A 56,137-nucleotide genomic window follows, 5' to 3' on the forward strand; every position below is an offset into this window, starting at 1 on the left:
TGCCGGTGTTCGCCCTGCTCAGCCTGATGCTCTGGCAACATCCAACGCTGTCACTGTTGCTGTTCTGGTGGTTTAAACCGCTCTATGAACGCCTGCCGCTGTTCATTCTTTCTCGGTCACTATTTGGCGATACCCCGACCCTGCGCCGCAGCTTCAGAGCCTTGCCTGGCCTGCTACGCTCGCAATGGTTTTCCAGCCTGACCTGGCGCCGATTCAGCCTGACCCGCAGTTTCGATCTGCCAGTGCTGCAGCTCGAAGGGTTATCAGGCTCGACCAGACGGAATCGCCTGGCCGTCTTGAAGCGACGCGACACCGGCGCGGCACGCTGGTTGACCATTGTCGGCATCCACCTGGAAAGCGGCTTGTGGATGGGCGCGCTGGCCTTACTCTACATGTTGATCCCGCCGCAGTTACTCGCTGACTGGACCTGGCAGGACCTGCTGAAGGTGGAAGGCGACTGGCTCTGGCTTGAGCATCTGTCCAACCTGCTATACGTGCTGATCCTGATCATCTGGGAACCGATTTACGTTGCCAGTGGCTTCAGCCTCTACCTCAACCGACGCACCATGCTCGAGGCCTGGGATATCGAGCTGAGCTTTCGCCGATTGCAGGAGCGTCTGCAGCCCTTATTGCCGGCCCTGCTGCTGAGCATCGGCCTGTCGCTGGGTTTGCCCCTAGAGGACGCTCGGGCCGATACCCCGGCGCCCCCGCAGCGTGAACAAACGACACCGACCGAGCCGAGCCCCGAACACGAACGCTTGCTCAACCAGCCACTGACCAGTCAGGCCGCCAACGAGCGGATCAGCGAGCTGCTGAACCAGCCGCCGTTCAAAAACCGCGAGACCGTGACTCGCTGGCGCTTTGGCGAGCCCCAGACGCATGCAGAACCGGGCTGGTTGGAACGCCTGCTCAACAAACTACTGCGCGGCGACAGCCTGCAGCGAAGCCTGGAACACATCGCCACGGGTGTCGAAATCCTGCTCTGGGCGACACTGTTCGGTTTGATCGCGCTTTGCCTCTGGCGCTATCGCGAGTGGCTGAGAGTCCATGTCGGGCGACTTCGCCCTCCCGCTGCAAGGCCGCGTCAGGATACGCCGGCCGTGCTGTTCGGTTTCGATGTCCAGCCCGAGAACATTCCTGCAGATGTCGCCGGTGAAGTCAGCCGACTCTGGGACCAGCAGCCGCGCGAAGCGCTCGGGTTGCTCTATCGGGCGTTTCTCAGCCGACTGCTGCATGAACGCAAGCTGCCATTGAAGTCCGCTCATACGGAGGGCGAAATCCTCGATCTGCTGCGCCAGGACGGTCGACCGGAACTGGTCCGCTATGCCGAGACCTTGACCCGCTACTGGCAGAATCTCGCCTATGGTCACCGGGCCCCGCCAGGCGCCGCCAGAAACGAGCTCTGCGATCGCTGGCGCGAATTGTTCGACACAAGGATGTCCACATGAGCCGCGCTCGCACAATTGGCCTGACCGTCGCGGGCGTACTGCTAGTCACCCTGCTGCTATTCGTCGCGAGCAAGGCGACACGCTACCAGGAGGTCATTGAGCGAGGCCCTGCGCCGCAGGTGCGCGCCAATCCCTACCTGGCAGCTGAACGTTTTCTCATCGACCAAGGCAGAGCGGTCACCCACACCGAAGGCCTTGGCGGGCTGCTCGAGCTGCAACCGGACAACCGGATCCTGCTACTGCTGGGCGACCGTGCAGATATGAAACCGAGTCAGTCCGCACGCTTGCTTGAGTGGGTCTCTGACGGCGGTCACCTGGTGTTCGTGGCCGAACGCCTGTGGGACGAGCACACCGGTAAAAGTGGCGATCTGCTTCTCGATACTCTGGGCTTGCAACAGTACGAAACCACAGATGACGAGACCAACGAAGCCACCAAACAGATCGCCAGCACGGAGAAGCGCTCCACGCTGACCCGACTGTATCTGGAGAACGAAGACGCACCGGCCTATTTCGCCTTCGACACCGACTATCACCTCTACGATGCCGACAAGAGGGCTCATGCCTGGGCCAACAGCGACGGTGCCACGCACATGCTGCAGCTGCAGCACGGTAACGGTCTGATCACCGCGCTCACCGACAGCTGGATCTGGCAGAACGATCGCATCGGGCAGTATGACCATGCTTGGCTGCTCTGGTATCTCACCCAGGATCGTGACGTGGCCCTCGCCTATCGCACCGAGCACGTCGGCTTGTTGCGACAGCTGCTGCGCTATTTCCCCGAAGCGCTGACCGCCCTGCTGCTGATACTGATCTTTGCCGCCTGGCATCTGGGCCAACGACAGGGTTCCATCATCGAGACGGCCGACCGTAGCCGCCGGCAACTGCATGAACATCTGCGCGCCAGTGCCGACTTCCTCTACCGCCATGCCGGCCAGCGCCATCTGCTGATCGGCTTGCAGCGCGACATACAACGGCAGGCGCGCCGACGCCATCCGGGATTCGAAGCGCTGCCCTATACCGAGCAGTGTCTGGTGCTGGCGAAACTCAGCCAGCTGCCCCCCGACTCCATCGATCAGGCCTTGCGCCTGCCAGCGGAAAAGCCTGTCAGCGCCGCCGAATTCACCAGCCAGGTCGCCCGCCTGCAAAGCCTCAGGAATGCCCTATGAGCGAAATCCCAAGCGAACAGAACAATGCCCCCGCTGCTGGCGCAAGCAGCCAGCGTCAGCGCGCCAGCCAACTGGCACAGGCGCTGCGTCAGGAATTGCACAAGGCCGTAATCGGTCAGCAGGATATCGTCGATGGCGTTCTCACCGCCTTGATAGCCGGCGGCCACGTGCTGGTCGAGGGAGTGCCGGGGCTCGGTAAAACCTTGCTGGTCCGCGCGCTGGCTCGTTGCTTCGGTGGCGAGTTTTCGCGTATCCAATTCACGCCCGACCTGATGCCAAGCGATATCACCGGCCACGCCGTCTATGACCTGGCCAGCGAACAGTTCAAGCTACGCAAAGGGCCGGTCTTCACCAACCTGCTGCTCGCCGATGAAATCAACCGCGCCCCGGCAAAAACCCAGGCGGCGCTGCTGGAGGTCATGCAAGAACGCCAGGTCACGCTCGAAGGTCGCGCGCTGGCGGCGCCGCAACCCTTCCTGGTGATGGCCACGCAGAACCCCATCGAGCAGGAAGGCACCTACCCGCTGCCTGAAGCCGAGCTGGACCGCTTCATGCTGATGCTGCGCATGGACTATCCGATGGCCGACGAGGAGCTGGAACTGGTCCGTCAAGTCACCCGCTCGGCGCGTACCGATATCCTCGACGTCAGCGGCTTGCGCGTGCTATTGCAGGCAAAGGATGTCCAGGCCTTGCAGAAGATCGCCAGCGAAGTGCCACTCGACGAGCAAGTACTCGACTACGCGGTGCGCCTGGCCCGCGCCACGCGCAACTGGCCCGGTCTGGCGCTGGGCGCGGGACCACGCGCCTCGATCGCACTGGTTCGCTGCGCGCGAGCACGCGCGCTGTTACGCGGCGGGGAGTTCGTCACCCCGGACGACATCAAGGGCTGCGCACTCGCGGTGCTGCGGCATCGTGTCAGACTCTCGCCCGAACTGGATATCGAGGGGACTTCGGTGGATCAGTTGCTGCTGCAATTGCTCGACCAGGTCACGGCGCCGCGCCTGTGATCCAGCCCAGCTCGCGGATGTTGCGATGAGCCCATCACGGCGACAAACCTTTCTGCTGGTGTTGCTGCTTGTCCTTGCCCTGCCGCTGGGCGTGCTGGCTGCGCTAGGCCATCCCCTGCCCGCCGCGGTGAATACGACCTGGTGGGGACTGCTGCTGTGCCTGGGCCTGCTTTCGGCCCTAGACGCGGTTTCCTTGCACCGGCTGCCTTCGCCCACGTTGCATCGCACCCTACCCGGCCACCTGGCGCTGGGTCGTTGGCATGATGTGCAGCTACAGCTTCACGCCTCGCTGACTCGTCCCTTGCGCCTGGATATCTTCGACCATCCGCCAGCCGGGATGGCGTTTCAGCACCTGCCACAACATCTAACCCTCGTACCGGGGCAACATTGCGAGGTCGCGTACCGAATCTGCCCGGAACGCCGTGGCCCCGTACACTTCGATCAATGTGAGATCCGCCTGCACGGTCCACTGGGATTATGGCGCGAACGCCGGCTGCTGAAGCTGGAGTCACAGTCGCGCGTCTACCCCGACTTCACTCGACTGCACGGCGCACCGCTGATGGCCGTAGACAGCTGGTTGAGTCGCCTGGGTGTGCGGCAGCAGCCGCGCCGCGGGCTGGGTATGGATTTCCATCAGCTCCGCGAATTCCGCGAAGGCGATACTCTGCGGCAGATCGACTGGAAGGCCACCGCACGCAAGCGCACGCCGATCGCCCGGGAATATCAGGACGACCGCGACCAGCAGATCCTGTTGATGCTCGATTGCGGCCGGCGGATGCGCAGCCAGGATGATGCACTCTCGCATTTCGACCACGCGCTCAATGCAAGCCTGCTGTTGGCTTATGTCGCCTTGCGCCAAGGCGACGCGCTGGGACTCTACAGCTTCGCCACCGAGCAACGCCGCTTCCTCGCGCCGGCCAAGGGCCAGTTGCAGCTGAACGCCTTGCTGAACGGCGTCTACGATTTGACCAACACGAGACAGCCAGCCGATTTCATGCGAGCCGCCGGGGAGGTTCTGACGCGACAGAAACGACGGGCGCTGGTCGTGATCCTGAGCAATCTGCGCGACGAAGATGATGAGGATTTGCTCGGCGCGGTCCGCCGGCTCTCGCGCCGGCACCGGGTTTTGGTGGTGAGCTTGCGCGAGCCGGTGCTCGACGGACTACGTCATCAACCAGTGAGCAGCGCCCAGGATGCGCTGGGCTACTGCGGCACGCTGAACTACCTGAACGCCCGAGATCAGTTGCATGAACGGCTGATGGCGCACGGCGTCCCGGTGCTCGATGCGCGTCCGCACGAGCTGGGGCCGGCGTTGATCAGCCGCTACCTGGCGTGGAAAAAAGGCGGCGTTCTGTAGAACATCATTCGACTTCGCAGGGAAACGTGAACATCACCCAACCAAGCCGAATCACTCAGATCCCGTGACAGTGATCCTGGTCGATGGCCCGGCTGGGTGGGACATCGCTGAGCGGCAGACGAGCTGGCGGAATGCTCAGCATCGGCCGGAAACTGAAATAGTGATGTAGCGCGTCGATCATGTGGCGAATTTCGCTGGGCGGCGTAATCAGTACGAAACCCGAATCGAAGCTGCCGGGAGTGACATCCTCGCGGGACCAGCGGCAGATCGCGCTGAAATCGATGTAACGCAGCTGGCCGTGCTGGCCGGGGATCTTCAGGCGCATCTCGAAGCACGCATCGGTCATCATCGGATATGGACTGATGAGCATCAGTCCAGTCTCCGACAGGTTGCCGATGAAGCCCAATGGCTTATCGGTAAAGCGGTTGAAAACGTTGAGATAGTACGGCAACTGGTGCCGCTGGATGCTGCGCTGATTAAGCATGTTCATCGGTTCCGGCCCTGCCGCCAACTTGATCGCAGCGGCCGTTCGGGCCGCTCAGCTGCAATTTCGACTGATACGACTGGCCAACTGCCGCCGCGCCGTCTCTATTTCCTCATCACTGTAGTAGACCCGCCCCTCCTTTGCATCGGCACGAAAGTAGCGTCCGCCATGGGACAGACGCGACAGCTGCTGACGCAGCTGACGGCATTCCTGCTCGCGCCGGGCATGCTGTTCACTGGCCGCCTGATCAGCAGCCTGCTGCTCTTGCCGACGAGCCTCGAAGAAGCGCTCGGTACGCGCTTCGCGCTCGCGAGTCGCCTCGTCGCGCTCGATGACCTGCGGTCTGACCTCGACTGGTTCGGCACCGGGACGCGGTCGTGCATCGAAATGCACATTTCCCTGCGAATCGACCCAGCGGTAGATCTCGGCAGCCGCCAACGGCGATGACAACAGCGCTATAAGCAGTATCGGTGCGATGTGCATGGGTTCCTTCCCAGCCGGTCTCGACTAACCGGCTTCGCTCAGGGTTTGGCGGCGTGAGTTACCACCCGCTCCTCCGGCTGATAGTGCCCCAACTGACGCAACGTCTCCAGTCTGGCGCGACCACGGAAGGCATATTCGCTGGCCGGATAGCGGGTCTGAATGAAGCGATAGGTTTGCGCCGCATCGACGAACAACCCCTGGCGCTCCAGGCACTGCCCGCGTAGCAGCGATATTTCCGGCTGAACGTTGTCGCGTGGCCGACTGCTGCGCTCGGCCTGCGATAGGGCGAGCATTACCTGCTCGCAATCGCCTGATTGATAGTGCTGGTAAGCACTGTCCAGATGGCGATCGAGTGCACTTCGGCTGCTGCAGCCTACGCTGAGAGTGATCAGAGACAGTATGACAAGGGTGCGCATGGATGAATCCTCCGTTGCCGACTTATCGACCGCGGCGAGAAAAACTACAGCCCCGCTCGGCGCACCAGAACACGTCGCGGCAGCTCGCATGCAGCCGCCAAAGAGTAGTGCAAGCCAACAATGACTACAGCCGCACGGCATAGTAGCCTCCCGGCCATTCTGAAAAAGGAGCATTGAATGATCTCGCGCCGTACCAAAATCGTCGCCACGCTGGGTCCTGCCAGCAGCTCACCGGATGTACTGGAAAAGATGATCCTGGCGGGCCTCGATGTCGCCCGCTTGAATTTCTCTCATGGTGCTCCAGATGAGCACCGCGCCCGGGCGCAGCTGGTACGGGACATCGCCGCGAAACACGGTCGCTTCGTCGCCCTATTGGGCGACCTGCAAGGGCCGAAAATCCGCATCGCCAAGTTCGCCGGCAAGCGTATCGAATTAGCAGAGGGCGACAACTTCCGCTTCTCCGTCACCCACCCTCGCGATGCAGGCACCCAGGACGTGGTGGGCATCGACTACCCGGATCTGGTCAAAGATTGCAGCGTTGGCGATGAATTGCTCCTCGATGATGGTCGCGTGGTCATGCGCGTTGACAACGCCACGGCCGACGAACTGCATTGCACTGTACTAATTGGCGGGCCGCTGTCGGACAACAAAGGCATCAATCGTCGGGGAGGCGGGCTGACTGCGCCGGCGCTGACCGCCAAGGACAAAGCCGACATCAAGCTGGCCGCCGAAATGGATCTGGACTACCTCGCCGTGTCCTTCCCTCGCGATGCCGCCGATATGGAACTGGCCCGCCGCCTGCGCGACGAGGCCGGCTCCAGCGCCTGGCTGATCGCCAAGATCGAGCGCGCCGAAGCGGTCGCCGATGATGAGGCGCTGGACGGCTTGATCCGTGCCAGCGATGGCGTGATGGTCGCGCGAGGCGACCTGGGCGTCGAGATCGGCGACGCCGAACTGGTGGGCATTCAGAAGAAGATCATTCTTCACGCACGCCGCAACAACAAGGTCGTCATCACCGCGACCCAGATGATGGAGTCGATGATCCAGAACCCGATGCCGACCCGCGCCGAGGTTTCCGATGTAGCCAACGCGGTGCTGGACTACACCGACGCGGTCATGCTGTCGGCCGAAAGCGCTGCCGGCGAATACCCGATCGAGGCGATCAAGGCGATGGCACGCGTCTGCGTCGGAGCCGAGAAGCATCCGACCAGCATCAAGTCCAGCCACCGTCTCGGCCAGCGCTTCGAGCGCAGTGATGAAAGCACCGCGCTGGCGGCGATGTACACCGCCAACCACTTCCCCGGCGTTAAGGCGATCATCAGCCTGACCGAAAGCGGCTATACCCCGCTGATCATGTCGCGCATCCGCTCGTCGGTACCGATCTTTGCATACTCGCCCCATCGCGAGACCCAGGCACGGGTCGCCATGTTCCGCGGTGTGCAGACCATTCCGTTCGATCCGGCCGCACTGCCAGCGGACAAGGTCAGCCAGGCGGCGGTGGATGAGTTGCTCAAACGCAACATCGTCAACGTTGGCGACTGGGTGATCCTGACCAAGGGCGATACCTATCACGGCACCGGCGGCACCAACACCATGAAGATCCTGCGTGTAGGCGATTCATTGAGTTGATGGTCTCGAAGCACGCCAGGTGACGGCCAATGGGGGCCTGATACCTTGGCGTGCTTCGATCACGCGCCCCTAGCCATCTCTTGGGGGCGATGCGCCGTCGTTGCTCAAGGCTCGACGTGGCGCACCAGAAAAGCGTCGCTCAGCACCTGCCCCCGCGGCAGTCCCGCGAGAAACAGGCGCTTGGCGCAGTCCTCGACGAATCCGCTTCCCCCGCAGAGCAGTGCGATTTCCTGGCGCGACGTAGCGCGTACGGATTGCAGACTGTCATGCGTCTGTTCGGAATCGACCCACTCGATACTCAGGTTGTCATGCCCCTGTGCGAGACGCTCCAACGACGCTCGCAGGTAGGACGCACCTCGACAGAAATGCAGCAGCCGTATCGGCCCGAGATGATCCTGACGCAGCGCCTCGCGCAACAGGGCCCAAAGAGGTGCGAGCCCGGTACCGGCCGCCAGCATCAACAGGGGACGCGTCTGCCATTCGGGCTCGTAGCGCAGCGCGCCGGCGTGCAGCTGACCAAGGCGCAGGCTGTCTCCCATCTTCAGGGCGCGCGCCGAATCGCAGAAGGCACCCGGATTGTGGCAATCGAGGTGAAACTCAAGCCAGGGATCCTCCCCGGGCACGCTCGCCAATGAATAAGGCCTGGCAACGCCACGGTCAGTCCACAGCAGCACGTGCTGGCCGGCGCGGTAACGCAGCGGACGCTCGGCCTGCAGCCGCAGGCGCAGGACCTGCCCATCGAGCCAATCGAGCCCTTCCACTCGTGCCGCCAGCCCCTCGCGCACCGGGTCGTACACGGCGACACTGAGATCTTCGGTGACGGCGCATTGGCAGGCGAGTCTCCACCCCTGTAAACGCCGACCGACATCGAGCGCGTCCGGCTGGGCATCCTTTGGCTCACCCCGCAGGCAGCGCACCAGACAGGCGTGGCAACTGCCCGCACGACAGCTGTAGGGCACGTTCAGGCCAGCATCATTGAGCGCATCGAGCAGGTTCTTCCCCTCGCTCACCGTCCAGGACCGCGCCCCATGGGTAATTTCAGGCATCGACGGCCGCCCAGCTTGCCTCGCAGCGATTACGCCCGTTGGCCTTGGCCCGATAGAGCGCCATGTCGGCGCGCTGCAATGACTCGTCCAGATCGTCGCCAGCATTGAGCAGCGTCAGCCCGACCGACAGACTGAGATGCCCCGCCTGTAACTCCACGTCCAGCGGCTGGGCATTGGCAAACGCCTCGCGCAGGCGCTCACAACAAGCGCTGAACTGCTCGGCATCGGTGTGCGGCAACAGCAGGACGAACTCCTCGCCACCGTAGCGGGCCAGGATATCGCCGTCGCGCAAGCACGAACGCGCTACCGAGGCGAACATCTGCAGCACACGATCGCCCGTGGCGTGCCCGTGCAGATCGTTTACCCGCTTGAAATGATCGAGGTCGATCAATGCGAGGCCGGACTGATGGCCCGCCCGTAATCGACTCAGCTCCGCCTCGGCCCGCCGAATGAAATGACGGCGGTTGTACAACCCGGTGAGCTCGTCCGTGGAGGCCAGATCCTCCAGTTGCCGCATCATGCCGCGCAGCGTTTCCTGGTGCGCCTGCAAGGCGAAACGGCGCTGACGCATGCGCTGACGCAGCTTGTAGACGTAACCGACGAACAGGCACATCCAGATGAGCGTTACCAGCAATACGCCAGCCTCCAGCAGCGCTACCTGCGAGTCGCCGAGACGATCGAGATATGCATCGTACAGCGACATGCCGACGAAACTGACGAGCGCCAGTACGGCGTAGCGGATGAATACTTTCGGCGGCAGAAACACGGCGAACATCAGCACCAGCACATAGAGCACCAGCAAAGAGCCGCGACTATCGCCGAGATTGAACAGGAAGAAGGTCAGCCACACCAGCGCAACCAACACCTGCGGCTCGGTCAGACTGGGGTCGCGAAAGCGCAGGTTGTAGCCTCGGGAAAACACCCAGAAGAACCCCAACTGGCTGACCAGGATCATCACAGAGCCCGCAATAGCAGTGTCTAACGGCGCTTGATAGAAGCCCCCGGCGACGGTAATCCATGTCAGCAGCAAGGCGAGGCCGTAGGTGCCTGCTGCCATACCGAAGCGCTTGATGACCAGCTGCTGCAGCGCCTGCTGTTCGCTTTCGTCACGAGTCACGCGCATGGAATCCTTCCCATAATGGCAATTAGACATACTTTACGCTGGCCACTTGCAAAAGCCTACAAGCCCCGGTTCTTCTGACAGGACGAGCTACCGATCGTCCGATGTGCGGCAGTTCTGCCACCTTCTGCTCGATCATTCCAACTGCTTTCTGCCCGAGCACCACAGGCGCATTATTGTCAGTGTGCAGTTGACCCACAGCCTCACCGACACCCGCTTCGATGTGCATCCCTTCACCTTTAGCTCGTCTGTGTACCCTGCGGCGCAGCGAGTTATACTGCCGCGCATTTTTTAACCTGAGCGCGTTGGCCAAATTCCCCGCGCGCCTTGTCTCCGCCCCGCCAAGAGGACGCGCTGCATGACCGTGATCAAGCAAGACGACCTGATACAAAGCGTTGCCGACGCTTTGCAGTTCATTTCCTATTACCACCCCGTCGATTTCATCCAGGCGATGCACGAGGCCTACTTGCGGGAGGAGTCGCCGGCAGCGCGCGACTCCATGGCGCAGATTCTGATCAATTCGCGGATGTGCGCAACCGGCCACCGGCCGATCTGTCAGGATACCGGCATCGTCACCGTGTTCGTGCGCGTGGGCATGGACGTACGCTGGGATGGCGCCACCATGAGTCTGGACGACATGATCAACGAAGGCGTTCGCCGCGCCTACAACCTGCCGGAAAACGTCCTGCGTGCTTCGATCCTCGCCGACCCGGCTGGTTCCCGCAAGAACACCAAAGACAACACACCCGCCGTTATCCACTACTCCATCGTCCCGGGTGACAAGGTGGAAGTGGACGTCGCGGCCAAGGGCGGCGGCTCAGAGAACAAGTCGAAGATGGCCATGCTCAACCCGTCCGATTCGATCGTCGACTGGGTCCTGAAAACCGTTCCAACCATGGGCGCAGGCTGGTGCCCGCCCGGCATGCTCGGCATCGGCATCGGCGGCACCGCCGAGAAAGCCGCGGTGATGGCCAAGGAAGTGTTGATGGAGTCCATCGACATCCATGAGCTAAAGGCTCGTGGCCCGCAGAACCGCATTGAAGAGCTGCGTCTGGAGCTGTTCGAGAAGGTCAATCAGCTGGGCATCGGCGCCCAGGGCCTGGGCGGCCTGACCACCGTGCTCGACGTGAAGATCATGGACTACCCGACCCACGCCGCCTCGCTGCCGGTGTGCATGATCCCCAACTGCGCCGCCACTCGCCACGCACACTTCGTGCTCGATGGTTCCGGCCCGGCCGAGCTGACCCCGCCGCCGCTGGATGCCTACCCCGAGATCGTCTGGGAAGCCGGCCCGAGCGCCCGCCGCGTCAACCTCGACACCATCACCCCGGAAGAAGTGCAGAGCTGGAAGCCGGGCGAAACCGTGCTGCTCAACGGCAAGATGCTCACCGGCCGCGACGCCGCGCACAAGCGCATGGTCGACATGCTGAACAAGGGTGAAGAGCTGCCGGTGGACCTCAAAGGCCGCTTCATCTACTACGTCGGCCCGGTGGATCCGGTCGGTGACGAAGTGGTTGGCCCGGCTGGCCCGACCACCGCGACGCGGATGGACAAGTTCACCCGTCAGATCCTCGAAAGTACTGGCCTACTGGGCATGATCGGCAAGTCCGAGCGCGGCCCGATCGCCATCGACGCGATCAAGGACAATAAGGCCGTCTACCTGATGGCCGTCGGTGGCGCGGCTTATCTGGTCGCCCAGGCGATCAAGAAGTCCAAGGTGCTGGCCTTCGCCGAACTGGGCATGGAAGCCATCTACGAGTTCGAAGTGAAGGACATGCCGGTCACCGTGGCCGTCGATACCAATGGCGAGTCGGTCCATATCACCGGGCCGGCGATCTGGCAGAAGAAGATTTCGGACAGCCTGGCCGTCGAAGTGCAGTAAGCAACCCCCACAAAAAAGCCCGGCTCAATGCCGGGCTTTTTTTATTTCCGCGTGCTGATCAGCGATTGAACCGCTCGACCAGAGCGCGCAGTCCCCGTGCCGCGTCTTCCAATTCGCGGCCGCGCTGCATGGTCTGGTCAGCCTTGGTCACGTTGCCGTCGGTGCTGACAGCGATGCTGGTGACCTGCCGCGCGATGTCTTCGGCCACGTGTGCCTGTTCATCGGCGGCGGTGGCCATTTGCTGACTCATGCCGGTAATGCGACTGACCGCCTCGCGAATTCCTTGCAGTGCCTGTTGCGCCTTGACCACCTGCGCCAGCCCCTGAGCCGCCTCCCGGTCGCCGACCTGGGCGATGGCGACCGCCCCGTCAGCCTTGCTGGTCAGCGACTGAATGATGGCCTGGATCTGCTGCGTCGAGTCACGGGTCTTGCTGGCCAGCGCCCGCACCTCGTCTGCGACGACAGCAAAGCCCCTGCCCTGCTCACCGGCGCGGGCAGCCTCGATCGCAGCGTTCAGCGCCAGCAAGTTGGTCTGCTCGGCAATGCTCTGGATCATCCCCGCAGCCGACATGATCTGCTGGGTTTCCCCTGCCAGCTCATTCACCGCGCTGCCGATGTTGGTAACGGTGCCGGCCAGCGATTCGATCGCCTGGCGCGACTGGGCAGCGACTCGATCACCGTCGTTCGCGAGCGCATTCGCGGTAATGGCTTCCTCGGCTGTCTGCTGCACATGGCCGGCCACTTCGGTGATCGACGCGGTCATCTCGGTGACTGCAGTGGCAGTCATGTCCGTTTCACCACGCTGCTGGCGAAGGTCGTTCTCGGTCTGGCTGGCCAGCATGGACGTTTCCGCAGAGGCACGTTCGACCTGCCCAGCCAAATCGGAAAGCCGCGTCAGTGCGGTGCGCAGGCGAGCATCCTCGCTGATCAGCGCCATCTCGAGGCGGGCGGCATTGCCGTGTTGCTGTGTGTAGGTGAGCGCAACGACCGGATCGGTGAATGCCTGCGGAACGCTTTGGAGTATCGAATGCAGCTTCCGCTCTGCGACGAAATGGGAACTGAGCCCAAGCGCGAAGAACAAACCCAGCACGGTTACCACTTCAACTGCCGGCGGTAGCCAGAAGATTCCTGCCGCTGCAAGCGATGCCACGCACATTGGCATCGCCAAGGTACGGGCCCAGCCCTGAAGTCGACGCCCGAAGGAAATCGCCGGTTGGCCGTTACGCAGACGCTCGTATAGCCCAGTGGCTTGCGCGACCTGCTCGGCGGTAGGTTTGACCCGAACCGACTCAAAACCGGTCAGCTTGCCATCGTCGAGGATCGGCGTGACATAGGCGCTGACCCAGTAGAAATCGCCATTCTTGCAGCGGTTCTTGACCACCCCCATCCAGCTCTTGCCTGCCTTCAGATAGCCCCACATGGCGGCGAACACAGCGGGCGGCATGTCTGGGTGGCGAACCAGATTATGGTCACTCCCGATCAGCTCGGCCCTGGAATAGCCACTTACTGCAACGAATTCATCGTTGCAGTAAAGAATCTTGCCCTGTGTATCGGTTGCCGAGATTAGTCGCTGATGCGCCGGAAAACTCCGCTCGGTGTTGCTTACCGGCCCGTTATTTCTCATCGTCCCAATCTCCATGATGGCGATTCGATAACAAAACAGACTCGTCAGTCATGACGAATCAAACTGTTACAAGGAATCGGTCGGATGGAGGCTAACTTGAGCCGGACTTCGATTAATAAAACGGTATCGGACGAATTACAGGACTCTGCATTACGAAAAATCAGGCGGTAGATCGACGTAGCTGAACGAACAACGCCTCGACCTTCGCCCTGGCCCAGGGCGTCTTGCGCAAGAAGGTCAGGCTCGATTTGATGCTGGGGTCGCTTTTGAAGCAGCGAATGTCGACCCGCTCGGCCAGCCCCTCCCACCCGAAATGTGCCTGAAGCTTCACCAGAATGGATTCCAGCGTTACGCCGTGGAGAGGATCTTTTGCCTGGGTCATGGTGTTATCGAGCCTGAAAGAACGCTTCAACAAAAAAGGCCCGCCGAGGCGGACCTTGTAAACAGCACGCCATATTACAGGCTGATGCGTGTGCCGAGCACCTCGAGGAAGGCGGCTAGCCACTCGGGATGCGCCGGCCATGCCGGTGCGGTAACCAGGTTGCCGTCGGTATGCGCCTTGTCGACACCAATATCGACGAACTCGCCCCCAGCCAGCTTCACTTCCGGTGCGCAGGCTGGATAGGCGCTGCAGGCACGGCCTTCGAGGATCCCGGCAGCCGCCAACAGCTGCGGGCCATGGCACACCGCAGCGATTGGCTTTTGCGCCTCGCTGAACGCCCTGACCAGGCTTAGCACCTGATCGTTGAGCCGCAAATACTCCGGCGAACGCCCGCCCGGCACCACCAGCGCATCGTAGTCTTCGGCGCGCACCGCGTCGAAATCGAAGTTCAGCGCGAAATTATGGCCAGGCTTTTCGCTGTAGGTCTGATCGCCTTCGAAGTCGTGAATCGCCGTACGCACCGTGTCACCGGCCTTTTTGTCCGGACAGACGGCGTGCACCGTATGACCGACCATCTGCAGCGCCTGGAACGGCACCATGGTTTCGTAGTCTTCGACGTAATCGCCAACCAGCATCAGAATTTTTTTCGCAGCCATCGAAACACTCTCCCAGTCATAGAACATTGCGGCGGTTCGGCCACGCCGTCAGCCACTTCGATTGAATATATTGATCATGAGCCTATCGAGCAGACCCCACATGCGCTGATAGAGGCGCTGGCTCAGCGGACGCGAATGCCATTGCTGCATATCGATTTCCAGGCTGCGGGCGAAATCGTGCTCGAAGCTCTTCTCCACTGAAGCGCTGAACTGAGTGTCGACCGCTTCCAGATTGGCTTCCAGGTTCCAGCGCAGATTCCAGTGATCGAAGTTGCAGGAGCCGACACTGACCCAATCGTCGACCAGCACCATTTTCAGATGAAGGAAGTGTGGCTGATATTCGTGGATCCGCACGCCGGCACGTAGCAATCGTGGGTAATAGCGCTGCCCCGCGTAGCGAACCGAGGGATGGTCGGTGTTGCGGCTGGTGAGCAACAGTTGTACGTCGACCCCGCGTCTCGCGGCGCGCATCAACTCACGACGAACACGGCCGGTGGGCAGGAAATAAGGTGTCGCCAGCCAGATCCGACGCTCCGCGTGCCGCATGTTGCGCAGCAGGCTGTGGAGGATGTCGCGATGCTGTCGCGCCGCCGAATAGGCGACTCGCCCCATGCCGTCGTCCGATGGCGGGTTGGCCGGAACTTTGGGCATTCGTTGCGGCAATGGCAGCTGCCATATCCGCCTTTTCAGACACAACGCCCACTGCACGTCGAACAGCCGCCGCCAGTCCTCCAGTAACGGACCGGAAATCTCGACCATTGCTTCGTGCCAGTGCTCTTCGGGATTTGAGGGGTTCCAGAACTCGTCAGTGGCTCCGGTGCCACCAACGAAACAGTGCTCGTCATCGATCAGAATCAGCTTGCGATGATCTCGATGCAGGTTGCGAAACTTCAAATGAAGTTTCAGCGGGTTGTACTGACGCAGATCGACTCCGGCGTCAGTCAGCCGCTGTCGGGTCTTCTGCCCCAGCTTGAGGCAACCGAAACCATCGAACAGACAGCGCACCCGTACTCCACGCTCGGCGGCCGTCACCAGGCTATCGATCAGCCGATCCGCGCATTGCCCGTCTTCGACGAGATAGAGCTCGACATCCACCCGACGCTCGGCGGCATCGATACTCGCCAATATGCGCGGGAAGAAAGCCGGTCCATCGATCAACAGCTGGAAACGATTGCCCTCTCGCCAGGGGAAAACGTCCCCGGCCAGTATCATGACAGGACGCTCCACAATAACGCCGCGCGCTGAGCAGGGATGGCGATACAGCTGAAAGACATTGAAATCCTTGTCTGGTGAACACTGGACGCCAACCACGAGCGCCCCTGAAACCTGTGAAGATTGAACCGTGCTGTCGCGGCACGCCTGTTATAGGTTCGTACCGTAACGAGGAGTTCCCGAGTTGCCGCCATTACCTGCTCTACGCCTGGTCACCTTCGGGTGTCAGCCCAAACACCTCCGCAGCCTGTGCGAGCCGCTTGGCCTGCGCACCACGCGCCAGTTGCAGCACGCCGCGGTCGCGCCGCCAAAGATCCAACCACTGCTGCGGGCCTAGCGCCAGCGCGACGTCCACCTCATCGGCAAGCACCGCGAACTGCAGATTCAGAGAAGCCAGCAACAGGTGTGTTGCGGATGCTGCAGGCGAAAGTCGCGCAACCTCAGCCGCGCCGGCCAACAGCCCCAAGAGCTGCAATTGCAACCGTTGCGGCCAGCCACATTCCAAGCTGACGCCGTAAAGCCAACTGACCAGAGCCGCCAGTACATGCAGATCTTCCAGCGTGCGGAACGGTTTGACGTAGTCGTCCCAGCCATCACCGGACAACCGGTGGCATGCCGCACCTTCCAGCCGCAAGCGACCATGCGGAATATCGACCAGCAAGGGTAACGGCGGCCTCGACTCGACGATCACACCGTGCTCACCGGAACCGACGACGCACAGGCTCAGCCGCGGACGCTCGCCGGGCTCCTCATCGCGCGCAGGCACCAATAGCCAGGTCGCCGCAGAGCCGGCTGTGACGAAATCCTTGCAACCCGTCAGCAGCAGCCCGTCCAGACGAGTCAGCATGTCGGCCGGACGCAATAAACGGTTCTCGGTGGCGCACAACGCACCGAGCCCCTCTGGCGCGGCCGGCCAAAGTCGCCGCAACGCCGCCTGATAGCCCGCCAGAAAGGCCAGGCCCGGCGTGGCCGCCAGTCGGCCACCCAGCACTGCCAGCGCGAAAGGATCCTCCGCGCTTCGCGACCGCAGATCGGCGAACCAATCCTCCAGCGCAGCAGGCGGCGGCAGGCGTTGCAGCGGGACGAGCAGCTCATGCCAAGACATCGAATCTCACTCCATGGGTTCAGCGAAGGGATAGCCAATGGCAATCACCGTCATCCAAGCATCATCGATCCGTAACAGTCATGACACTGCCTCTGCCTAGCCTGAGTCGGCATCACTGATTGACGGAACGCCAACCATAACAACCAAGCGCTCCGAATGCATTGCCACGCCAAGGCTGACCAGGAGACAGGGTATGACCACCATCGCTTTTCCTCGCACCACGCGACGCCTGCAAGCAGAGCGGCTGCACGGCCAGGCCGCGCTGCTCGAAGCCCAAGCCTTGCGCTACCGGGTGTTTAGCAGCGAGTTCGGCGCGCAGCTGCAAGGCGCCGAAGCTGGATTGGACTGCGACGACTTCGACGCGCACTGCAGCCACATCGGCGTGCGCGATCTCGATAGTGGCGAACTGGTCGCTACCACACGCCTGCTCGATAACCTGACGGCACGCGGACTCGGGCGCTTCTACAGCGAAGAGGAATTCAGCCTGCAGGGTCTCGCGGAGTTGGACGCACCGATACTCGAGATCGGTCGTACCTGCGTGCATCCGGCCTACCGCAACGGGGCGACCATCGCCGTGCTCTGGAGCGCGCTGGCCGATGCGCTGAACCAGGGCGGCTATCGCTACCTGATGGGCTGCGCGAGCATTCCGATGCGCGACGGCGGCGTCCAGGCTCAAGCGATCATGCAGCGCCTGCGCGAGCGGTATCTGTGCACCGAGCTGCTGCACGCCAACCCGAAGAACCCATTGCCCACGCTGGAGCTGCCGGACAATGTGATCGCAGAAACCCCGCCGCTGCTCAAGGCCTATCTGCGACTCGGGGCGAAAATCTGCGGCGAGCCGTGCTGGGACCCGGACTTCCAGGTCGCCGACGTTTTCATCCTGCTCAAACGCGACGAGCTGTGCCCGCGCTACGCACGCCACTTCAAGGCGGCCGTCTGAATGGGCAGGCTGCGCTTGTATCTGCGACTGACCCGGCTGTGTGGAGTGATTGCAGTCGGGCTCTCGCTGGCGAGCGGATTGAAGTTGCTGTCCTTGCTCCGACTCAGGCCATCCCAAGGGATGCGCCATCGGCTGTGCCGCTGGTTTCTCGCACGGCTGGCCGCAGCGCTGCCGTACGAGGTTCGGCTGACCGGCAAGCGCCCCGCTCAGCCAATGCTATGGCTCTCCAATCACCTGTCCTGGACGGACATTCCGCTGCTTGGGATGCTGCAGCCGATGACTTTTCTGGCCAAATCCGAAGTACGTCAATGGCCATTGCTCGGCTGGCTCGCTGCCGAGGCGGGCACGCAGTTCATTCGGCGTGGAAGCGGCGACAGCAGCACGCTGAATCAGTTGTTGAGCGCCGAGCTAGAGCAGGGTCGCAATCTGCTGATTTTTCCCGAAGGCACAACCACGGACGGCACGATTCTGCGCACCTTTCATTCACGATTGCTGGCGTGCGCGATCGAAACCGGCACACCGATCCAACCCGTGGCAATCCGCTATTTGCGCGGTGGCGAGGCCGATCTCATCACGCCGTTCATCGGTGAAGACGATCTGCTTTCGCACCTGTTCCGGCTGCTGGCGGTCGAGGTTGCAGTCGTGGAAATACAGCTGCTGCAACCCATCGACAGCTGCGGCATGGAGCGCAACCGGCTGGCACGCACCTGCCACACGGCCATCTCCGACGCGCTGTACGACGCAGCCACGCCAGCATCCGTGGCGGCCTGATGTAAGCCGAGCGCAAGGAAGCGCTGCTAGACTCGCCGCATGAACTATCTCGCACATCTGCATCTCGGCGGCTCGCAGCCCGGCGAGATGCTCGGCAGTCTCTACGGCGACTTCGTCAAAGGCCCCTTGCAAGGCCGCTGGCCTGCCGACATCGAAGCTGGAATACGCCTGCACCGGCAGATCGACGTCTATACGGACAGCCATCCCTTGGTGCTGCAAGCCAAGCAGCGCTTTCCCAGTGAGCGGCGGCGTTATGCGGGGATATTGATCGACCTGTTTTTTGACCACTGTCTGGCCGCGCACTGGCATGACTATGCCGAAGAACCCCTGCAGCGATTCACCGCGCGGGTCTATCAGGTGCTACATGACGAGGCCGAGCTCCCCGGCAAGCTCGCATTTATCGCGCCCCGCATGGCGGCTCAGGACTGGCTCGGCAGTTACCGGGACTTCGCCGTAATGGAGCAGGTGGTGGCCGGAATGAGTCGACGACTGTCGCGCCCGGAAGGGTTGGCGGGCGGGGTCGCCGAGCTGGAACGGCTATACCTGCCGCTCCAGCAGGATTTCCGCGAGTTCTATCCGCAGTTGCAGGATTTTGCGCGGCTCAAAGGCACCAGCCGGAGCGCGGTAGATCAGCTGAAATAATCGGCGCTCGCCGCGAAATGCACTCAGCCCCGTAGAGCTGCAGCGAAGCGTTCCAGCCAAGGCTCCGCATCGTTTTCAGGTGTTACCGTTTCGCTGGCATCGAGACGCAGCATGTCCTGCACCTCGCGCACGCCCAACTCGGCATACAGTTCTCGGACTAGCTCACCGGCGCCGCAGAAGGTATCGCCATAACTGGCGTCGCCCAGCGCGATGACGCCGCCCGGCAAGCCCTGCCACGCCGGGAACTGATCGCGAATGGCCGAATACAACGGGACAAAGTTGTCGGGCAATTCACCCATCCCAGTGGTGGCCGTCACCACCAGCAGCGCTTGCGGCGCGAAGTCGACGATCTGCGCCAGTTGCGCACGCGGGTCGTGCCAGGTGTCGAAACCCGCCGCTTTCAGAAATGATGCGGCATGGCGAGCGACGTCTTCGGCGGTGCCGTAGACCGTACCGGAGAGGATGGCGACTTTCATGGTGGGCTCCGTTGCGAATTGAAGCGAAGCATTATGCCGTATTCGGCCTCTGTACCCGACCGCGCGATCTACACTCGCCATCAAGGCGTGCTGCAAGGAACTGATTGACGAAAACATTGTCGCAAGGCCGTCCTGGTAGAGGATCTCGCGGCGCCGAGGCACCGGAGCGTTCAAGGCATGGGTAGGCCTGTCCTGCTGCCCTTGAGGGGGAAATCGGGATGGCAAAGAAAACCGTTCTCACCAGCGCCGAGCTGGCGTACATCAACGAACTCGTGAGCGGCTCGCCAGTCGAGCCGGGTGAAGCACGGCCCGGCTTTCGCGTGGACGGTGGCGAGAAGGCCAACGGACTACTGTTGCAGCTTGCAGCAAAAGCCAATCTGACGCTTGAAGCCGAGCTCGAAGACTATTGCATGTCGTTTCCCCTGCAACTGAACCAGGACGAATTTCAGGCGATCCAGCTGCAGCTTGCACCGCCGACCATTTACGAACGCGGGCCGGTGCTTCGCGCCTGGCGCTTGCACCTGGATGAGCCCCTGCCGCTGCTTTCCAACGACGGTAACGAAACCGCGCTGAGCGTTCATGAACTGTCCCCTAATGGCCTGCTGGTGGACGCGGGACCAAAACGGAAGGCGCCCAAGCATCTTCACCTGCACCTGGCGCTTCCGGGTGAGGGCTCGCTCGAGATCGACGCACACCGGATTCGCGAAGCCGAGGGCGGCATGACCGCCTACGAAGTCGAATACCCACGGGACAGGGACGCCGAGCGCATTCGCTCGTATCTCTACGAACAGCACCAGCGCCTGCATCCGGAGCTGCAGCCGGAACTCCCGACGGAAACGCTCGCCGACGCGCCCGAACCCTCCTAGCGGCATCGCAGCGTGCCGTTTGCGAGTACGTCGGCTAAGGTACGGTAGCGCGCCCTAAGGTAAGCTGACGGCCATGCGTACCCCCTCGACAGCCGAACCTCAGTGAAAAGCATGCCCCAACCAACGGCCCCGATCCTGATTACCGGCGCCAGCCAGCGCATCGGTCTGCATTGCGCAGAGCGACTGCTTGATGATGGCCAGCCGGTGATCGTCACCTACCGCACCCCCCGTCCCAGCCTCGAACGATTACGCGATCGCGGCGCAGTGACGCTGCAGGCGGATTTTTCCGGCGCGGCAGGCATCCATGCCTTCGTGGCGGCGCTGAAACAGCAAACCCGCGCCTTGCGCGCGATCGTTCACAACGCCTCGGACTGGCATCCCGAGACACCGGGAGAGGAAGCCGAGGTATTCCAGCGCATGTTCGAAGTGCACATGCTCGCGCCCTACTTGATCAACCTCCATTGCGCCGAGCTGCTGCGACACGGCGGCGCGGCGGACATCATCCACATTGGCGACGACGTCACCCGCGCAGGCAGTAAGAAGCACATCGCCTACGCGGCCAGCAAAGCCGGACTGGACAACCTCACCCTTTCGTTTGCGGCCAGCCTGGCGCCAACCATCAAGGTCAACGGCATCGCGCCGGCCCTGATACAGTTCAACGAGGGCGACGACGAGGCGTATCGGCGCAAGGCGCTGGCCAAATCCGCGCTAGGTATCGAACCCGGCGCCGAAGTGATCTACCAGAGCCTGCGCTATCTGCTGGATAATCCCTATGTCACCGGCACCATGCTGACCGTCAACGGTGGCCGTCATCTGATCTGATTGCCAAGGAATCCCATGCCTAGACTGGAACCCGCCATGGCGCGCATCCGCGTCAAAGACCTGCGACTACGCACCTTCATCGGTATCAAGGAAGAGGAAATCCTCAACAAGCAGGACATTCTGATCAACCTGACGATGCTTTATCCGGCGGCCGACGCCGTACGCGACAACGACATCGAGCACGCGTTGAACTACCGCACCATTACCAAGGCCATCATCCAGCACGTCGAGGACAACCGCTTCGCCCTCCTCGAACGGCTCACCCAGGAGATCCTCGATCTGGTGATGGCGCATCCACAAGTGCGTTACGCCGAGGTCGAAGTCGACAAGCCACACGCATTGCGCTTCGCCGAATCGGTATCGATCACCCTGGCCTCCCATCGCGACTGAACCGCCGCATCAGTCGCTGCCGTAGGCGATGGTGGTCATCAGCGCACGGTCGCCGCTGCGGGCATCCAGCCGGGTGTGCTGGACGACCACCGGCACACTCGAAACAAACACGCTGGCGTAATCGGTCTCGCGGGGCACCCTCTCCGGGACCTGCAGATCATCGAAACGAAGATGCAGCGTGCGCCGCCCGGGCACCCTTATCTGGTATGGGCCGGCCGGTTCGCGATCGGCGAAGTAGAGCGTCAACTCGATCATCGCCTCCAGCGGACCCGCATTGAGAATGCAGGCCGTCTCATGACTGCGCAGCGCCGGCTCGTCGGGCTTCGGTCCCAACGCTGGCAAGTAGCCCTCGGCAATTACCCAATGTCTTTTTCCGATCACGTCCGATCTCCTCTGCTGAATCGTTGGCTGGCCAACCTGTTCAGCGGAGGCGGATCTGCACGCTAAAGTTCCCTGCCGGCATCTGGCTCAGGGCCTCCGTGGGAGGTTATGATCCAGACACGTCTGCAATGCCGAGACCCATGAACATGAACGATCAAGAACGCACCGAACTCGAAGCCGCCGCCTTCCGCCGCCTGGTCCAGCATCTACGCAGCCGCCCGGATGCCCAGAACATCGACCTGATGAACCTGGCCGGTTTCTGTCGCAACTGTCTGTCGAAGTGGTACAAGGCCGCCGCCGATGACCTGGACATCGAAGTCAGCATCGACGAAGCACGCGAGGAGGTCTACGGCATGCCCTACGCCGAATGGAAGAAGCGCTACCAGAAGGACGCGACGCCCGAGCAGCAGGCCGCCTTCGACAAGAGCCAGAAGTCATGACCAGTCTCAGAGACTTCCGCGCCAGCCTGCGCAATCGCAACCACCCCTTCAGCGAGACGCTGGCCTTCATCGCCAATGCCTATGATTACCAGCCAAGCCGCTTCTTCAACGGCGACGTGGAAAACGCCGCCGGAGAAAACGAAGGCTCGTGCAAGACGCTTGGATTGGCCGTACTGGAAGGCTTCACCACCGAAGAGGCGCTGCTGGCGTTCGGTGAGCATTATCAAGCGGTGCTGGAAAACCCCAGCGGGACTGACCATCGCAATATCCGGGCTCTGATGGATACCGGGCTCCCGGGGGTGCGCTTCGATCAGCAGCCGCTGAGGCGTAAACCGATTCACTTCGACGAGAAATAAGGCAATAAAAAAGGGCCGGCCAGGCACTCGGGGGAAGGCTTGATAGCGGACGGCCCTGAAACAACGAAGCGTTTTCGAGGCCAAGTCTGATCGCCAGGCGCAACGCCGGCCATTGTTCAATCTCCATTGCCAGCATAAGCAACCGCTATTGGACAGCCCAAGCCGCCGCCGGGCTTTTCCCGCCCGGATAAAGCCGGTAAGGTCCGGACCGTCCCATCCGGAGTGTTCCCTATGCCCATCGCCGCCCTTTCCGGCCCGCAGTACCTGCGCGAAGGTCTGAAACTGATTTTGAGCCCGGGGCTACGGCTGTTCGTCATCCTGCCACTGACGGTCAACCTGCTGCTGTTCTGTGGGCTCATCTATCTCGCTCTACGCCAGTTCAGCGGCTGGGTCGATGCCTTCATGCCGAGTCTGCCGGAGTGGCTGATGTTTCTGGAATACATCCTCTGGCCCCTGTTCGTGGTGCTGGTGCTGCTGATGGTGTTCTTTACCTTCACCCTGCTCGCCAACATCATCGCCGCTCCATTCAACGGGTTTCTTGCCGAAAAAGTCGAAACGGTCGCGCGCGGCGAGGACAGCTCCCCGCCGTTCAGCTGGGCCGAGCTGCTGGCGATGCTGCCGCGCACCATCGGTCGCGAAGCACGCAAACTGGCCTATTTCGCACCTCGCGCGATTGCGCTGCTGATCCTTTCGTTCATCCCTGTGGTCAATCTCTTTGCCGCCCCACTGTGGCTGCTGTTCGGCGTCTGGATGATGGCGGTGCAGTACATCGACTATCCGGCAGACAACAACAAGATGAGCTGGATCGAGATGATGGCGTGGCTGCGTCAGCGGCGCTGGAAGAGCCTGAGCTTCGGCGCGGTGACCTATGCTGCGTTGCTCGTACCTGTGCTTAACCTGCTGATCATGCCGGCGGCGGTGGCCGGTGCGACGCTGTTCTGGGTGCGCGAGGGCGGAAAGAAGCATGTGGTGCCTGCTACACCGGAGTGAACTGCGAATCGCTGGGCTGTCTAGATCCGGACATCCTCGGATTCAGGAGACTCGCAAATGGCACTTCGCGCATTGGCGATAAATTGCACGCTCAAGCGATCCCCCAACGACTCGTCTTGCGGCCTGCTGCTAAGCCAGACCGAGCGCGAACTGGAAAAGTTCGGTGTGGCCTGTGAGCAGATACGCGCGGTGGATTTCAACATCGAACCGGGCGTGACCTCCGACGAAGGTCCGAACGACGCCTGGCCGGCGATCCGCGAAAAGATTCTTGCCGCCGATATCCTTCTGCTGGGTACACCGATCTGGCTGGGTCATCCTTCCAGCGTATGCCAACGAGTACTCGAGCGGCTCGATGCCTTTCTCGGCGAAGTGGATGAGCAGCAGCGCATGGTGTCTTACGGTCGAGTCGCCTGCGTAGCCGTGGTGGGCAATGAGGACGGCGCCCACCACGTGGTGGCCGAGTTGTTTCAAGGCCTGAACGATGTGGGCTTCAGCATTCCCGCCAATGGCTGTACCTACTGGGTCGGGCAGGCGATGGATTCAATTGACTACAAGGACCTCGATCATCCCGGTGAGAAGATCACCAAGACCAACGCGATGCTTGCACGCAACGCTGTTCATCTGGCCAAGCTGCTCAAGCAAGCGGACTATCCAGGCGCGTCGGGCTAGCACGATTGCACCGGTGCCATCCTTGGGGCCGGTGCAACGCGATCCTGCGAAGCGGCTCGATCACCGCTTCAATGATCGCAGGGGTCAGGCCAGGGTCTTCAGCGCCTCACGGCTGAACGGCAAAATGTCCTGCATGCGACCTTCCCGGACTTTCAGTGCCCAGTCCGGATCGCAGATCAACGCACGTCCCACCGCTACCAGATCGAATTCCTGCTTGTTCAGACGCTCCAGCAAGCCTTCGATATTCGCCGGCTGCGCCACCTTGTCGGTCTTGACCATGAATTGCAGGAATTCACCGTCAAGTCCCACGCTGCCTACCGTGATGGTCGGCTTGCCGGTCAGTTGACGAGTCCAGCCCGCCAGGTTGAGGTCGGAGCCTTCGAATTCAGGCTCCCAAAAGCGCCGTGTCGAACAATGGAAAATGTCCACGCCGGCGGCCGACAACGGCGCCAGGAACTCGCCGAGCGCCTCTGACGTGGTCACCAGACGTGCGGTGTAGTCCTGCTGTTTCCACTGCGAGAAGCGGAAGATGATCGGGAAACCCTCACCCACTGCGGCCCGAACGGCTTCGATCAGCTCGACGGCGAAGCGTGAGCGATTAGCCAGACTGCCGCCGTATTCGTCGGTGCGCTGATTGCTGCCTTCCCAGAAAAACTGGTCGATCAGGTAGCCATGCGCACCGTGAATCTCGACCCCATCCATGCCGATCGCCTTGGCATCTGCAGCAGCCTGAGCGAACGCCGCGATCACCTCCTGAATGTCCTGCTTGCTCATACCATGCACGACGACCTGGCCATCCTTGAGCTTCTCCATCGGCCCGTAGCCCGGCACTTCCGCCTCCGGTTCGGTGCCTTTGCGGCGGACGTTGCCAACATGCCAGAGCTGCGGAACGATCTTGCCACCGACCGCGTGTACGGCCTCAACCACCGTCTTCCAGCCTTCCAGGGCGTCCTCGCCATAGAAGCGCGGCACATGCGGATAACCATTGGCGGCCTTGTGCCCGACCGTGGTGCCCTCGGTGATGATCAACCCAACGCCCGATGCGGCACGGCGGCGGTAGTACTCGACGACATCGGCGGTCGGCACGCCGTTCGGCGAGAAGGACCGGGTCATCGGCGCCATCACCACGCGAGTCGGCAATTGCAGATCGCCGAGCTGGAACGGCTGAAACAGGGCATTCAAGGCAGCAGTCATTGTTATCTCCTCGTTAATTCATCGCAGAAGCAATAAAGCGACCGGTCGTCTTGCCGCTCGCTACAAAAATCAGCGGAACGTCAGCAGACGTTCCAGTTGCGTCAGAAAATTCTCCAGCGGCGCGGCGCGCGCGCCTACTTTCATGCGTAGCAGCGCACCCTCCCACGCATTGCCGACGAACTCGGCCAATGCTTGGCAATCGGTATGCGCATCGATTTCACCGACCTGTCGAGCCTGCTCGAGGCAGTTCGCTAGGATTGCGGCCGAACGCGACAGAACCGCTTCGACCTTTTGCCCTATGGGCTGGGAAAGTTCGGCCATCTCGAAACTCAGGCTGCCAATGAAGCAGTGATACTGCGGGCGTTCCTGGCGGGCGAAATGAGCGACCAGTTCGGCGTAGTAGCCAAGGATTCGCTCACGCGGACTCAGCGCGGAATTGGCGAGCGCGACCTGATAGCGCTCCAGGCGCGGCTGGTAGAGGTGCTCCAGCGCCTGCAGGGCAAAATCTTCCTTGCTGGCGAAGTAGTGATAGAAGGAGCCTTTGGGAATGCCGGCTGCCTGGACGATTTCCAGGACACCGGTGCCGTGATAGCCACGCAAGGTCATCACCTGGGCACCCTTGGCAAGGATCAGTTCACGCTTGTCGATTCGGGCTTGGTTGCTCATGGCCTGAGCATATGACCGGTCGTCTCGCGAAAACAGCATCATCCATGGCGCTTATTGCGCCGCCATGATCGCAGCGATGGAGTGACGGAAATGAACTGAATAAGCGCAGCGATGATGCCGCTGCGCAGAAGATGCATCCGGTCAGGCGAGCGCGCTTTCGATCGCCTGAATCAAGGCAGGATCGTCTGGGGCGGTACGGGGCGAAAAACGCGCTAGCACGCGACCGTCCTTATCGACGAGGAACTTCTCGAAGTTCCAACTGATGTCTCCTGGGAAGTCAGCACCCTCGCCGGCCAGGATCCGGTACAGCGGATGCCGCTGTGGCCCGTTGACCTCGAGTTTGCTGCTCAACGGAAAGCTGATGCCGTAGGTTCCGCTGCAGAACTGCAGGATCTGCGCATCGCTGCCCGGCTCCTGAGCGGCGAACTGATTGCAGGGAATACCCAGTACGCCGAAACCACGATCCAGATAACGCTCATGCAGCGCCTGCAGGCCAGCGTACTGCGGGGTCAACCCGCACTCGGATGCCACATTGACCACCAGCGTCACCTGATTTTTCAGCGGCGCTAGGGGCAACTCCTGCCCAGCGATACCGGGTAGGACCAACTGGTGGAACGCGCTCATTCTCTCTTCTCCAGAGGGTAAAAAAGCGCTTCGGCATACCGAAGCGCTTCCATAGGTCGATCATCTGGATCGAACCTTGCCGCCACTCACTCGCCTGGCGGCGAGCCGTCAGTGCTGGTGACCACCTTCGCCATGGACGTGACCATGGGCAATTTCTTCTTCGGTGGCGTCACGCACATCGACGATCTTGACTTCAAAATTCAGACGCTGCCCGGCCAGCGGGTGGTTACCGTCGACGATCACGTCGTCACCTTCGACATCACGGATAGTGACGATCTGCATGCCGCCGTCCGGGCCGGATGCATGAAATTGCATACCGACTTCCAGTTCGTCGACACCTTCGAACATAGCGCGGTTGAGCGTGGCGACCAGCTCCGGGCTGTACTCGCCGTAAGCATCCTGCGGCTCGATGGCGACCTTTACCTCGTCGCCGCCCTGCTTACCTTCCAGCGCCTTTTCCAGACCGGAGATGATGTTGCCTGCGCCATGCAGGTAAACCAGCGGCGCGCCGCCGGCAGAGCTGTCGATCACCTCACCGGCGTCGTTGGTGAGTGTGTAGTCGATTGACACAGCCTTCTTAGCGGCAATCTGCATGAGGTGAAACCTTTGCTGGGGAATGTGATACCAAAGTTTAACCGCGAGCAGCGTCGATTGCGAACCGAGCCCGGATAAACGGGACCAGCAGCAGACTTGACGAACATCCGTAGCCCCTGCCTCTGGCGGTGTCGCATACAACCTTTGGAGAACATCGGTTCGTCATGGCCTATGCCAGAATCCGCGCCGCAAGCTAAGTGATGTATTTCAACAATTAATACGCATCAGAGGAACACCGATGTCGGCTCGAAACATCCTGGTGATTAACTGCGGCAGTTCGTCGATCAAGTTCGCACTGGTCAACGAAACGCAAGCGACCTTCCCTTTGCAAGGCCTGGCCGAACGCCTCGGCAGTCCGGAAGCGGTGCTTCATTGGCAGCTGGGAGACGCCAAGCAGAGCCGAGATATCCCGGGAGCCGACCATCGTGCTGCGTTGGAGCAGCTGCTGCCACTGGCACAGGACGCTGCAGGCGGCAAGCTCGACGGCATCGGCCATCGGGTGGTTCATGGCGGCGAGCACTTCACCGGCTCCAGCCTGATCGACGAGGACGTGCTCCAGGCGATCCGCGACAGCGCTCAGCTGGCCCCGCTGCACAATCCGGCCAACCTGGTCGGCATCGACGCGGCCATTGCGCTCTTCCCAGGTCTGCCACAGGTAAGCGTATTCGACACGGCCTTCCACCAGAGCATGCCCGAGCACGCCTTCCGCTACGCCGTGCCAGAATTTCTCTACAAGGAGCACGGTGTACGCCGCTACGGCTTCCATGGCACCAGCCACAACTATGTCAGCAAGCGCGCCGCCGAGATGACCGGGCTGCCGGTCGATGACAGCTGCTGGCTGACCGCACACCTGGGTAACGGCTGCTCGACCTGCGCCATCGTCAATGGCGAAAGCCGCGACACCAGCATGGGACTGACCCCGCTGGAAGGGTTGGTGATGGGCACGCGTAGTGGCGACGTCGACCCCAATCTGCACAGTTACCTGAACCGGACCCTTGGCTGGAGCCTCGAGCAGATCGATCGCGTACTCAACCATGACAGCGGCCTCAAGGGCCTGTCAGGCCTGTCCAACGACATGCGCACGCTCTACGAAGCCCGCGTTGCCGGCCATCCGGGCGCCACGCTGGCCTTCGAGGTGTTCTGCTATCGCCTGGCCAAATCGCTGGCGAGCATGGCCTGCGCCTTGCCGAAGCTCGACGGCCTGATCTTCACCGGCGGTATCGGCGAGAACTCGGCAGCCGCGCGCAGCCGTACCCTCGAGCATCTCAAGCTGTTCAACTTCAAGCTGGACGAAGCGGCTAACGCACGCTGCACCCGCGGCGTCGGTGGCGAAATCCAGGCAGTGGGCAGCCCGCGGGTTCTGGTGGTGCCCACCAACGAGGAACGTCAGATCGCGCTGGACACCCTAGCTCTGCTTGACGCCTGACAACGCGCCGACACGGATTGCATTGCAAAATCCGGCGACCGTAAGGGGCGTCGGGTTTAGTCGATTCGACAGCGCCATCGCCCTTCGCTCGACAGGAGATCACCATGCATACGCTCTTCCTCGCCCCCTGTGGTTTTGGTGGCGGCCTCAATTCCGTCAGCCTCGGTCTGATCCGGGCACTCGAACGTGCCGGGTTGACGGTCGGCTTCTTCAAGCCCATCGCCCAGCCCTTTCCGCTCGACCAAGGCCGCGAACGTTCCTGTGTGCTGGTGGAAAACACCCTGAATATCGCTTCACCGGAGCCACTGCCGCTGGAACAGGTGGAGCGTCAACTGGCCGATGGCGAGCTCGATCTCCTGCTCGAAGACGTGGTCAGCCGTTATCAGGAAGTAGCCGCCGGCAAGGATGTGGTGATCGTTGAGGGCATGGTGCCGACGCGGGAGTTCAACCACACCTCGCGGATCAACACCCATCTGGCCAAAAGCCTGGACGCGGAAGTCATTCTGATCGCTGCGCAAGGTAGCGACACGCTCAAACGCATGGCCGAGCGCATCGAGATCCAGGCGCAGCTGTTTGGTGGTGCCAAGGATCCGAAGGTGCTCGGCTTGGTGCTCAACAAGATCAAGTGCGACGACGGTGTGCCTGCGTTCATCGATCGCCTGAAGGAACAGCTACCACTGCTCGGCACCGCGGACTTCCAGTTGCTCGGCGCCGTTCCCTACGCCGAACAACTGAACGCCCTGCGTACCCGGGACATCGCCCAGCTGCTGGATGCCAAAGTGCTCCATGCCGGCGAAGCCGAACGGCGTCGCATCAGCAAGATCGTCCTCTGCGCCCGTGCTGTCCCCAACACCGTGCAGTTGCTCCAGCCGGGTGTGCTGGTGGTTACCCCCGGCGATCGCGACGACATCATCTTGGCCGCGAGCCTGGCATCGCTCAATGGCGTCGAACTGGCGGGCCTCTTGCTGTGCAGCGACTTCGCCCCGGATCCGCGCATCCTCGACCTGTGCAAGGCTGCGCTCGACGGCGGCCTGCCCGTCATGACCGTGCAGACTGGCTCCTACGACACGGCCACCAACCTGTTCGCGCTGAACAAGGAAACGCCGGCGGACGATATCGAACGCGCCAGCCAGGTGACCGATTTCATCTCCCAGCACCTGCAGCCCGAACTGCTGCATACACGCCTCAGCGTACCGCGTAGCGAGTTGCGACTGTCGCCTCCGGCGTTCCGCTATCAGTTGGTCAAGCGCGCCCAACAGGCGAACAAGCGCATCGTGCTGCCGGAAGGTAACGAGCCGCGCACCATCCGTGCTGCGGCGATCTGTCAGGAGCGCGGAATCGCCCGTTGCGTGCTCCTGGCCAAGCCGGATGAAGTCCAGGCGGTCGCCCGCGAACAAGGCATCACGCTGCCGTCCGGCCTGGAAATCCTCGATCCGGAGCTGATCATCAACCGGTACGTCGAGCCCATGTGCGAGATGCGCAAGGCCAAGGGGCTGACCGCCGAGGACGCACGTGGACAGCTTCAGGACACCGTGGTGCTGGGCACCATGATGCTGGCGCTCGATGAAGTGGACGGCCTGGTTTCAGGCGCCGTGCATACCACGGCCAACACCATCCGCCCGGCGCTGCAGTTGATCAAGACCGCACCGGGCTACAGCCTGGTGTCGTCGGTATTCTTCATGCTGCTGCCGGACCAGGTGCTGGTCTATGGCGACTGCGCGGTGAATCCCAACCCGAGCGCTGCCGAACTGGCGGAGATCGCGCTACAAAGCGCCGAATCCGCCGTCGCCCTGGGCGTCAATCCACGCGTGGCGATGATCAGTTATTCCACCGGCACCTCCGGCAGCGGCGCCGAGGTGGAGAAAGTTGCCGAAGCCACGCGCATCGCCCAGGAGCGTGCACCCAACCTGCCGATCGACGGTCCACTGCAGTACGACGCCGCTTCGGTTGCCAGCGTCGGCAAGCAGAAAGCGCCGAACAGTCTGGTTGCGGGCCAGGCGACGGTATTCATCTTCCCCGATCTGAACACCGGCAATACCACCTACAAGGCGGTCCAGCGCAGCGCCAACGTGATCAGCGTCGGGCCCATGCTGCAAGGCCTGCGCAAGCCGGTTAACGACCTGTCCCGCGGCGCATTGGTGGATGACATCGTATTCACCATCGCCCTCACCGCCTTGCAGGCCGACAGCCAGAAAGCCTGATCCGCTGATCCGACCTGCCCGGCCCATCGCGGCTGGGTAGGTCGCAACACCTTTCGCTGGGCGTATTCGTCTTGCAGTCCAGCGCGCAATCGGTACTCTTGCCGCCTTAATTGACGGGTATACGAGCCAATCGATGCTGAATGTCCTCCCTGCTCCCTTCCGCGGCGTCCTTGCCGGCCTGACGCTGGCGCTGAATACGCTGTTCTGGTGCTGGCCCCTTTTCGCGCTTTCGTTGCTGAAACTGGCACTGCCGATCCCTCGCGTCCAGCGTGCGCTGCGCTTCGGCATGCATTGGATCGCCGAGTCCTGGATGGCGGTCAACGGCTTCTGGATGGATCAGGTGCGGCGCACGCAATGGGATGTGCAAGGATTGGAAAAGGTCGACATGCAACACTCCTATCTCGTCACCAGTAACCACCAAAGCTGGGCCGATATCCTGATGCTCCAATACCAGTTGAATCGACGCATGCCGATTCTGAAGTTTTTTCTCAAGCAGGAGCTGATATGGGTACCCGTCATTGGTCTGTGCTGGTGGGCGCTAGAGTTCCCCTTCATGAAGCGCTTCACCAAGGAGTATCTGACCAAGTATCCGGAAAAACGTGGCCAGGATCTGGCCACGACCCGCAAGGCTTGCGAGCGCTACCGGACCAATCCGGTGTCGGTATTCAACTTTCTCGAAGGCACACGCTTTACCCAGGACAAGCATGACGAGCAGGCTTCACCCTACCGCCATCTGCTCAAACCCAGAGCCGGCGGCGTCGCCTTCGTGATCGACGCCATGGGCGAGCAGCTGACCGCACTGATCAACATCACCATCCACTACCCGGACGGCAATCCCAGCTTTTGGGACCTGCTCTGCGGCCGCATCGGACGGGTAGTGATGCGCATCGACTCACGGGCCATTCCGGCCGAGTTCCTGCATCGCAGCTACGATCAGGACGAGCGCTATCGACTGAACTTCCAGGAATGGGTCAACGAGCTTTGGAGCGACAAGGACGCCCTGCTCGAAACGCTACATCGGCAATACCCGCCGAGTCGCTGACGGCCTAATCGCGCACCTGGTGATCGAGCTTCGCCCAGTCGACCGTCCGCGGAAACGCCAATGCATCCTCGACGGCCAATCCCGGCGCTACCAGAAAGCCCTGCATCACTTGGCAACCATTGGCAATCAGCCAATCGCGTTGAGCCGCTGTTTCGACGCCTTCGGCGATGACTTCCAGCCCCAGGTTGCGCCCCAGGTCGATGATGGTGCTGACCACCGCGGCATCGCGGGGCGAATCGAGCATATTGGCGATGAACAGGCGGTCGATCTTCAGCGTATCCAGATCGAAGTGCCGCAGGTAGGCCAGTGACGAATAGCCCGTGCCGAAGTCATCCACCGCCACCCTTACGCCCAGCTCCCGCAGTTGCCGGAGCTTGTCGCAGCTCTGCTCCAGATCCTGCATCAGCGCACCTTCGGTGACCTCCAGTTCCAGCTGGCGAGGATCAAGCTGGGACTCGTCGAGCAGGCGACGCAATTCATCGATCAAGCCGACCCGGCCGAACTGAACCGGGCTGACATTGAAGCTCAGGATCATTTTTTCACCGAATCGCTCACGCCAGTCACGACATTGAGCCAGGCCCTCGCGCAGAGCCCATTTACCGACCCGGTCGATCAGCCGCGTTTCTTCCAGCAAGGGAATGAACACGTTGGGTTCGACTTCACCGCGACCGCTGTAATCCCAGCGCAGCAGAGCCTCGAAGCCGCGTAGCTCGCCTGTTTCGAGCACGATCTGGGGCTGGTAGACCAAGCCGAAGCCATTGCGGTCGATGGTGCTGCGCAGATTCTCCTCCATCATCAGGCGCGCATGGGCGCGGCCGTTCATTTCGTTGGAGAAAAACCGATACTGCTGCCGTCCGTTGCGTTTGGCTTCATACATGGCCATGTCCGCTGAACGCAGCAACTCCTCGACGCTCTGGCCGCAATCCGGAAAATGCGCGATACCGATACTGGCGCCGAGCGTCACGTCGGTACCGCCGATGGTATGCCGGACCGAAATCAGCTCGATGAGTTTTTCCGCCACCTTGGCAGCGTCTTCCGGATGATCGAGCGAATCCAGCAATGCGGTGAACTCGTCGCCGCCCATGCGGGCAATAATGTCGTAGGGCCGCATGCAGGTTTCCAGCACCCGCGCCACGCGGCAGAGAATCTCGTCGCCCGCATCGTGCCCCAGCGAATCGTTGATACGCTTGAAGCCGTCCAGGTCGATGTAGAGGATGGCCATGCGCTTGCCGTTCCGGTCAACCCTCGCCAAGGCCGAATCCAGCGCCTGGTGGAAGCCCCGCCGATTCAGCAAGCCGGTCAGCGAGTCGGTCACCGCCTGGGTTTCCAGCTGCACGTGCAGATTGCGCACCACCGACATGTCCAGGGCGATCACCACCATTGATCGCTGTTGACGAGGCAGTGGTGACGCAGACAAAGCCACCGGCAGCGTGCCGCCGTTGGCGGTATACAGCTGTGCCTCGTGCAGACGGAAGGTATTGCCGCTACGCCATTGCTTGTAGAACTCGGTGTCGCGCCAGGCTTCGGGCATTTGCGGCGCGGCGAGATGATCGACCAATGCCGTGCCCTGTAGATCGTCGACGCTGGTGTGCAGCATCTGTGCGATCGCCGGGTTGGCGAAGTTGATGTAGCCATCCTCGCCCACCACCAGAATGCCTTCGGCGGCGTTGTTCAGCACCGAGGCGTTGAATGCCCGCGCGCTGTCGAGCTGCTGGGTCAGCAATTGCAGATCGCGCCGGTTGTGCTCGTGGCTGAGCAGCGTGTTGATCTTGTGCTTGAGCACCTGTGGATCGAAGGGTTTCAGGATGAAATCAACCGCCCCCGTCGCATATCCCCGCAATACCGACTCACGAGTATGCGCGATGGCCGAGACGAAAATGATCGGGGTGTAGCGCGTGTGCGGGCTGCCACGCATCAGGCGAGCGACTTCGAAGCCGTCCATACCTGGCATTTGCACGTCCAGCAGTACCAGCTCCACATCCAGATCGAGCAGCGCCTGCAGCGCGGCTTCGCCGGAATTGACCGTGTGCACCTGCCAGTCGCCGTCGCCCAGCAAGGCCTCCATCGCAACCAGATTCGCCTCGCGATCATCGACGACCAGCAACGTCCGGGTACGAGGCTGTGATTTGGCTTGTACCCGGCCCATCACCTGACTCTCCTACCCGATGCACAGTTGATTCCGACCACGATGGCGTCGATAGAGGCGCCACTCCGGCATGAACAATGCGTCACACACTTCTCCTTCATGGGCTCTCGCCAGGGCCATCAGCCTGCTCGAGGCAACGCCGCAGCAGGTCGACCAACCTGGGATTTTCGACCGGCTTGAACAACACATCGTCCGCACCCGCGGCGATGCTTTGATCCCTGACGGTCGGATCGTCACCAACCGCCAGTGCCACGATTGGCACCTGACAACCATAGTCGTTTCTGAGCTGCCGGATCAGTGCAGGACCGCCATTGTCCGGCATAGCCATGTCCACCAATGCCAAATCGAATGCATCTTCATCGAATCGTTCAAGTGCCTCGGAACGCGTGGTGGCCGGCACCACCTGCAGCCCCTGCTCGTCGAGCATGGCGCTGATGGAATAGATCGATCGCACATCCGAATCCACCAGCAGCACCCGCTGACCCAGTAGAGGATGTTCCACTTCATCCATGCCCAGCGGCGCAGGCTCGGCTGCGGCGGGCTTCAATGCATCTTCCATATGCTCCAATTCCTCTGTTTTTGACAACGCAACCGACGAATAGCGCCGAAGTCGCTGTAGATTCTTTTCCGAAAGCGGTTCACGGCTGTTCAATATCACACGCACATCTTTCAGCGAGCGCAGGCGATCCAGCGCTTCGAGCAGATCCAGGCCATCCTCGCCGGGTAGATCGAAGTCGATGATCAGCACCGTGAAGCTGTGCTCGGCATAGGCCAGCCTGGCCTCCTCGCTGCGCCGGCACTCGGTAACCCGGTAGCCGAGACGCTCGAAATGCTCACGCAGTTGCCGACGCCGCTCAGGGTCGGTCTCGACCAACAGCAATCGCATCGAACTGATTTCCTGACGCGCCAGATCGATGAACAGCCGCTCCAGCTCCGATTGAGCCACAGGTTTGAGCAGGTAGTGCGAGCCGTCATCCGACCAGCCTTGCGGCTGCGGTACGCAGGAGATGATGTATACCGGCGTGTCCTGGTGCCGAGAGTCGGAGCGCAGCACACGATGAACCTGCCAACCGCTGATGTCCGGCAGCAGGATGTCGAGAATGACCGCCGCGAAGCGGTCCTGCTCGAGTGCCTCCAGCCCCTCTTGCCCGGTACCGCAAATCACGCTGGGGAAACCATGGGATTGCCCAACCTCAGCTACCACCGAGGCGAAATCGGCGTCGTCCTCGACAATCAATAAACCGCCGCCCTGGCCGCGACGCTGGGACGGCCGTAGCGTCCGGACCTCCGTGGTCGTCGCCAGTTTCAGGGGCAGTTCGACGGTAAAACTGGAGCCTTGGCCCGGCGCACTCCTGAGCCGGATGCCGCCGCCGAGCACTTCGGCCAGCTGCCGCGCGATGGCCAGGCCAAGTCCTGTGCCGCCGTACTGTCGGCTGATCGAACCATCGATCTGCTGGAACGCCTGGAAGATCCGTTCATGTTGGTCTTCGGCAATGCCGATGCCGGTGTCGGTCACGCAGATCTGCAAAAGATCTTCGCCGACGGGATTTTCGGCAGGTTTTTGCGAGACATGGATGTCCACGGAGCCCTGCTCGGTGAACTTCAAGGCGTTAGTGATGAGGTTACGCAGGATCTGCTGCAGACGGGCGCGATCACTGATGATCGAGACCGGCACATCCGGGTCGATTCGAGAGCCGAGGGTCAGGCCGTTCTGCTCGGCCATCGGCTCGAGTCCGGCCACCAACTCAGCCAACAGCTCGGCCAGGTTGACCGGCTCCGGCTTGATCTGCATATGACCGGCCTCGATCTTGGCCAGATCAAGTACATCGTTAATCAGTTGCAGCAAGTCATGACCGGCACGATGGATGATGTCGGCATGCCGCACCTGCTTTTCGGTCAGGTTGCTCGCGGCGTTCTGCCGCAACTGGTCGCTGAGGATCAGGATGCTGTTGAGCGGCGTGCGCAGCTCGTGGGACATGTTGGCGAGGAATTCGGATTTATAGCGGTTGGCGACGACCAGCTCATTGGCCTGATCACGCAAACGCCGCTCGGCGGCCTTGCGGTGGCCGATATCGATCACCACGGCCTGCACCAATTGTTCTTCACCGCTGCGCAGCGGTGACAGGCCAACCTCCACGGGCAATAGATGACCATCCCGATGGCGACCGAACAGTTCGCGGTTTTCGCCCAGACGGCGTGATTCAGCATCCTGCCCGAAACGGTAGCGCACCTCGTGATAGATCTTGCGCATCGACTCGGGGATCAGCAGTTCGACCGGCTGACCCAGCAGCTCTTGCCGGCTATAGCCGAACAGCAGCTCGGTTTGCCGATTGACCATGACGATTCGACCGTCGTGGTCGAACAGCAGGAAGGCGTTCGGCGACGCTTCGACCACATTGCGAAACCGCTCTTCGTCACGCTTGCGCTGCTGAAGATCAACCAGGTTGAGCAAATGATAAATGGCGTTATCGCGCCTGAAGCTGGTCAGGCTCAGCGAAACCGGTATCGGCGTGCCATCTTCGCGTAGCGCCTGGCTCTCCTGATGAGTGGCCTCCAACCGCGGTCCACCGGTGGAATCTACCAGCGCACCGGGAACATAACGATTGAGGCGCTCACCCGCGAGCAGGCCGGCGCTGCTCCCCAGCAGTGCCGCGGCGCTCTGGTTCGCCAGCTCTATTCGGCCCTGGTCGTTACACAGCAAGGTTGCCACCGGCAACTGCTCGATCAACTGACGAAACCAAGCCTCGCGCTCCTGCAGCTGCGCACCTAACGCCTGACTGCTGCGCAGTGCGCGCTCGCGCAAATACAGGTAGCCACCGATCAGCAGGGAGAATAGGATCGCGGCGGTCATGGCGGCCGCCAGGTTGAAGGCCCCGCTGCTTCTGTTCAGGATGGCTTCGTATTCGGGCGTGCTGCCCACCTGCAGCTGCCAGCTGCGACCGTACATGTAGATATTGCGGGTGCGATGAAAGCGCGCATCATCGCTCACCGCCGCTCGGCCCACCAGCAGCGGTTCGTCTGGTATGGCGGCGTCGAACAGCTGCAGCTGGAACAGCTTGCTGCGCGACCCCAGCACACCTTCCATCAGATCGGTCAGTCGAAAAGCCCCGTGCAACGTGCCGGCAAAGGCTGCTTGGCGCTCTTCCAGGGTCGTGACGGGAGCGCCGACCCGGTACAGCGGAAGGTAAAGCAGAATGCCCACCTGGGCGTTCTGTTCGGTTTCCTGCTTGAGTCGCAACGGTCCGGTGAGCATCGGCGTGCCAATGTTGCGCGCCGCCATGATGGCTTCTCGCCGAGTCTCTTCGCTCAGCATGTCGAAGCCCAGCACGCGACGATTGCGCCAATCGAGCGGGTGAATGAAATCCGTAATCAGATACTCGTCGCGATCGCCAGCCGGGTACATACGAAAATTGCTGCGACCCTCGTTACGCATCTCCGTGAGCAGTGAGGCCAGGTTATCCGCACGCACGTATCGAGCTAGGGCGATCGCCTGGATGCCGGGGTAGAAATCTTGCAGTTGAAGCTGATCGGAAGCCCGGTTCCAATCGTCCAGACTGACGGTATCGCTGCCAACGAAAAGACCGGCTAGGCCACGCATGACCATCTCGTACGCGCGCATGCGCTCGCGCAGGTTGCTTTCGACGTCATTGACCGCCAGATTGAATCGTTGCGCCTGCTCCGCGCGGATCCGTGCTTCCTGTACCTGCCATTGCCAGACGACCCATCCTCCAAGCCCGGCCATCAAGGCCAACGTCACGACCAATGGCAGCCAAGGCTTACGAGAATGGAGAGCAGAACGATCATCCATTCGACCTCCTCAATGCCACCACATGGCTCGTTTGTCACCAGCTTCAGAGTCGTGGATTGCCGAGAGGTTCAATGACAGATGAAGAAAAGAGGGAAAAATGACGTCACTTAAATGGCATAGACGAGCCGTTGCGGCTCGCCTATCAAGGTCGTTTACAGAGGGCGCAGATTGATCTCTACACGCCGATTCTGTGCACGCCCAGCAGCGGTATCGTTGCTGGCGATCGGCTGGCTCGGACCGGCCCCGAAGGATGAGATTCGAGACGCGGCCACGCCGTTGCCTTCCAGGTAGGCGGCAACGCTCCGCGCACGACGGTTGGACAGATCCTGATTGAGCTGTAGCGAGCCCGTGCTGTCGGTATGACCAACGATGTCGATGCCGTTCTTGTTGAATTCCTTGAACACCTGAACCAAGGAGTTCAGGGTCGGGTAGAAGCTGCTGGAAATATCTGCCGAGTTGCTCGGGAAAGTGATGTTACCCGGCATGATCAGCGTCAGGTTGTCGCCCTCGCGCTGGACCTGAACCCCGGTGCCCTGCAGGGTCTGGCGCAGCTTGGCTTCCTGGGTATCGACATAGTAGCCATAGCCGCCACCGGCGGCGCCGCCGACCGCCGCGCCGATCAGGGCGCCTTTGGCACGGTCCTTCTTGCTGGAGGTAGCGGCGCCGATCACTGCGCCGCTGACCGCGCCGATGCCACCGTAGATGCCCGCCTTGCCCGCTTCTCGTTCGCCGGTGTAGGGGTTGTTGGTACAGCCGGCCAGCAGTGCGATGGTGGCGGCGAATGCGGTCAGATTGCTGAGTTTTTTCATGGTGACTTCCTTCATCTGCGGGACGCCAGCCTGCCGGGACTACACGTCCGCAGGCTGAAATGCGCCGCTAGGTTAACACTCAGCCAGCAGTAGAACCGGAACGTGCCGACGAACCCACGACGAATTAAGCACGGACAAAAGGGTTCTCTCGCATCTCGTCACCCAACCGCGTTTGCGGTCCGTGCCCAGTGATGACAGTCGCGTCCTCGTCCAGGCAGTACAGCCTCTGTCTGATCGACCGCTCGATGGTGGCATAATCGCCACCCCAGAGATCGGTCCGGCCGATTCCACGGCGAAAAAGCGTATCCCCGGCAACCAGCAACTTCACGTCAGGGAACCAGAAGCACATCGAGCCCGGCGTATGGCCCGGCGTGTGGAGCGCGACGCCACAGCCGCAGGCCAGTGCCTGATCGTCGGCCAACCAGCAATCCGGGGCCGGCACCGGCGTATAGGGTACCCCGAACAGCCGGCACTGCTGCTCAAGACTGTCCCAGAGGAACTGGTCGTCCTTGTGCAGGTGCAAGGTGGCGCCGGTTCGCTCCTTGATCTGCCCGGACGCGAGGAAGTGATCCAGATGCGCATGGGTGTGAATGACATTGACGACCTTCAATCCCAGGGCATCGATTCGCGCAAGGATCACCTCCGGATCGCCGCCCGGGTCCACGACGACGGCCCGGCCCGTCAACGAATCGCCAATGATCGTGCAATTGCATTGCAGCGGACCGACGGGAAAGGTTTCACTGATCAACGTATGGCCTTTGTCTAGCACCTTGACTCCTCAGGTAACCGAATTTTTTCCGCAAAACAGCCACTACTAACCTATACGGCACACGCAGACGTGTCATTCAGACGGAGAGCCGAGCCATCGACATAGCGGATCTGCAGCGCATCTTCGATGCCCTGCCTGGAATCGTCCTCGTGGTTGCCAACGATGCCGACTACACCATGGTCGCCGCCAGCCAGGAGCGCTTGCGAGCGACCATGGCGCGTCGTGAAGACATCATTGGCCGCCCGCTGTTCGAGGCCTATCACGGCGGCGACGCCTCGGTGTCAACGTCCCCCGGCTACGATCTGCTGCGCGCATCGTTGGCGGAGGTCGCGCGCACCGGACGCCTACAACACCTCAAGACGGTCGGCTATCCACTGCGGCGTCCGCACGGCGAAGGCACCCGTGACGAAAATCGCTATTGGGACGTGGTCAATGTGCCGGTGCTGGATGAACAAGGCCAGGTCAGCTACATCATCCACCAGGCCGAAGACGTCACCGAAAGCCTTCTTGAGCAGGAGTCTGCGGCGCTACGCCTGCGCGAGAGCGACGAGCGCCTGAACGCGGCACTGCTGGCCTCCGGCACCGGTACTTTCTATTGGGATCTGCGCAACAATCGCCTGGACATGGACCTGCCCATGCAGCGCCTGTTCGGCCTGGAGGGCCTGACCTCAGGCTGGCTCAACGACCTTCTCGACACGATCCACCCTGATGATCGGGACAGCATCGCCCAGCAGTGCGAGCGCTGTGCACGCTACGGGGACGATTTCGAGATGCAATTCAGGGTCAGACTGCCGGAGGGCAACGAGCGCTGGATATTCGACAAGGGCCAGACCTTCACCGACGCCAACGGCAGACCCTCATACATGGTCGGTGCTTGTCTCGACATTACTCAGCACAAGCGTACCGAACGAGCACTGCACCGCCTCAACGAAACCCTCGAGCAGCGCGTCAACGCTGAAGTCGCAGCACGCGCCAAGACTGAGGCGGCGCTGCGGCAGTCGCAGAAAATGGAAGCGGTCGGCCAGCTGACCGGCGGCCTGGCGCACGATTTCAACAACCTCCTGGCGGGCGTAATCGGCTCACTGGAGCTGCTATCGGTTCGCCTGGATCAGGGCCGCACCGACGACCTGCAGCGTTATATCCGCAGCGCGCTGACCTCCGCCACTCGCGCGACCGCGCTCACCCACCGCCTGCTGGCTTTTTCACGACGCCAGACGCTCGACCCCAGCCCCACCGATCTCAACACCCTGATAGAAGGCATGATGGAGCTGCTGCAACGCACCATCGGGCCAATGGTGAGCTATTCGACGCAGTTGTCGGACGAACTCTGGCTCACCCTCTGTGACACCAACCAGCTGGAAAACGCCTTGCTGAACCTCACCATCAACGCCCGCGATGCGATGCCTGATGGTGGTCAGTTGACGCTGATCAGCGAAAACCTGCGACTGGACGAGCCGCTCGCCCAGGAAATCGGCCTGCAATCCGGTGAGTACGTCGCACTCGGCGTCCGCGATACGGGCGTCGGCATTCCTCCGGAAAAGCTCGGCTACGTCTTCGATCCGTTCTACACCACCAAACCTCTGGGCGAAGGTACGGGGCTCGGCTTATCCATGGTCTACGGCTTCGCCAAGCAATCGGGCGGAGGCGTGCGTATCGAGAGCACGGTGGGCGAAGGCACCAGTGTCTGGATCTACTTGCCCCGCCACCACGGCCAGTCGACCAGCCTGCATGCGCCGTCCACTACGGACCTGCCACCCGCTTCGGTCGAAGGGCGTACCGTTCTGGTGGTGGATGACGAACCAAACGTCCGTATGCTGGTGACGGAGGTGCTGCAGGAAATGGGGCTGAACACCCTGGAAGCGGCGGAAGGTCCCAGCGGCCTGCGCATTCTCGAGAGCGATGCACATCTGGATCTGCTGATATCGGATATCGGGCTGCCCGGCGGCATGAACGGGCGGCAACTCGCCGATGCCGCCCGGGAAAAGCGGCCGTCCTTGCGCGTGCTATTCATCACCGGCTACGCCGAGAGCTCGGTGCTACAGCGCAGCAACGCCTCGTACGACTACGAGGTCCTGACCAAGCCGTTCAGCATCTCGAACCTCGAAGACAAAGTCCGCAGCATGCTGGAGCCCGGTCAGGAGCCAGACGACGCCTAGCTCCTTTCCCGTCTCGTTGCTAGATCGAGGAGATGGCGTGACTGCCCTCTTCCAGCCAGCGCGCGATGTCGACCCGGATACGCTTCTTGTCCAGCTTGCCGACACTGGTCTTGGGAATGTCAGCTACCACCGCGATCTGCTGCGGAATCGCCCACTTATTGATCTGCCCCTGCTCCACCGCAGGCTCGAGAAAGCGCTGCAGCGTACGCGCATCGAGCTGTTTGCCCTCGCACAGCACAACCAGGGCGAATGGGCGTTCGCCCCAGCGCTCGTCAGGCACACCCACCACCGCCACGTCGCGTACAGCCTCGTGACGACTGATCAAGCCTTCAATCGCCAGCGAGGAAACCCACTCGCCGCCGGTCTTGATGACATCCTTGATGCGATCGCGAATGTCGATGTTACCCATCTCGTCGACGGTCGCGACGTCGCCGGTATGCAGCCATCCGCCAGCCCATAGCTCTTCGCTCTTTTCAAGATTGCCGGCATAGCCCTGAGTCAGCCAGGGCGCCCGAAGCACCAACTCGCCCTGGGATACGCCGTCGGCTGGTAGAAAACTGCCGTCCGGTGCCTGGATGGCGGCATCGACCAGCACCACCGGCACCCCAGCCTTGAGGCGGTAGCTAACCTGCTCGTCCTCGCTGGCCTCACGCAGCTCATCATTGATATGGGCACCGGAAATCAGCGGGCAGGTTTCCGACATGCCATAGGCAGCCACCAGCTGCATGCCGCAGGCACGGGCTGATTCGTAGAGACCACGGGTCAGCGCACTGCCGCCGATGGTGATTTTCCAGCCGTTGAAGTCCGTGCCCTTCGCCGCCTTGGCGTTGAGCAGCATCTGAACGATAGTCGGCACGCAATGCGAGAAAGTGACCTTCTCCTTGCGCCACAGCTCGATCAGCAATTCTGGATCGTAGCGCCCAGGATAGACCTGCTTGAGGCCCATCATCGTCGCCACGTACGGCAGCCCCCAGGCATGCACGTGGAACATCGGCGTGATCGGCATGTAGACGTCGCCCGCCGCCATCAGCTGGGGATTCTCGCGACAGCCGACCGTTATCGCTCCGGCAAGGGTATGCAGGACCAACTGGCGATGGGTGAAATAAACGCCCTTGGGATCTCCGGTGGTGCCGGTGGTGTAGAAGGTCGTCGCCACCGAATTCTCATCGAAGTCCGGGAAATCGTAGTGCGGCTGCGCCTCGGCAAGCAGGCTTTCATACTCGCCCACGCAGTTGGGCAGATCGCAGGTCTTGTCATCGGCATCGGTAATCAGCAGCGTTTTATCGACCGTGGTGAGCTGCCCGGCGATCGCCTGATACAGGGGCGCGAATTCGCTGTTGACCAGAACGAAGCGATCTTCGGCATGATTCATGGTGTAGAGAATCTGCTCCGGAGACAGGCGCACGTTGATGGTATGAACCACCGCACCAATCATCGGGATGGCGAACATACATTCGAGGTAGCGATGACTGTCCCAGTCCATGACCGCCACGGTGTCACCCGCCTTGACCCCGGCGGCGGTCAGTACGTTGGCGAGCCGGGCAATGCGCTGATTGAGGGTGCGATAGTCGAAACGCACCTGATCACGGTAGACGATCTCACGAGTGCGCTCATAACGCTGGCCCGACAACAGCAGGCTCTTGATCAACAGGGGATACTGGTAGGCATTCGCGGCGGGTTTGATCACTCGGGTCTGCAACATAGGGCTTCCTGTTATTGATGTTATGAGAGGCACGCTGGACACGGCGTCGGATGTTCGCCGCGCAAACCGTCGCGCGGCGTCCCGAGTCGACAGTCAACCTGGCCGTCGTTCAACGCGTCGAGGCCCGCTGTGTAACAGCCGATTGCATAACCCGGCGATCAGGCAATCTCGCTTGCCGCCAGGCGGACGCCAAGGCCGATCAGCACCGCGCCGGTGACCCGATCGAACCAGTGCCCCATGCGCGCGAAGCCTGCCCGCACGCGCTCGCGGCTGAACAGCCAGGCCACCAGGCAGAACCACAAGCCGGTAGCGAACGCCAGATATACCCCATAGCCCGCCTGAACGGCGAGTGGGGTATGGGGGTCGATAACCACTGTGAATAGCGACAGAAAAAATAGTGTGGCCTTGGGATTCAAGCCGTTGGTAACGAAACCCACCGTAAAGGCACGTCTGCAAGATTGTGCTCCGCCAGTGCCGGGCGGTGGCAGATCGCCGACCGCAACGGGCTTGGCGCGTAGCGCTTGAACACCGAGATAGAACAGATAACCGGCTGCCAGCCACTTGAATAGGTTGAACAGCACGATCGACTGCGAGACGATCAGGCCAATACCAAGCAACGAATAACCCACGTGTAGCAAAATACCGCTGCCCACACCGATAGCCGTCCAGCTGCCGCTGCGCTGACCACGGGTCACACTTTCACGCACGACCACCGCAAAGTCCGGCCCGGGACTGGCCACAGCAAGCAGATGAACCAGCGCCACGGTAAGAAACTCCATCCAATACATCTAGCGACTCCGCTATTTCCGGGGCGGGACATCCGCCCGCTGATTCATACGAGTAAAGTCCATGAGCAATCGCCGCGCTGTATTCCTCGATCTATCCCCACTCGACCAGGGCGACCTGGACCTGGCTGCGCTGCGGTCGACCTTCGATGAACTGAGCTGCCATGCGCAGACCAGCGACTCGCAGATCGTCGAACGGCTGCAGGGCGCCCAAGTCGCCATCGTTAACAAGGTGCCACTGAACGAAGCAGCGCTCGCCGCCTGTCCGGAGCTCAAGCTGATCCTAGTAGCCGCGACCGGCGTCAACAACATCGACTTGGTCGCCGCCAAACAGCGCGGCATCGCGGTCTGCAACTGCCAGGCCTATGGCACCGCCACCGTGGCCCAGCACACCTTGATGCTATTGCTCGCGCTGGCCACACGGCTACCCGATTATCAAGGCGCCGTCGCCCGAGGTCGCTGGCAGGAAAGCGGGCAGTTCTGCCTACTGGATTTTCCCATCGTCGAGCTCGCCGGCAAGACCCTCGGCGTGCTCGGTCACGGCGAGCTGGGCAGCGCCGTCGCCAGACTGGCCGAGGCGCTGGGCATGCGGGTGCTGACCGGCAACCTGCCTGGCCGCCCGCCACGCGCCGACCGCCTGGACCTCGACGAACTGCTGCCACAGATCGACGCCCTGACGCTGCATTGCCCGCTGACCGAGCAGACACGCGACCTCATCGGAGCACGCGAGCTGCGATTGATGAAGCCCACGGCATTCATCATCAATACCGCCCGTGGCGGCTTAATTGATGAACAGGCGCTGGCTGACACATTGCGCAGCGGACATTTGGGCGGCGCCGCCACCGATGTGCTCACCAGCGAGCCACCCAGCAACGACAACCCACTGCTGGCTGCGGACGTGCCGCGCCTGATCGTGACGCCACATAGCGCCTGGGGCAGCCGTGAAGCACGGCAGCGCATCGTTGATCAAATGTGTGAAAACGCCGAAGCGTTTTTCGCCGGCGCGCCGAAGCGTCAGGTCGGCTGACGCTTCTGCTGCCAGGGACAAGACTGCTAAGCTCGCCAGCTTTTGTCCGGAGGCATCATGGACCCCCGAAGCGAAGTACTGCTGCGTCAGGCCGAACTCTTCAGCGGCGAGCTGTTGCTTGCCGGGCTGCCGGCCGACGACCTGCTCGGCCAGCTGCCCGGAGCCATCGGCTGGAGCTGGCACGCAGGCGAACAGCAGTGGCTGCAGACTCGCTTCGCCGGGCGCTGCACATTCGGTGTCGAGCCCCCATCGGCCGCGTTCGACGCTGCCGTGCTGTTTCTGCCCAAGTCACGTGAGCTGACCGATTACTTGCTGAACGCGTTGGCGGCGCGGTTACCGGGACGTTTGCTGTATCTGGTCGGAGAAAAGCGCGCAGGCGTCGAGCGCGCCGCCAGACAGCTGTCGCCGTTCGGCGAGGCTCGCAAGCTCGACAGCGCCCGCCATTGCCAATTGTGGCAGGTCAAGATAGCGAACAGTCCGCCGGCGCCCGAGTTGGAAACCCTTGCACAGCGCTTCGAACTCGACCTGGCTGACGGCCCGCTGCAGGTCGTCAGCCTGCCCGGCGTGTTCAGCCATGGCCGACTCGATCGTGGCACCGCTCTGCTGCTGGAACGGCTCGACGATCTGCCTACCGGCCGGCTGCTGGATTTCGGCTGCGGTGCAGGCGTCATCGGTGCGTCGCTGAAGAGACGTTATCCGCAAAGCGAGGTGGTGTTGCTGGACGTCGATGCGTTCGCCGTCCAGAGCAGCCGCATGACGCTGGCAGCCAACCAGTTACAGGCCCAGGTCATTGCCGGCGATGGCATTGACGCGGCGCCAGACGACTGCGCTGCGATCATCAGCAATCCGCCGTTCCATCAGGGCGTGCATACCCACTACGCCGCCAGCGAAACACTGCTGCAACGTGCCGCCAGTCATCTGCGACCCAACGGCGAGTTGCGCCTGGTAGCCAATGCCTTCCTCAAGTATCCGCCACTGATCGAGGCCCATCTGGGCCATTGCGAGACGCTGAGCAATGCGGAGGGCTTCCGCATCTACCGTGCACAGCGCGCCTGATCGACTTGCACTACACGCCGCGCTTGGGCAAACTCGCGCCCGTCCTGGGGGAGTAGTCTCCGGCGAGCGCCCTGCTCGCCTGGCATGCGTCAACACACTTGGTCCACAGACCATGGCGCATGCGACCCGCGCGGCCTGTTCACGCAGCCTCGCCTGGTTTGACAAGACCCATGACACGTACACCTGACCCGGGGCGGGCAGGCGGTGCGTGTCATGGTGATTTCGTCGACCCGCCCCCGCAAGGAAGTTCGCTTGGAATCGTTCTACATCCCAACCCTGATCGTTGCTCTGGCCGAGATCGGCGACAAGACGCAACTGCTCGCCCTGCTGCTGGCGGCCCGCTATCGGCGCCCGCTGCCGATCATCTGGGGTATCGTCGTCGCCACGCTGGCCAACCATGCCGCAGCCGGAGCCGTCGGCAACTGGGTTTCATCGCTGGTCTCTCCGACCATTCTCAGCTGGATTCTCGCCGCCTCCTTTGCCGCCGTGGCGCTGTGGACGCTAGTACCGGACAAACTGGAGGAAGACGAAGCCTCGCGCGGTCGGCGCTTCGGTCCCTTCGCTGCCACCCTCATCGCGTTCTTTCTGGCGGAGATGGGTGACAAAACCCAGGTCGCAACCGTCATGCTCGCTGCGCAATACCCCAATTTCGTCTTGGTAATCATCGGCACCACCCTGGGCATGCTGATCGCCAACGTACCGGTGGTACTGGCTGGAAATTTCGCAGCCGATCGCATGCCCCTTACCCTGATTCGCCGTGTTGCCGCCGCTGGCTTCGCCGCGTTGGCGCTGTATGCCGTCTATCAGGCCCTGACCTTGAGCGGCACGCTTCCAGTCTGATACGCAGCGCAAATTGCCATGTCGCCGGTGCTGTTAGAGTGGGTCTTCACCGCATTCTGGCGGCACTTGAGGGGAGCAAGCGGCATGTCACCGGAGGAACGAAAACGGAGGGTGCAGCAGCATATCGACCTGAGCTGGAGTAAAGGTCGTCTGGCACTGGCCGAACAACTGCAGAGTCGTTACTTCAGTTACAGGAGCTCGTTCATCGCACAACCGGTCAACAGTGCCGGTTTCGGTCTGATCGTGCGCGAGATCCGCCAGGCGCTCCCGGACCTCGAAGTAGTGGTGGATGAATGCCTCAGCGAAGGCAATCGCGTAGTCACCTCAAGCACCCTATTCGGTACGCTGGAAAAACCGGTGTTCGGCCTCGCGCCGAGCGGCAAGATTCTCACCGTCGCCGCCATGTCGATCTGGACGCTCAACCCCGGAGGCGACATCGAGGAAATCAACACGCTGTTCGACCTCGAAAGCGCGCGTAAACAACTGGGCATGGACAGCCCCATCCCGGTAACGCTGCCACCGACCTGATCCGGGCGATGACAGCTGCCGCCCTCAGCGTCGCTGCTGGTACAGCGGCATGACCTTCGGAATGTTCTGTTGCAGCGCCTGCGTGCGGCTGCTCGAAGACGGGTGCGTGCTGAGGAATTCCGGCGGGGCCGAGCCACCGGCAGCGGCCATCTTCTGCCACAGGCTGACCGCCGCATTCGGGTTATAGCCAGCGCGCGCCGCCAACTCCAATCCAATCAGGTCGGCCTCGTTTTCGTTACTGCGGCTATTAGGCAACGTCATCAGGTATTCAACGCCCATGTTGGCGAGCTGCAGACTGCCATCGCCAACCCCGAACGCCGAACCGATCTGTGTAGCCATCTGCACGCCGTAAGCCTTGGACATCGCCTCGCGGCCGTGTTCGCGCAGCGCGTGGGCGATTTCATGGCCCATCACCGCAGCGATCTCGTCGTCGGTCAGCTTCAGCTTTTCGATTAGCCCCGTATAGAAAATGATCTTGCCGCCCGGGCCGCAGTTGGCGTTCAGTTCCGGACTGTCGATGACGTTGACGTCCCAGTCCCATTGCGCCGCGTCCGGGCGAAAGGCCGGTACTTCGGCGATCAGCCGTTGAGCGATGGCATTGACGCGTTTGCTGATGGCGCTGTTTTTTTCCAGCATGCCCTTCTTCGACGCCTCGCTCAGGGTCTGCTGGTAGGACTGGGCATACATCTGATTGACCTGTTCGGTCGACAACATGCTGAACATGTACTGTTTGCGATCGACCCCGACCGCACCGCCACTGGTGGTATTGACGGCCTGACAACCGACGAGCACGGAGGTCGCCAGAAAAAGAGCTAATGGATGCCGCTTGAGCATGTCGCGTCTCCCGTTGATTCTGCGCCGTATGCTAGAGCGAGCCCGGCGGCCGAGCAACCGGCCTGCTTGGCTTGCGGCTAGTTCACCGGTGTCAGGCATTCTGGAGCATCCAGTTTGGGGTCATTGACCAAGGTCGCCAGGGGGCGCTCGCGTAGCGCCGGCTGCGGTGCGGCCAGCAGGGACTGCAGCGCCTCAGGCGAGCTCTGCGGATCGAGCCAGGCGGCCATCGCAGCCTGATCCAGCATCAATGGCCGCCGCTGATTTGCTGCGGGCAGCGTCACCACAGCCGCGCTGAGGTAGGTATGCCCGTGCACCGGATAGGCCTCCCAGATGGCTGCGAAATACAGCAGCGAATCTTCTCCAGTCATCCAGTAGGGCCGTTTGCGAGCGGTGCCGCGCCATTCGTAAAAGCCGTTGGCGGGCAGCACACCCCGGCGCAGGCGATAGGCGTCACGAAACATCGGCTGCTCGGCCAAGGTTTCTGCCCGCGCCTGCGCTGGCGTCCGGGTGAAATCGGTCAACCAGGCCGGGGTTAGCCCCCACCGCACACTGTCGAGTTGCAGCACGTCGTCGATCTGCCGCAGCAGCAAGACCGACGCACCGGGCGACAGGCTCCAGTGCGGTTGTTGATCGGCGGGAAAACCAGGCAGCGCGGCAAAGGCCGGGCTCCAGCGAAAAAGCGCATAGCGGCCACACATGGAAACGGAACTCGTAGGAGAAAGATCGACGGCGCCGGCCTCAGGGCACGGCTGTGGCCATTGATTCGGCCAGTATCAGCAGATGAGCTCGCCCGGATAGCTTTCCGGCTCGTCACCCGGCAGCGGCTCGGCGCCATTGTACTCAGCGATCAGCCGTCGCGCGCGCTCGGCCTGCTCATCGTCGACCATCAACCCGAGCAGACCGGCAGCCGGCAATTCGCCCATCGCACCGATCAGGTGCCGCCCGCTCAGAAACACCTCGATGCCCTCGGCGATCAACATGCCGCGCAGCATCTCGGCCTCGAGCAGGTCGCGCGGCTCGTAAACGCGCTGCACCTATTCATCCTCCCGCAGCACATCGAGTTGCCAGTCGGTACCGTCGGTCCGTAGATCGAAAATGATCGGCCGGCAACAGACCGGACAATCCTCGATGTAACGCTGGTCCCCACCACTCAGGTCAAGCAGCGCGTCCACTGCTTCGCCACAATAGGGGCATTGGTAGTCCTGTGATTCCAGCATCAGCGTCTCCTGCCTGACTTGCCGCTATAATCGCCGTCCAGTCTGTTGAGAATGCGCCCGTCGCGTTGCCTCCCGAAGGGCGGCCCTGCTTGGAGCATAGCGGTGTAACTCGCCGCCCGTTGCGAATGAACAAACCGGACGACTCGCGTCCTGCTCAGCGCTTGCGCCGAGACCGCACCGAAACGCCAACAGACCTAATTTCGACCCCAACATGAATGGGGTCATTCAGTTGTTTCCCTTACAGAGAGCATGATGGACGAATTCGAAGCCATCCGACCCTACGCCGACGCTGAAGTCCCTGCCGTGATGGCGCGACTGTTCGCCGACCGAGAGTTCCTCGATATTCTGGCGCACTTCCGCTTTCCGCGGCTGGCCGGCCCGATGGGCTGGTTGCTGAAACCCCTTATCGCGCAACGCCTGCGGCGCGAGTTCGCCAGCATCCATTCGGTCGACACGCTGCAGGCGCGGATCGAGATGTATCTCGAACGCACCATCGAACGAGCCACGGATGGCATCACTTATTCCGGGCTTGAAAAAATCCAGCCCGGCTGCGCCTATCTATTTCTGGCCAACCACCGAGACATCGTGATGGATCCGGCCTTCGTCAATTACGCGGTATTCCAAGCCAAGATGCGCACACCGCGCATCGCCATCGGCGATAACCTGCTGCAACGCCCCTTCGTCAGCGACCTGATGCGACTGAACAAGAGCTTTATCGTGCGCCGCTCGGTGACCGGTCGACGCGAGAAGCTCGCGGCTTACCAAGTGCTCTCCGCCTACATCAACCACTCGATCCTCAACGACGGCGAATCGATCTGGATTGCGCAAGCCGAAGGTCGCGCCAAGGATGGTGACGATCGCACCGACTCGGCAATACTGAAAATGCTGCACATGAGCCGCAAGGACGAACCTTTTGCCGAAGCCATGGCCGCCCTGCGTCCCACCCCGGTCTCGATCAGCTACGAGTACGACCCCTGCGATCAGGCCAAGGCTCGCGAGCTTTACATCCGCGCCACCACCGGCACCTACACCAAGGCACCGGGAGAGGATGACACCAGCATTGCATTGGGTATCACCGGCTACAAAGGCCGCGTGCACGTCAGCTTCGGCACACCGATCACCGACGTCCCGAGCGATGCCAAGCAACTGGCGCTCGCCATCGACCAGCAGATTCTCTGCGACTACCGCCTGTTCCCGGTAAATTATCTGGCGTACCAGATCTGGGACGGACGCGATACGGAGCTATCGATACCCGAGCTCGGCGAACTGTTCAGTCGCGAAGAAATCGCGCGTGCCGAGGCTGAGTGGAGCAAGCGCCTGGCCGCATGTCCCAGCGTGCAACAGCCTTACCTGATCCAGCAGTACGCCACTCCGGTACGTAATCAGCACAGGCTGAAGGCAGGCTTGAGCCTCTGATCGCCAAGAGCGACCCGGCGGGTGACTATGCCAGCCGGGCGAGCTCAGAAAGCAGCCAGGCCAGTGCCAGGCTGCTGAAGCCGAAGCCATAGAAAAAAGAATCGATGCGCTGGGTTCGCGCTGCCCCGATCGGCCTGGCGGTCGATGGGCTGACGCTGGCGAGCGGCGCGGAATTGGCCGCCAGCTGCTGACGCCAACGTGTCGCCAGCAACAACCAGCCACCGCTGAGCGCGATCAGTAACGCCATCGAATTGAGCACGGTGGCGAGGCTGGATAGCCCCGAAAAGTCGATATTCAGTAACAACCGAACCTCCACGAACACAAAAAATGCTGGCCCGTTATCGAGTGCCAATGCGGCTGCGGAGTCTACCGAAGCGCAACCGCCGGTTCAGCCATTTCCGACAAAGCGAAACGCAACCGACAGATGGCAATTTGCCGGGTATTTGCGCCATTTATGCAGATAGGCCCCGTCTCGATTGTTGACTTATAGTCCTCCTCAGCTCCACCCTCATCTCGTCTCGGACAACCGGAATAGAGCGTGCGCCTGAATTGAGCAAGCAGGCGGGACTGCCACGGAGTCGAGCGAACGGCAACTTGTAAGTCGCTGCGTCCCTGACGCCACTTACCGGACCACAAGGTCCGCCACTACGTTGTGGAGGTCGCTACCTGCGAACGCCGCGCTTACGGTACCCCTCGCAGGGAATCAGTTACCCAAGATCAACAGGACTAACAATGAATAAGAACATGTTAAAGACGGGGGCCCTCACAGTCTCTTTGCTGGCCAGCGCCCTGCTGGCAAGTGGAGCCATGGCGGAGGTATCCGAATCCGAGGCCGCCAAGCTGGGTGACAGCCTGACGCCCACCGGAGCAGAGAAAGCCGGCAACGCCGCTGGCACTATTCCGGCGTGGACGGGAGGTTTGCCACAGGATGCCGCAGCCGTCAGCGCCGATGGCTTCGTCGGCGATCCGTACCCGAACGACAAGCCGAAGTTCACCATCACGGCGCAAAACGTCGAGCAATACAAAGACAACCTGAGCCCTGGCCAGATCGCCATGCTCAAGCGCTACCCCGACACCTATCGCCTGCCTGTTTTCGAAACCCACCGTAGTGCTGCAGTACCGCAACGAATCTACGACGCGGCGAAGAAGAACGCGACCCATACCAAACTGGTCCGCGGCGGCAACGGCCTGGAAGGCTTCGATACCGCAATCGCCTTCCCGATTCCTCAGAATGGCCTGGAAGTGGCCTGGAACCATATCACCCGCTACCGTGGCGGCTCGGCCCGTCGCGTGGTGGCGCAGGCTACGCCTCAGGTGAATGGCAGCTACAACCTGGTCAAGTTCGTCGACGAAGTGGTCTATACCGACACCTTGCGCGACTACAACCCAGAGAAGCACGGCAACGTCCTCTTCTACTTCAAGCAGCAAGTCACCGAGCCGTCGCGACTGGCCGGCAACGTCCTGCTGGTGCACGAGACCCTGGACCAGGTGAAAGAACCCCGCATGGCCTGGATCTATAACGCCGGCCAGCGCCGTGTGCGTCGTGCCCCACAGGTTGCCTATGACGGTCCCGGCACCGCGGCCGATGGCCTGCGTACCGCCGACAACCTGGACATGTTCAACGGTGCACCGGACCGCTACGACTGGAAACTGGTGGGCAAGAAGGAGATGTACATTCCCTACAACTCCTACCGCCTGGACTCACCGAAGCTTAAATATGACGACATCATCCAGGCTGGCCACATCAATCAGGACCTGACCCGCTACGAGCTACACCGCGTGTGGGAAGTCGAAGCGACATTGAAGAACGGCGAGCGGCACATCTACGCCAAGCGCCACTTCTTCATCGACGAGGATACCTGGCAGGCCGCGGTGATCGACCACTACGACGGCCGTAACACCCTATGGCGCGTCGCCGAGGCTCATGCACAATATTTCTTCAACGTGCAGGTACCGCTGTATTCGATGGAAACCCTGTATGACCTGGTTTCCGGTCGCTATCTGGTGATGGGCATGAAGAACGAGGAGAAGAATCCGTACGTTTACAACTACGAAGCCAACTCCAATCAGTACACCCCGGCTGCGCTGCGCAATTCCGGCGTGCGCTGATCCGAGCACTTGCCCGCTCATAAAAAAACGCCCCGAGCAGTGCGCTGTCGGGGCTTTTTTTGCGCTCGACCTTTGGCTCGCTATGGCAACTGAGCACCCGTGACGGCAAGGCTTGGCTCCCAAGCATTGCATCTTCGAAGCCTTTCACAGAGTGCGTCGAAACAAAAAACCCGCATCGAGATGCGGGTTTGCGTTACCGAGGCATGACCAGTCGTTGCTGATTACTGAGCCAATACCTGGCCGATGCTCTGGTCGCGGAAAGCGCGGCTCAACGCATCGCTCAATACTTCACTGACCAACTTGGTGTTGGTCTGCTCGTTCGGGGCCATACCGAAACGCTGGTTCAGCGAGGCGCCATAACGGCCGGTATAACGACGGCCACCGTTCTGTACTTCGACCCGGAAGGTTGCGCCGATGGTTGCCTCGGTCACATAGAGCCCTTCCTTCGGCGACTGGTACTTCAGCTCGGCCAACGTCAGGGTCAACTGAGGGGCGTTATAGGCATTGGGCGACGGTGTGAAGCCGAGCAGGCGTACGGCCGCTTCGGTCTCTGCCTGAAGCTTGGGTATGACCTTCTCCTTCGGCACGATCACAGCGCTGGTTTCCGGATACAGGCCGCCACGGGTGCCCAGCGTCGCGGAGGGGCGACCGTCCACGACCCGTACCGATACCGGCTGCCCCTGCCCGACAGGATTGATGGTGCCAGTGAGCTTAGGGGTCGGGTCGAGCTGCTGCGGACTATGTGCGCAACCTGCCAGAGCCAGGGCCGACGCGGCGGCAAGACTGAACAACAGGCGTTTCAGCATGCTGTCTTTCTCCAGATGAGGGATGAATGCCGCGAAGTATAACCAGCCTTGCAATCGCCTGACAGCGGATGCGCTAAAGACCCGCCCGGGCCCGATAAGGCTGCGGTCATCGAACGGTAACGTCAGGGTGCGATAAAGCGCCGAAGCCCCCAGGAAGCCGCTTCATGACCTTGCTGACCGCACTATTCAGGCGTCCGATACGGCGCCATTACGCCCTGCTCGACGATGAGCAGCGCTGCCGCATGCTGTTGACGTCCACCCAGCGCCCCCAAGGCGAACGCTGGATAGAAGTCATGGAAATACACCTTGGATGGATCGGCCAGGCATTGCCGCAGGTGGCGCTTCGGCACGGCGCATAAAAAAGCCGCGCGGCCCGTTAAGGGCGGCGCGGCTTCAGGTACAACCGAAAGCCGTGCTTAGTCGGCCAGGCCCAGACGCTTGTCGACCACGGCGGCCACTTCGCGATACGCCACCGCGTCTGTTTCCAGGACCTTTTCGCGGGCCGGGAAGATTTCGCCAAGCTTGCGGCTCCAGGCTTCGCTTTTCGCCTGCTCCGGGAAGCATCGCTCGATCAGATCGAGCATGATCGATACGGTGACCGAAGCACCCGGGGACGCCCCTAGCAGGGCGGCGATGGAGCCGTCCCGCGCCGCCACCAGCTCTGTGCCAAATTGCAGAATGCCGCCCTTCTTCGGGTCTTTCTTGATGATCTGCACGCGCTGACCCGCCACCTCCAGACGCCAGTCTTCGGCTTTGGCTTCGGGGTAGAAGCCACGCAGCGTTTCCAGACGATCCTCCATGGACTGTCTGACCTCTTTGATCAGGTAGCGAGTCAGGTCCATGTTGTCGCGCGCGACAGCCAGCATCGGCTTGAGGTTGCTCGGACGGATCGATAATGGCAGGTCGAGCGGCGATCCATGCTTGAGGAACTTGGTGGTGAAGCCGGCATAGGGCCCGAACAGCAGGGACGTCTTGCCGTCAACGACGCGTGTGTCCAAATGCGGAACGGACATCGGCGGTGCGCCCACAGCCGCCAGGCTGTAGACCTTGGCCTGGTGTTGCTTGACGATTTCCGGGTTGTCGCAGCGCAGCCACTGGCCGCTGACCGGAAAGCCGCCGTAGCCTTTGCCTTCTTCGATATCGGACATCTGCAGCAGCGGCAGCGCCCCGCCACCCGCGCCCAGGAAGACAAAGCCGGCATCGAGTTCACGGCTGCTGCCGTCGCGCGTGTTCTTGATTTCCACGCGCCAGCCCTTGCCGTTGCGCTCGAGGCCGGTGACCTTCTGGAAATAGGACATTTTCACGCCCGGCTTGACCGCGAGATATTCGAGCATCTGCCGAGTCAGTTCACCGAAGTTGACGTCAGTGCCGTTCAGCGCACGGGTGGCGGCAATCGGCTCGTCGACCGGGCGGCCCGGCATCATCAACGGCATCCACTCTTCCATAGTGGCACGGTCTTCGGTGTAGACCATGTTTTCGAAGGCATGATGGGTTTTCAACGCGTCGAAGCGACGCTTCAGGAAATCGATGTTCTTGCTGCCGCGAACGAAGCTCAGATGCGGCACGACGTTGAGGAAGTCGCGGGGGCTGCCGAAGCCTTCACGACCCGTCAGGTAGGCCCA

Annotated in this window: 56 protein-coding genes and 1 riboswitch (2 of these 57 running past the window's edge); of the genes, 27 read left to right on the forward strand and 29 right to left on the reverse strand. The window is 61.6% G+C overall.

The window, feature by feature from the left end; genetic code table 11:
• The 4 genes in view from MCB86_RS10695 to MCB86_RS10710 are tightly spaced (at most 25 nt apart) and all read left to right on the forward strand, a layout consistent with a single transcriptional unit that may run on beyond the window.
• Positions 1 to 1,448: the 3' portion of a DUF4129 domain-containing protein gene (locus MCB86_RS10695; protein ID WP_239610837.1), read on the forward strand. The gene continues 124 nt to the left of window position 1, outside the view; 1,448 of the gene's 1,572 nt are visible here — the last part of the coding sequence; its start codon lies off the left edge, out of view; its stop codon occupies positions 1,446 to 1,448.
• Complete coding sequence (locus MCB86_RS10700) at positions 1,445 to 2,614, forward strand: DUF4350 domain-containing protein (protein WP_239610839.1); 1,170 nt, start codon at positions 1,445 to 1,447, stop codon at positions 2,612 to 2,614. The genes MCB86_RS10695 and MCB86_RS10700 overlap by 4 nt, the downstream gene beginning before the upstream one ends.
• Complete coding sequence (locus MCB86_RS10705) at positions 2,611 to 3,621, forward strand: MoxR family ATPase (RefSeq protein ID WP_045160934.1); 1,011 nt, start codon at positions 2,611 to 2,613, stop codon at positions 3,619 to 3,621. The genes MCB86_RS10700 and MCB86_RS10705 overlap by 4 nt, the downstream gene beginning before the upstream one ends.
• A gap of 25 nt (positions 3,622 to 3,646) precedes the next feature.
• Entirely contained in the window at positions 3,647 to 4,978 is a 1,332-nt protein-coding gene (locus tag MCB86_RS10710; protein ID WP_239610841.1) for a DUF58 domain-containing protein, read from the forward strand.
• A 55-nt stretch (positions 4,979 to 5,033) separates the two neighbouring features.
• Here MCB86_RS10710 and MCB86_RS10715 read toward each other — a convergent pair whose 3' ends face one another.
• The 3 genes from MCB86_RS10715 to MCB86_RS10725 are packed head-to-tail and all read right to left on the reverse strand — an operon-like array spanning position 5,034 to position 6,361.
• Complete coding sequence (locus MCB86_RS10715) at positions 5,034 to 5,468, reverse strand: PilZ domain-containing protein (protein ID WP_239610843.1); 435 nt, start codon at positions 5,466 to 5,468, stop codon at positions 5,034 to 5,036.
• A gap of 48 nt (positions 5,469 to 5,516) precedes the next feature.
• Positions 5,517 to 5,939 carry a DUF4124 domain-containing protein gene (locus MCB86_RS10720; RefSeq protein ID WP_155397602.1) on the reverse strand — a complete coding sequence of 141 codons (423 nt, stop codon included), beginning with the start codon at positions 5,937 to 5,939 and terminating at the stop codon, positions 5,517 to 5,519.
• A 44-nt stretch (positions 5,940 to 5,983) separates the two neighbouring features.
• Positions 5,984 to 6,361 carry a hypothetical protein gene (locus MCB86_RS10725; protein WP_045160930.1) on the reverse strand — a complete coding sequence of 126 codons (378 nt, stop codon included), beginning with the start codon at positions 6,359 to 6,361 and terminating at the stop codon, positions 5,984 to 5,986.
• Between the two features lie 177 nt (positions 6,362 to 6,538).
• On the opposite strand from MCB86_RS10725, the gene pyk reads away from it, so the two are divergent.
• Positions 6,539 to 7,990, forward strand: a complete 1,452-nt coding sequence (gene pyk, locus MCB86_RS10730) for a pyruvate kinase (protein ID WP_045160929.1) — start codon at positions 6,539 to 6,541, stop codon at positions 7,988 to 7,990.
• Positions 7,991 to 8,094: 104 nt separating this feature from the next.
• Here the strand turns inward: pyk and MCB86_RS10735 are convergent, their stop codons facing one another.
• On the reverse strand, positions 8,095 to 9,036 hold the full coding sequence (locus MCB86_RS10735) for an iron-sulfur-binding ferredoxin reductase (RefSeq protein WP_045160928.1): 942 nt from the start codon (positions 9,034 to 9,036) through the stop codon (positions 8,095 to 8,097).
• A complete protein-coding gene (locus MCB86_RS10740; RefSeq protein WP_045160927.1) occupies positions 9,029 to 10,159 on the reverse strand; it encodes a GGDEF domain-containing protein in 1,131 nt (376 codons plus the stop codon). Before MCB86_RS10740 ends, MCB86_RS10735 begins: the two co-directional genes overlap by 8 nt.
• A gap of 355 nt (positions 10,160 to 10,514) precedes the next feature.
• On the opposite strand from MCB86_RS10740, the gene MCB86_RS10745 reads away from it, so the two are divergent.
• On the forward strand, positions 10,515 to 12,038 hold the full coding sequence (locus tag MCB86_RS10745; RefSeq protein WP_045160926.1) for a fumarate hydratase: 1,524 nt from the start codon (positions 10,515 to 10,517) through the stop codon (positions 12,036 to 12,038).
• Between the two features lie 58 nt (positions 12,039 to 12,096).
• Here MCB86_RS10745 and MCB86_RS10750 read toward each other — a convergent pair whose 3' ends face one another.
• From MCB86_RS10750 to MCB86_RS10770, 5 genes are all read right to left on the reverse strand, one after another.
• Positions 12,097 to 13,662 (reverse strand): PAS domain-containing methyl-accepting chemotaxis protein, encoded by a 1,566-nt coding sequence (locus MCB86_RS10750; protein ID WP_239610845.1) that lies wholly within the window; start codon positions 13,660 to 13,662, stop codon positions 12,097 to 12,099.
• Between the two features lie 160 nt (positions 13,663 to 13,822).
• A complete protein-coding gene (locus tag MCB86_RS10755; RefSeq protein WP_239610848.1) occupies positions 13,823 to 14,044 on the reverse strand; it encodes a VF530 family protein in 222 nt (73 codons plus the stop codon).
• Positions 14,045 to 14,118: 74 nt separating this feature from the next.
• On the reverse strand, positions 14,119 to 14,700 hold the full coding sequence (locus tag MCB86_RS10760) for a DJ-1/PfpI family protein (RefSeq protein ID WP_025240670.1): 582 nt from the start codon (positions 14,698 to 14,700) through the stop codon (positions 14,119 to 14,121).
• 48 nt (positions 14,701 to 14,748) lie between these two features.
• The gene (locus MCB86_RS10765; RefSeq protein WP_045160923.1) at positions 14,749 to 15,912 is read right to left on the reverse strand and encodes a phosphatidylserine/phosphatidylglycerophosphate/cardiolipin synthase family protein; all 1,164 of its coding nucleotides are present in this window, start codon (positions 15,910 to 15,912) and stop codon (positions 14,749 to 14,751) included.
• A 202-nt stretch (positions 15,913 to 16,114) separates the two neighbouring features.
• Complete coding sequence (locus MCB86_RS10770) at positions 16,115 to 17,017, reverse strand: acyl-CoA dehydrogenase (RefSeq protein WP_239610849.1); 903 nt, start codon at positions 17,015 to 17,017, stop codon at positions 16,115 to 16,117.
• A 193-nt stretch (positions 17,018 to 17,210) separates the two neighbouring features.
• On the opposite strand from MCB86_RS10770, the gene olsB reads away from it, so the two are divergent.
• The 3 genes from olsB to MCB86_RS10785 are packed head-to-tail and all read left to right on the forward strand — an operon-like array spanning position 17,211 to position 19,370.
• Entirely contained in the window at positions 17,211 to 17,957 is a 747-nt protein-coding gene (gene olsB / locus MCB86_RS10775) for an L-ornithine N(alpha)-acyltransferase (RefSeq protein ID WP_045160921.1), read from the forward strand.
• Positions 17,958 to 18,728 (forward strand): lysophospholipid acyltransferase family protein, encoded by a 771-nt coding sequence (locus MCB86_RS10780; RefSeq protein WP_239610851.1) that lies wholly within the window; start codon positions 17,958 to 17,960, stop codon positions 18,726 to 18,728. It abuts the gene before it with no gap.
• A 39-nt stretch (positions 18,729 to 18,767) separates the two neighbouring features.
• Positions 18,768 to 19,370 (forward strand): ACP phosphodiesterase, encoded by a 603-nt coding sequence (locus tag MCB86_RS10785; protein WP_239610853.1) that lies wholly within the window; start codon positions 18,768 to 18,770, stop codon positions 19,368 to 19,370.
• Between the two features lie 23 nt (positions 19,371 to 19,393).
• On the opposite strand, the gene MCB86_RS10790 is transcribed toward MCB86_RS10785, so the two are convergent.
• Positions 19,394 to 19,846, reverse strand: coding sequence for a flavodoxin (locus tag MCB86_RS10790; protein ID WP_045160918.1), 453 nt, complete (start codon positions 19,844 to 19,846; stop codon positions 19,394 to 19,396).
• 218 nt (positions 19,847 to 20,064) lie between these two features.
• Between MCB86_RS10790 and MCB86_RS10795 the strand changes: the two genes are divergently transcribed.
• From MCB86_RS10795 to folX, 3 genes are all read left to right on the forward strand, one after another.
• Positions 20,065 to 20,712 (forward strand): PilZ domain-containing protein, encoded by a 648-nt coding sequence (locus tag MCB86_RS10795; RefSeq protein ID WP_045160917.1) that lies wholly within the window; start codon positions 20,065 to 20,067, stop codon positions 20,710 to 20,712.
• 111 nt (positions 20,713 to 20,823) lie between these two features.
• Positions 20,824 to 21,534, forward strand: coding sequence for a dihydromonapterin reductase (folM, locus tag MCB86_RS10800; protein ID WP_239610855.1), 711 nt, complete (start codon positions 20,824 to 20,826; stop codon positions 21,532 to 21,534).
• A gap of 15 nt (positions 21,535 to 21,549) precedes the next feature.
• On the forward strand, positions 21,550 to 21,924 hold the full coding sequence (gene folX / locus MCB86_RS10805) for a dihydroneopterin triphosphate 2'-epimerase (RefSeq protein WP_239610857.1): 375 nt from the start codon (positions 21,550 to 21,552) through the stop codon (positions 21,922 to 21,924).
• 9 nt (positions 21,925 to 21,933) lie between these two features.
• On the opposite strand, the gene MCB86_RS10810 is transcribed toward folX, so the two are convergent.
• Positions 21,934 to 22,305, reverse strand: coding sequence for a sensory rhodopsin transducer (locus MCB86_RS10810; protein ID WP_045160914.1), 372 nt, complete (start codon positions 22,303 to 22,305; stop codon positions 21,934 to 21,936).
• Between the two features lie 140 nt (positions 22,306 to 22,445).
• Here MCB86_RS10810 and MCB86_RS10815 point away from each other — a divergent pair, with 140 nt between their 5' ends.
• From MCB86_RS10815 to MCB86_RS10830, 4 genes are all read left to right on the forward strand, one after another.
• Positions 22,446 to 22,745 (forward strand): DUF1244 domain-containing protein, encoded by a 300-nt coding sequence (locus MCB86_RS10815; RefSeq protein WP_196298637.1) that lies wholly within the window; start codon positions 22,446 to 22,448, stop codon positions 22,743 to 22,745.
• Positions 22,742 to 23,101, forward strand: a complete 360-nt coding sequence (locus tag MCB86_RS10820; protein WP_045160913.1) for a HopJ type III effector protein — start codon at positions 22,742 to 22,744, stop codon at positions 23,099 to 23,101. Before MCB86_RS10815 ends, MCB86_RS10820 begins: the two co-directional genes overlap by 4 nt.
• Before the next feature lie 231 nt (positions 23,102 to 23,332).
• On the forward strand, positions 23,333 to 24,091 hold the full coding sequence (gene cysZ, locus MCB86_RS10825) for a sulfate transporter CysZ (RefSeq protein ID WP_239610858.1): 759 nt from the start codon (positions 23,333 to 23,335) through the stop codon (positions 24,089 to 24,091).
• A 57-nt stretch (positions 24,092 to 24,148) separates the two neighbouring features.
• Entirely contained in the window at positions 24,149 to 24,760 is a 612-nt protein-coding gene (locus MCB86_RS10830; protein ID WP_239610860.1) for an NAD(P)H-dependent oxidoreductase, read from the forward strand.
• Between the two features lie 84 nt (positions 24,761 to 24,844).
• On the opposite strand, the gene MCB86_RS10835 is transcribed toward MCB86_RS10830, so the two are convergent.
• From MCB86_RS10835 to MCB86_RS10850, 4 genes are all read right to left on the reverse strand, one after another.
• Positions 24,845 to 25,954 (reverse strand): NADH:flavin oxidoreductase, encoded by a 1,110-nt coding sequence (locus MCB86_RS10835; RefSeq protein WP_239610862.1) that lies wholly within the window; start codon positions 25,952 to 25,954, stop codon positions 24,845 to 24,847.
• Positions 25,955 to 26,023: 69 nt separating this feature from the next.
• Positions 26,024 to 26,620, reverse strand: coding sequence for a TetR/AcrR family transcriptional regulator (locus MCB86_RS10840; protein ID WP_045161100.1), 597 nt, complete (start codon positions 26,618 to 26,620; stop codon positions 26,024 to 26,026).
• Positions 26,621 to 26,761: 141 nt separating this feature from the next.
• Entirely contained in the window at positions 26,762 to 27,244 is a 483-nt protein-coding gene (locus MCB86_RS10845; RefSeq protein WP_239610863.1) for a glutathione peroxidase, read from the reverse strand.
• A gap of 108 nt (positions 27,245 to 27,352) precedes the next feature.
• Positions 27,353 to 27,838 carry a peptidylprolyl isomerase gene (locus MCB86_RS10850; RefSeq protein WP_045160908.1) on the reverse strand — a complete coding sequence of 162 codons (486 nt, stop codon included), beginning with the start codon at positions 27,836 to 27,838 and terminating at the stop codon, positions 27,353 to 27,355.
• Between the two features lie 238 nt (positions 27,839 to 28,076).
• Between MCB86_RS10850 and MCB86_RS10855 the strand changes: the two genes are divergently transcribed.
• The 3 genes from MCB86_RS10855 to MCB86_RS10865 all read left to right on the forward strand — a co-directional run bounded on the left by MCB86_RS10855 (position 28,077) and on the right by MCB86_RS10865 (position 32,507).
• Positions 28,077 to 29,264, forward strand: coding sequence for an acetate kinase (locus tag MCB86_RS10855; protein ID WP_239610866.1), 1,188 nt, complete (start codon positions 28,077 to 28,079; stop codon positions 29,262 to 29,264).
• 104 nt (positions 29,265 to 29,368) lie between these two features.
• The gene (gene pta / locus MCB86_RS10860) at positions 29,369 to 31,465 is read left to right on the forward strand and encodes a phosphate acetyltransferase (protein WP_045160906.1); all 2,097 of its coding nucleotides are present in this window, start codon (positions 29,369 to 29,371) and stop codon (positions 31,463 to 31,465) included.
• 133 nt (positions 31,466 to 31,598) lie between these two features.
• Entirely contained in the window at positions 31,599 to 32,507 is a 909-nt protein-coding gene (locus MCB86_RS10865; RefSeq protein ID WP_239610867.1) for an acyltransferase, read from the forward strand.
• A gap of 4 nt (positions 32,508 to 32,511) precedes the next feature.
• Here MCB86_RS10865 and MCB86_RS10870 read toward each other — a convergent pair whose 3' ends face one another.
• The 4 genes from MCB86_RS10870 to MCB86_RS10885 all read right to left on the reverse strand — a co-directional run bounded on the left by MCB86_RS10870 (position 32,512) and on the right by MCB86_RS10885 (position 40,039).
• The gene (locus MCB86_RS10870) at positions 32,512 to 34,653 is read right to left on the reverse strand and encodes an EAL domain-containing protein (RefSeq protein ID WP_045160904.1); all 2,142 of its coding nucleotides are present in this window, start codon (positions 34,651 to 34,653) and stop codon (positions 32,512 to 32,514) included.
• Positions 34,654 to 34,750: 97 nt separating this feature from the next.
• Positions 34,751 to 38,461, reverse strand: a complete 3,711-nt coding sequence (locus MCB86_RS10875) for a CHASE domain-containing protein (protein WP_239610869.1) — start codon at positions 38,459 to 38,461, stop codon at positions 34,751 to 34,753.
• A 152-nt stretch (positions 38,462 to 38,613) separates the two neighbouring features.
• On the reverse strand, positions 38,614 to 39,270 hold the full coding sequence (locus MCB86_RS10880; protein ID WP_239610871.1) for an OmpA family protein: 657 nt from the start codon (positions 39,268 to 39,270) through the stop codon (positions 38,614 to 38,616).
• 124 nt (positions 39,271 to 39,394) lie between these two features.
• Positions 39,395 to 40,039 (reverse strand): MBL fold metallo-hydrolase, encoded by a 645-nt coding sequence (locus MCB86_RS10885; RefSeq protein WP_045160901.1) that lies wholly within the window; start codon positions 40,037 to 40,039, stop codon positions 39,395 to 39,397.
• A 131-nt stretch (positions 40,040 to 40,170) separates the two neighbouring features.
• Here MCB86_RS10885 and MCB86_RS10890 point away from each other — a divergent pair, with 131 nt between their 5' ends.
• Positions 40,171 to 42,195 carry an ATP-binding protein gene (locus tag MCB86_RS10890; protein ID WP_275589502.1) on the forward strand — a complete coding sequence of 675 codons (2,025 nt, stop codon included), beginning with the start codon at positions 40,171 to 40,173 and terminating at the stop codon, positions 42,193 to 42,195.
• A 19-nt stretch (positions 42,196 to 42,214) separates the two neighbouring features.
• Here MCB86_RS10890 and MCB86_RS10895 read toward each other — a convergent pair whose 3' ends face one another.
• Together MCB86_RS10895 and MCB86_RS10900 are read right to left on the reverse strand one after the other, a co-directional pair.
• Positions 42,215 to 43,897: a fatty acid--CoA ligase gene (locus MCB86_RS10895; RefSeq protein WP_239610874.1), complete on the reverse strand. Its 1,683-nt coding sequence runs from the start codon at positions 43,895 to 43,897 to the stop codon at positions 42,215 to 42,217.
• A 158-nt stretch (positions 43,898 to 44,055) separates the two neighbouring features.
• Positions 44,056 to 44,685, reverse strand: a complete 630-nt coding sequence (locus MCB86_RS10900; RefSeq protein WP_045160898.1) for a LysE family transporter — start codon at positions 44,683 to 44,685, stop codon at positions 44,056 to 44,058.
• Between the two features lie 61 nt (positions 44,686 to 44,746).
• On the opposite strand from MCB86_RS10900, the gene MCB86_RS10905 reads away from it, so the two are divergent.
• From MCB86_RS10905 to MCB86_RS10920, 4 genes are all read left to right on the forward strand, one after another.
• Positions 44,747 to 45,709, forward strand: coding sequence for a 2-hydroxyacid dehydrogenase (locus MCB86_RS10905; protein WP_045160897.1), 963 nt, complete (start codon positions 44,747 to 44,749; stop codon positions 45,707 to 45,709).
• Positions 45,710 to 45,766: 57 nt separating this feature from the next.
• Positions 45,767 to 46,765, forward strand: a complete 999-nt coding sequence (locus tag MCB86_RS10910) for a class I SAM-dependent methyltransferase (protein WP_045160896.1) — start codon at positions 45,767 to 45,769, stop codon at positions 46,763 to 46,765.
• 28 nt (positions 46,766 to 46,793) lie between these two features.
• Positions 46,794 to 46,998, forward strand: a riboswitch (yybP-ykoY riboswitch).
• A gap of 19 nt (positions 46,999 to 47,017) precedes the next feature.
• On the forward strand, positions 47,018 to 47,605 hold the full coding sequence (locus MCB86_RS10915) for a TMEM165/GDT1 family protein (RefSeq protein ID WP_239611581.1): 588 nt from the start codon (positions 47,018 to 47,020) through the stop codon (positions 47,603 to 47,605).
• An 84-nt stretch (positions 47,606 to 47,689) separates the two neighbouring features.
• On the forward strand, positions 47,690 to 48,133 hold the full coding sequence (locus MCB86_RS10920) for an ester cyclase (protein ID WP_045160895.1): 444 nt from the start codon (positions 47,690 to 47,692) through the stop codon (positions 48,131 to 48,133).
• A gap of 24 nt (positions 48,134 to 48,157) precedes the next feature.
• On the opposite strand, the gene MCB86_RS10925 is transcribed toward MCB86_RS10920, so the two are convergent.
• From MCB86_RS10925 to MCB86_RS10940, 4 genes are all read right to left on the reverse strand, one after another.
• Positions 48,158 to 48,967: a M48 family metallopeptidase gene (locus MCB86_RS10925; RefSeq protein WP_045160894.1), complete on the reverse strand. Its 810-nt coding sequence runs from the start codon at positions 48,965 to 48,967 to the stop codon at positions 48,158 to 48,160.
• Between the two features lie 77 nt (positions 48,968 to 49,044).
• Positions 49,045 to 49,665: an SOS response-associated peptidase gene (locus tag MCB86_RS10930; protein ID WP_045160893.1), complete on the reverse strand. Its 621-nt coding sequence runs from the start codon at positions 49,663 to 49,665 to the stop codon at positions 49,045 to 49,047.
• Positions 49,666 to 49,740: 75 nt separating this feature from the next.
• A complete protein-coding gene (locus MCB86_RS10935; RefSeq protein ID WP_045160892.1) occupies positions 49,741 to 50,001 on the reverse strand; it encodes a DUF2007 domain-containing protein in 261 nt (86 codons plus the stop codon).
• Positions 50,002 to 50,184, reverse strand: a complete 183-nt coding sequence (locus tag MCB86_RS10940; RefSeq protein ID WP_045160891.1) for a CPXCG motif-containing cysteine-rich protein — start codon at positions 50,182 to 50,184, stop codon at positions 50,002 to 50,004.
• Positions 50,185 to 50,436: 252 nt separating this feature from the next.
• Here MCB86_RS10940 and MCB86_RS10945 point away from each other — a divergent pair, with 252 nt between their 5' ends.
• A complete protein-coding gene (locus MCB86_RS10945; protein ID WP_196298636.1) occupies positions 50,437 to 51,600 on the forward strand; it encodes a 1-acyl-sn-glycerol-3-phosphate acyltransferase in 1,164 nt (387 codons plus the stop codon).
• Positions 51,601 to 51,625: 25 nt separating this feature from the next.
• On the opposite strand, the gene MCB86_RS10950 is transcribed toward MCB86_RS10945, so the two are convergent.
• The gene (locus MCB86_RS10950) at positions 51,626 to 51,904 is read right to left on the reverse strand and encodes a hypothetical protein (RefSeq protein WP_239610876.1); all 279 of its coding nucleotides are present in this window, start codon (positions 51,902 to 51,904) and stop codon (positions 51,626 to 51,628) included.
• A gap of 440 nt (positions 51,905 to 52,344) precedes the next feature.
• On the opposite strand from MCB86_RS10950, the gene MCB86_RS10955 reads away from it, so the two are divergent.
• A complete protein-coding gene (locus tag MCB86_RS10955) occupies positions 52,345 to 53,709 on the forward strand; it encodes a DUF1329 domain-containing protein (protein WP_045160889.1) in 1,365 nt (454 codons plus the stop codon).
• A gap of 221 nt (positions 53,710 to 53,930) precedes the next feature.
• On the opposite strand, the gene MCB86_RS10960 is transcribed toward MCB86_RS10955, so the two are convergent.
• Entirely contained in the window at positions 53,931 to 54,515 is a 585-nt protein-coding gene (locus MCB86_RS10960) for a YajG family lipoprotein (RefSeq protein ID WP_045160888.1), read from the reverse strand.
• Between the two features lie 164 nt (positions 54,516 to 54,679).
• On the opposite strand from MCB86_RS10960, the gene MCB86_RS10965 reads away from it, so the two are divergent.
• Positions 54,680 to 54,874 (forward strand): hypothetical protein, encoded by a 195-nt coding sequence (locus MCB86_RS10965; protein ID WP_239610878.1) that lies wholly within the window; start codon positions 54,680 to 54,682, stop codon positions 54,872 to 54,874.
• Positions 54,875 to 54,931: 57 nt separating this feature from the next.
• On the opposite strand, the gene mqo is transcribed toward MCB86_RS10965, so the two are convergent.
• On the reverse strand, positions 54,932 to 56,137 hold the 3' portion of the coding sequence (gene mqo, locus MCB86_RS10970; RefSeq protein ID WP_045160886.1) for a malate dehydrogenase (quinone). The gene runs 282 nt beyond the window's last position; only the last 1,206 of its 1,488 coding nucleotides appear in the window; its start codon lies off the right edge, out of view — the gene reads right to left on this strand; it ends in the stop codon at positions 54,932 to 54,934.

This window comes from Pseudomonas sp. KSR10, assembly GCF_022355455.1.
Taxonomy (GTDB): Bacteria; Pseudomonadota; Gammaproteobacteria; order Pseudomonadales; family Pseudomonadaceae; genus Stutzerimonas; species Stutzerimonas stutzeri_E.

Coding starts and splice junctions, on each gene's coding strand:
- MCB86_RS10700 (WP_239610839.1), top strand. CDS start 1,445: ATGAGCCGCGCTCGCACAATTGGCCTGACCGTCGCGGGCGTACTGCTA.
- MCB86_RS10705 (WP_045160934.1), top strand. CDS start 2,611: ATGAGCGAAATCCCAAGCGAACAGAACAATGCCCCCGCTGCTGGCGCA.
- MCB86_RS10710 (WP_239610841.1), top strand. CDS start 3,647: ATGAGCCCATCACGGCGACAAACCTTTCTGCTGGTGTTGCTGCTTGTC.
- MCB86_RS10715 (WP_239610843.1), bottom strand. CDS start 5,468: ATGAACATGCTTAATCAGCGCAGCATCCAGCGGCACCAGTTGCCGTAC.
- MCB86_RS10725 (WP_045160930.1), bottom strand. CDS start 6,361: ATGCGCACCCTTGTCATACTGTCTCTGATCACTCTCAGCGTAGGCTGC.
- pyk (WP_045160929.1), top strand. CDS start 6,539: ATGATCTCGCGCCGTACCAAAATCGTCGCCACGCTGGGTCCTGCCAGC.
- MCB86_RS10735 (WP_045160928.1), bottom strand. CDS start 9,036: ATGCCTGAAATTACCCATGGGGCGCGGTCCTGGACGGTGAGCGAGGGG.
- MCB86_RS10740 (WP_045160927.1), bottom strand. CDS start 10,159: ATGCGCGTGACTCGTGACGAAAGCGAACAGCAGGCGCTGCAGCAGCTG.
- MCB86_RS10745 (WP_045160926.1), top strand. CDS start 10,515: ATGACCGTGATCAAGCAAGACGACCTGATACAAAGCGTTGCCGACGCT.
- MCB86_RS10750 (WP_239610845.1), bottom strand. CDS start 13,662: ATGAGAAATAACGGGCCGGTAAGCAACACCGAGCGGAGTTTTCCGGCG.
- MCB86_RS10755 (WP_239610848.1), bottom strand. CDS start 14,044: ATGACCCAGGCAAAAGATCCTCTCCACGGCGTAACGCTGGAATCCATT.
- MCB86_RS10760 (WP_025240670.1), bottom strand. CDS start 14,700: ATGGCTGCGAAAAAAATTCTGATGCTGGTTGGCGATTACGTCGAAGAC.
- MCB86_RS10765 (WP_045160923.1), bottom strand. CDS start 15,912: ATGATACTGGCCGGGGACGTTTTCCCCTGGCGAGAGGGCAATCGTTTC.
- MCB86_RS10770 (WP_239610849.1), bottom strand. CDS start 17,017: ATGTCTTGGCATGAGCTGCTCGTCCCGCTGCAACGCCTGCCGCCGCCT.
- olsB (WP_045160921.1), top strand. CDS start 17,211: ATGACCACCATCGCTTTTCCTCGCACCACGCGACGCCTGCAAGCAGAG.
- MCB86_RS10780 (WP_239610851.1), top strand. CDS start 17,958: ATGGGCAGGCTGCGCTTGTATCTGCGACTGACCCGGCTGTGTGGAGTG.
- MCB86_RS10785 (WP_239610853.1), top strand. CDS start 18,768: ATGAACTATCTCGCACATCTGCATCTCGGCGGCTCGCAGCCCGGCGAG.
- MCB86_RS10790 (WP_045160918.1), bottom strand. CDS start 19,846: ATGAAAGTCGCCATCCTCTCCGGTACGGTCTACGGCACCGCCGAAGAC.
- MCB86_RS10795 (WP_045160917.1), top strand. CDS start 20,065: ATGGCAAAGAAAACCGTTCTCACCAGCGCCGAGCTGGCGTACATCAAC.
- folM (WP_239610855.1), top strand. CDS start 20,824: ATGCCCCAACCAACGGCCCCGATCCTGATTACCGGCGCCAGCCAGCGC.
- folX (WP_239610857.1), top strand. CDS start 21,550: ATGCCTAGACTGGAACCCGCCATGGCGCGCATCCGCGTCAAAGACCTG.
- MCB86_RS10815 (WP_196298637.1), top strand. CDS start 22,446: ATGAACATGAACGATCAAGAACGCACCGAACTCGAAGCCGCCGCCTTC.
- MCB86_RS10820 (WP_045160913.1), top strand. CDS start 22,742: ATGACCAGTCTCAGAGACTTCCGCGCCAGCCTGCGCAATCGCAACCAC.
- cysZ (WP_239610858.1), top strand. CDS start 23,333: ATGCCCATCGCCGCCCTTTCCGGCCCGCAGTACCTGCGCGAAGGTCTG.
- MCB86_RS10830 (WP_239610860.1), top strand. CDS start 24,149: ATGGCACTTCGCGCATTGGCGATAAATTGCACGCTCAAGCGATCCCCC.
- MCB86_RS10835 (WP_239610862.1), bottom strand. CDS start 25,954: ATGACTGCTGCCTTGAATGCCCTGTTTCAGCCGTTCCAGCTCGGCGAT.
- MCB86_RS10840 (WP_045161100.1), bottom strand. CDS start 26,620: ATGAGCAACCAAGCCCGAATCGACAAGCGTGAACTGATCCTTGCCAAG.
- MCB86_RS10845 (WP_239610863.1), bottom strand. CDS start 27,244: ATGAGCGCGTTCCACCAGTTGGTCCTACCCGGTATCGCTGGGCAGGAG.
- MCB86_RS10850 (WP_045160908.1), bottom strand. CDS start 27,838: ATGCAGATTGCCGCTAAGAAGGCTGTGTCAATCGACTACACACTCACC.
- MCB86_RS10855 (WP_239610866.1), top strand. CDS start 28,077: ATGTCGGCTCGAAACATCCTGGTGATTAACTGCGGCAGTTCGTCGATC.
- pta (WP_045160906.1), top strand. CDS start 29,369: ATGCATACGCTCTTCCTCGCCCCCTGTGGTTTTGGTGGCGGCCTCAAT.
- MCB86_RS10865 (WP_239610867.1), top strand. CDS start 31,599: ATGCTGAATGTCCTCCCTGCTCCCTTCCGCGGCGTCCTTGCCGGCCTG.
- MCB86_RS10870 (WP_045160904.1), bottom strand. CDS start 34,653: ATGGGCCGGGTACAAGCCAAATCACAGCCTCGTACCCGGACGTTGCTG.
- MCB86_RS10875 (WP_239610869.1), bottom strand. CDS start 38,461: ATGGATGATCGTTCTGCTCTCCATTCTCGTAAGCCTTGGCTGCCATTG.
- MCB86_RS10880 (WP_239610871.1), bottom strand. CDS start 39,270: ATGAAAAAACTCAGCAATCTGACCGCATTCGCCGCCACCATCGCACTG.
- MCB86_RS10895 (WP_239610874.1), bottom strand. CDS start 43,897: ATGTTGCAGACCCGAGTGATCAAACCCGCCGCGAATGCCTACCAGTAT.
- MCB86_RS10900 (WP_045160898.1), bottom strand. CDS start 44,685: ATGTATTGGATGGAGTTTCTTACCGTGGCGCTGGTTCATCTGCTTGCT.
- MCB86_RS10905 (WP_045160897.1), top strand. CDS start 44,747: ATGAGCAATCGCCGCGCTGTATTCCTCGATCTATCCCCACTCGACCAG.
- MCB86_RS10910 (WP_045160896.1), top strand. CDS start 45,767: ATGGACCCCCGAAGCGAAGTACTGCTGCGTCAGGCCGAACTCTTCAGC.
- MCB86_RS10920 (WP_045160895.1), top strand. CDS start 47,690: ATGTCACCGGAGGAACGAAAACGGAGGGTGCAGCAGCATATCGACCTG.
- MCB86_RS10925 (WP_045160894.1), bottom strand. CDS start 48,967: ATGCTCAAGCGGCATCCATTAGCTCTTTTTCTGGCGACCTCCGTGCTC.
- MCB86_RS10930 (WP_045160893.1), bottom strand. CDS start 49,665: ATGTGTGGCCGCTATGCGCTTTTTCGCTGGAGCCCGGCCTTTGCCGCG.
- MCB86_RS10940 (WP_045160891.1), bottom strand. CDS start 50,184: ATGCTGGAATCACAGGACTACCAATGCCCCTATTGTGGCGAAGCAGTG.
- MCB86_RS10945 (WP_196298636.1), top strand. CDS start 50,437: ATGGACGAATTCGAAGCCATCCGACCCTACGCCGACGCTGAAGTCCCT.
- MCB86_RS10955 (WP_045160889.1), top strand. CDS start 52,345: ATGTTAAAGACGGGGGCCCTCACAGTCTCTTTGCTGGCCAGCGCCCTG.
- MCB86_RS10960 (WP_045160888.1), bottom strand. CDS start 54,515: ATGCTGAAACGCCTGTTGTTCAGTCTTGCCGCCGCGTCGGCCCTGGCT.
- MCB86_RS10965 (WP_239610878.1), top strand. CDS start 54,680: ATGACCTTGCTGACCGCACTATTCAGGCGTCCGATACGGCGCCATTAC.